Origin of the sequence: Pseudomonas sp. rhizo66 (assembly GCF_031931925.1) — a bacterium.
GTDB lineage: Bacteria > Pseudomonadota > Gammaproteobacteria > Pseudomonadales > Pseudomonadaceae > Aquipseudomonas.
The window spans coordinates 115,344-172,866 of the sequence record NZ_JAUJWZ010000009.1 but is presented as its reverse complement, the minus strand read 5'-3'; the positions used below and the strand labels follow the sequence as shown (position 1 = coordinate 172,866).

Here is a 57,523-nt window from a genome sequence, read left to right as displayed (position 1 = left end):
CATTCAACGCAGGCGTGCGCTTGCTGTCGTCGCCCAAACGCTGGGCGCCAGCGGCCCAGTCTTCCGGTGCGGCACGGCTGACGATAGCCGGCACGGCGTTCTGCCGCACCAGAATCATTTCGACCTGATACAGGTCATCGGCGAAAACCGAAGGGGCTACCAAAGCAAGTAGCAAAGTCACTGAGCGGAACAGGCGCATTGGGCGTCCTTCAGACAGATTTCGGGAGGAGGCGCTCAAACAGCGCCTCTACAGTATTAAAGCGCTCTTCCGGACGTTCCATTGGAACCTGGAACTTGAACATCGTGGCGCCTTCGAATTTGTAGCGTTTTGGCTGGCTCTGGATCAGCTTGATCAGCGTCATCGGGTCGACCGGTGTCTGCGCCTCGAACTCGATGCGCCCGCCTTGCGGTCCGCCATCGACTTTCTTGATGCCGAGTTTCTCCGCTTGCAGTTTCAGCGCGGTAATGCGCACCAGGTTCTTGGTCGGCTCCGGCAACAAGCCGAAACGGTCGATCATCTCGACTTGCAGATCCTTCAGGCCCTCTTCGTCGGTAGCCGACGCGATGCGTTTGTATAGAATCAGGCGGGCGTGGACATCCGGCAGATAGTCTTCCGGAATCAGCGCCGGCACCCGCAGGTTGACTTCCGGGCCACCGCCCAGCGGTTGATCGAGGTTCGGCTGCTCGCCCTTGCGGATCGATTTCACCGCGCGCTCAAGCATCTCCATGTACAGGGTGAAACCCACGGCCTGAATCTGCCCGCTCTGGCCATCGCCGAGCAGTTCGCCGGCGCCACGGATTTCCAGGTCGTTGGTCGCCAGCACGAAACCGGCACCGAGATCCTGGGTATTGGCGATTGCTTCCAGACGCTTTTCCGCGTCCGAAGTGATTTGCTGGCGCGGCGGTGTCAGCAGGTAGGCGTAAGCCTGGTGGTGACTGCGGCCGACGCGACCACGCAACTGGTGCAGTTGCGCCAGGCCGAACTTGTCGGCGCGCTCGATGATGATGGTGTTGGCGCTCGGCACGTCGATGCCGGTCTCGATGATGGTCGAGGCAATCAACACGTTGAAGCGCTTGTGATAGAAGTCGCTCATCACCTGTTCGAGTTCGCGCTCGCGCATCTGTCCGTGACCGATGCCGATGCGGGCTTCCGGCACCAGTTCGGCGAGATCGGCAGCGCATTTCTCGATGGTTTTCACATCGTTGTGCAGGTAGTAAACCTGACCACCGCGCAGCAGTTCGCGGAGCAGGGCCTCTTTGACCGTGCTCTTGTTCTGCTCCATGACGAAGGTGCGCACCGACAGGCGTCGCGCCGGTGGCGTGGCGATGATCGACAGGTCGCGCATGCCCGACACCGCCATGTTCAGCGTGCGCGGAATTGGCGTGGCGGTCAGCGTGAGAATGTCGACTTCGCTGCGCAGGGCCTTGAGCTGTTCTTTCTGACGAACACCGAAACGATGTTCTTCGTCGATGATCACCAGCCCGAGGTTTTTGATTTTCACATCGTCGGACAGCAACTTGTGCGTGCCGATGATGATGTCGATCTTGCCTTCGGCCAGATCGGCGATCGCCGCGTTGACTTCCTTGGCCGACTTGAAGCGGCTCATCACTTCCACGGTCACCGGCCAGTCGGCGAAGCGGTCGCGGAAGCTGTTGTAGTGCTGCTGGGCGAGCAGGGTGGTCGGTACGAGAATCGCCACTTGGCGACCGCCGTGCACGGCGATGAATGCCGCGCGCATGGCCACTTCGGTCTTGCCGAAACCAACGTCGCCGCAGACCAGGCGATCCATCGGTTTCGGCGCGAGCATGTCTTCGCGCACGGCTTCGATGGTCGATTGCTGATCCGGCGTTTCTTCGAACGGGAAACCGGCGCTGAACGTCGCGTAATCGGCTTTCGGGTCGGCGAATGCGTAGCCTTCGCGAGCAGCGCGACGGGCATAGATGTCGAGCAATTCAGCGGCGACATCGCGCACCTGTTCGGCGGCTTTGCGCTTGGCTTTCTGCCAGGTTTCCGAGCCGAGACGGTGCAGCGGGGCCAGCGCATCGTCGCTGCCGGTGTAACGGGCGATCAAATGCAGGTTGGCTACCGGTACGTAGAGCTTGGCGTTCTCGGCGTATTCGAGGGTGAGAAATTCGGCCGCCTGATTGTCGATTTCCAGAATCGTCAGGCCCAGATAACGCCCGACACCGTGATCGATGTGCACCACCGGCGCGCCTTCGCGCAGCTCGGTGAGGTTCTTGATCACCGCGTCATTGCTGACGTCGCTGCGCTTCTCGCGACGACGACGTTGCATCACACGCTGACCGAACAGCGGACTTTCCGCGACCAAGGCCAGCGCCGGATCATCCAGCATCAAGCCTTCGTCGAGCGGGGCAATGGTGATTGCCAGGCGGTCCTTGCTCGCGACAAAGTCCGGCCAGCTGTCGACGGTCTTCGGCCGCAGCTTCAGGCGCTCAAGCAATTCCAGCAATACTTCACGACGGCCCGCAGATTCGGCGGTAAACAGCACGCGACCGGGGAATTCGTCGAGGAACGCCGACAGCGCAGCCAACGGTTGTGTGGCTTTGGCTTCGATCGCCAGATTCGGCAGTGCCTGCGCCGGGAAGCGCTCGCGGCCGACGCCGCTTTCCAAGTCTTGCTGGCTGGCAACCACACGTGGCCAGCTCTTGAGGCGGGCGAAACAGTCTTCCACCGGCAGGAACAATTCCGCTGGCGGCAATAAAGGACGCGAAGGATCGACGCGACGCTCTTCATAACGATTGCGCACGTCGTTCCAGAAATTCTCCGCCGCTTGCTCGATGCCCGGCAGCGAGAACACCTGAGTGTCCTGCGGCAGGTAATCGAACAGGGTCGAGGTTTCGTCGAAGAACAGCGGCAGGTAGTACTCGATGCCGGCCGGAGTGATGCCGCTGCTCAGATCCTGAAAGATTGGGCAGCGACGGAAGTCGACGTCGAAGCGCTCGCGAAAGCGTGCCTTGAAGCGGGTAACCGCGTCTTTCTGCAGCGGGAATTCGCGGGCCGGCAGCAGCTTGACCGATTCGACTTTGTCGATGGAGCGCTGGTTTTCCGGATCGAAGGTGCGCAGGGTTTCGATTTCATCGTCGAACAGGTCGATGCGGTAGGGCAGTTTGCTGCCCATCGGGAACAGGTCGATCAGCGCACCGCGCACGGTGAACTCGCCGTGCTCATAAACCGTATCAACGTAGCGATAACCGCTGGCTTCCAGCCGCGAACGCATCTGTTCAACATCGAGCTTCTGCCCGACATCCAGCACCAGGCTGCTGCCGAGCAGGAATTTGGTCGGCGCCAAGCGGTGCAACGCCGTGGTGATCGGCACCACCAGCACGCCATGCGCCAGTTCCGGCAGCCTATAGAGGCTGGCAATGCGCTGGGAAATGATGTCCTGGTGCGGCGAGAACAGGTCGTACGGCAGGGTTTCCCAGTCGGGAAAATGCAGCACGGGCAAATCCGGGGCGAAGAAACTCAGCTCCTGTTCCAGCCGTTCAGCGCTCTGGCTGTCGGCGGTCAGTAGCAGGGTGAAGCGCTTGGCAGCGCTGGCAGCCTCGGCAATCGCCAGGCTGAGGGCAGCACCGGGCAGATTGCCCCAATGCTGTTTACCTGCCTCGGCAGGGAGTAGCGGTAGACGCAGAACGGGCACGGAAGGTTGAGCTCCAGGCTTTGCGACAAAGTCGGTAATTGTAGCGGCGTCCGGTGCCGCCTGTCAGTTGCAGACTGCGTCTATCTTCGATGTTTGCGCGAAATGTAGTGGTAACCATAAAAACCAGCGGTTTTTTAGCGATTATGTAGTGTCGAAAGTGGCTGGTGTTACGGAGGGTTACAGACATCGTCTAACAGTCGTCGAAAAATTGACTGCGCTGAAAGCCCCGGTTTTACTGGGCTTGAGAGAGGCGTAATTTTTTTGAACGGGATTTTGTTACCGATTTCGCGACAAGCGCGCATTGCTGAATGAGGTTGTCGGCGGCATAATGTAGCCCCTTTTTTCTGCCCCTACATGTGGAAGGTTACCGTGACTCAGAAGCCCGACCAGTGTCTTGGTGAATGGATCGACCGTGAAGCACTCGCAGAAGCGATGATTCCGCTTATCGGTCAGCTCTACCGCAATAACAACGTGGTGAGCTCGATCTATGGCCGCAGCCTGATCAACCAGTCTGTCATCGCGATTCTCAAAGCTCACCGCTTTGCTCGCCACCGTTCTTCCGACGACAGCGAACTCTCCGTCCACGAAACATTCCCACTGCTCAAAGCCATGAGCGAGCTCAAGCTCGGCGCGGCTTCGGTAGATCTGGGCAAGTTGGCGTTCAAATTCCGTAACGAAGGCAATGGCCGCAGCGCCGAGCAGTTCGTTCGTGAAGAAATGGCTGACGTGGTTGGCCAGCAAAACGCTTCCGCACGTAAAGGCACCGACGTTGTGCTGTACGGCTTCGGTCGTATCGGCCGTCTGCTGGCGCGCATCCTGATCGAGAAAACCGGTGGTGGCGACGGTCTGCGTCTGCGTGCCATCGTGGTGCGCAAAGGCGCCGAAAACGACCTGACCAAGCGCGCCAGCCTGCTGCGTCGCGATTCGGTACACGGTTCGTTCAACGGCACCATCACCATCGATGAAGAAAACAACACCATCACCGCCAACGGTAACCTGATCCAGGTGATCTACGCGAAGAACCCGACCGAGGTGGATTACACCCAGTACGGCATCAAAGACGCGCTGCTGGTGGACAACACCGGTGTATGGCGTGACGCCGATGGCCTGGGTCAGCACCTGGCCTGCCCGGGTATCGACCGCGTAGTTCTGACCGCGCCTGGCAAAGGCAAGCTGAAGAACATCGTTCACGGTATCAACCACAACGAAATCACCGCTGACGACAAGATCGTGTCCGCCGCTTCCTGCACCACCAACGCCATCGTGCCGGTGCTCAAAGCGGTGAATGACAAGTTCGGCATCATCAACGGTCACGTCGAAACCGTTCACTCGTACACCAACGACCAGAACCTGATCGACAACTTCCACAAAGGCGATCGCCGTGGCCGTAGCGCCGCGCTGAACATGGTCATCACCGAGACCGGTGCTGCCACCGCAGCTGCCAAGGCCCTGCCTGAGCTGGCCGGCAAGCTGACCGGTAACGCGATCCGAGTTCCGACGCCAAACGTGTCGATGGCCATTCTCAACCTCAACCTTGAGAAAGCCGCCACCCGTGAAGAGATGAACGAGTACCTGCGCTACATGGCGCTGCACTCCGATCTGCACAAGCAAATCGACTTCGTCAACTCGCAGGAAGTGGTGTCCACCGACTTCGTGGGTTCGCGCCACGCCGGTGTGGTCGACGCTGAAGCGACCATCGTTCAGGACAACCGCGTTGTTCTGTACGTCTGGTACGACAACGAGTTCGGCTACAGCTGCCAGGTGGTTCGCGTGATGGAAGACATGGCCGGTGTAAACCCGCCAGCGTTCCCGCGCTAAGCACTCGCTGCGAATGAAAACGCCCCGACTTAGGTCGGGGCGTTTTTGTTTGTGTGGCTGGTCAATATCTATTGCCTGTGCCGGCCTCATCGCTGGCAAGCCAGCTCCCACAGGTTCTTGGAAGGTTGCACAATTGTGTTCACACCCGAAGTCCCTGTGGGAGCTGGCTTGCCAGCGATAGCGTCTTATCTGGCGCCGCCGACGATCGAGGCCCGCGCAGTGCGCAGCTCATGCCGGTTACCGCGGAACAACACCAGCGTCGCAATCAAACCCAACACCGCCGCACCACTGAGCCAGATCCCCGGCGCAGCCTTGTTATCCAGCACATGAATCAAATATGTACATGCCGCCGGGGTAAACCCGCCGAATGTCGCTGTCGCCAGGCTGTAGGCCAGCGAGAAACCGGTCGTACGCACTTCCACTGGCATGATCTCGGTCAGCGCCACCACCATCGCGCCGTTGTACGAGCCGTACAGGAACGACAGCCACAGCTCGACAATCAGCAAATGGCTGAAGCTCGGGTTCGCCACCAGCCACGACAGTGCCGGGTAAGCCGTCAGGATTGCCAGAATCGTCGCGGCCAGCAGTAGGGGTTTGCGGCCGATCCTGTCAGACACCGAGCCCATCACCGGCAACCAGAAGAAGTTCGAAAGGCCGATGCACACCGTCACCAGCAACGCGTCGAGATCCGACAAGTGCAACTCAGCCTTGCCGAACGTCGGGGTGTACGCGGTGATCAGGTAGAACGACACCGTGGTCATCACCACCAGCGCCATGCCGGCGATGACGATGCCGAAGTTCTGGCCGATCGAGCGGACGATTTCCTGCAGGGTAGGGCGGTGCTTTCTGGCCTGAAACTCCGGCGTTTCCTCCAGCGAACGACGAATGACGAAGATCACCGGCACAATCATGCAGCCGATCAGGAACGGCACGCGCCAGCCCCAATCACCCATTTGTTCCGGGCTCAGCCAATGATTGAGACCGACGCCGAGCAATCCGGCGAAGACCACCGCCGCCTGCTGGCTGGCGGATTGCCAACTGACGAAAAAGCCTTTGCGCCCGGGTGTGGAAATTTCCGCCAGATACACCGACACCCCGCCCAGTTCGACGCCGGCCGAGAAGCCTTGCAGCAGGCGTCCGAACAGCACCAGCAGGGGAGCCGCCACGCCGAGCGTCGCGTAGCCTGGCACGCAGGCAATCAGCACAGTGCCGGCAGCCATCATTGCCAAGGTGATGATCAAGCCTTTGCGGCGTCCATGTCGGTCAATGTAGGCACCGAGAAAGATCGCGCCCAACGGACGCATCAGGAAACCTGCGCCGAAAGTGGCCAGGGAAAGCATCAGGGAGGCGAAGGCGCTGTCGGCCGGGAAGAAGGTCTTGGCGATGGCTGTGGCGTAGAAGCCATAAACCATAAAGTCGAACATTTCGAGGAAATTGCCGCTGACAACGCGAAAAATCGCTTTGCCGTTACCGGTCGTGGAAGACATTTCTGGATACTCACTTTAAATCTTGTAAGAAAGCGTTTCGCTCGTATCCCATAATGGCCGGCGCGGTTTTGCGGAGAGATGAAGAATTGTTAACTGGACGAGGGTTGGTGGTTATGGTGCTCGGGGGCATTTTGTCCGGCTGTGGCAATGGCGATTCCATGGAGAACTTCGCCGGTCCGACCATGGGCAGCACCTATTCGATCAAATACGTGCGTCACGCCGGCCTGGCAGATTCCACGCAAGTTCGCCGGGAAGTGGAAGACATCCTCGGCGAACTCGATCGACAACTGTCCACTTACCGCCAGGATTCGGACATTGAGCGCTTCAACGCCTTGCCGGCCAACAGCTGTCAGACAATGCCCGCGCCGGTGCTTGAACTGGTCCGCACAGGCGAACAACTCTCAGTGCAAAGCGAAGGTTCCTACGACCTGACTGTCGAGCCGTTGATGAATCTCTGGGGCTTCGGCCCGCAAGGCCGCGAAGAGAAAGTCCCTGACGCCATGGCGCTCGCCGACGTCATGCAGCGGGTTGGCCACCAGCATCTGCACATCAATGGCGATCAGTTGTGCAAAGACGCCGCCGTCGAAGTCGACTTCAACAGCATCGCCGCCGGTTATGCCGTCGATACTATAGCGGCCAGGCTCGACGCCATGGGCATCCATGATTACCTCGCTGAAGCCACGGGTGAATTAAAGGCCAAAGGCAAAAAACTCGACGGCTCGCCCTGGCGTATTGCTCTGGAAGAGCCGCGGGATGATCAGCAGGTCGCCGAGCGCATCATCAATGTCGACGGCTACGGCGTCTCGACTTCCGGCGACTACCGTAACTATTTCATGCAGAACGGTCGGCGTTATTCCCACACCTTCGATGCGCGTACCGGTGCACCCGTCCTACACGACCTGGCGTCAGTCACGGTGATTCATCCTTCAGCGTTGATGGCCGATGGACTATCGACGCTGTTGCTGATTCTCGGCGCGGAAAGGGCGTGGGACTATGCCGAAAAACATGACATTGGTGCATTCTTTGTGATTCGTGCCGATACAGGTTTTGTCGTCCGTACCAACCCGGCTTTTGAACGCCTCAGTGGCGCAAAAACTGACTGAGAACAATACGAAAGCTGGCGTTGTAGTGCAGGCAAAAGTAGCCTACGACGCGACCAAGGGTTAATGTGCGCGGCGTTGACGCTTCTATAGACTGTGTCCGGGTTCTTGATTGACCCCCAATTGTTCCTTCGCGCCGCCGTTCGGCGTGATTTAGCCGCCGGTGCTGCTGGCACCGCGGCCTGTTCTGAGGAGTACGCATGGCTGTCTACAACTACGACGTGGTGGTGCTGGGTTCCGGCCCGGCGGGAGAAGGCGCGGCAATGAACGCCGCCAAAGCAGGGCGCAAGGTCGCGATGGTCGACAGCCGTCGCCAGGTCGGCGGCAACTGCACCCACCTCGGCACCATCCCGTCCAAGGCACTGCGTCACTCGGTGCGGCAGATCATGCAGTTCAACACCAACCCGATGTTCCGGGCGATCGGCGAGCCGCGCTGGTTCTCCTTCCCGGACGTGTTGAAAAGCGCAGAGAAAGTCATTTCCAAACAAGTCGCTTCGCGTACCGGCTACTACGCTCGTAACCGCGTCGACGTGTTCTTCGGTACCGGCAGCTTCGCCGACGAGCAAACCATCGAAGTGGTGTGCGGCAACGGCGTAGTCGAAAAACTCGTGGCCAAGCACATCATCATCGCCACCGGTTCGCGCCCGTATCGCCCGGCGGACATCGATTTCCATCACCCGCGTATCTACGATAGCGACACCATCCTCAGCCTCGGCCACACCCCGCGCAAACTGATCGTTTACGGCGCGGGCGTGATCGGTTGCGAATACGCGTCGATCTTCAGTGGCCTGGGTGTGCTGGTTGAGCTGGTCGACAACCGTGGCCAGTTGCTGAGCTTCCTCGACTCGGAAATCTCCCAGGCGTTGAGCTACCACTTCAGCAACAACAACATCACCGTGCGTCACAACGAAGAGTACGACCGCGTTGAAGGCGTCGACAACGGCGTGATCCTGCACCTCAAGTCCGGCAAGAAGATCAAGGCCGACGCCTTGCTCTGGTGCAACGGCCGTACCGGTAACACCGACACGCTGGGTCTGGAAAACATCGGGGTCAAGGTCAACAGTCGTGGCCAGATCGAAGTCGACCAGAACTACCGCACCTGCGTCGAGAATATCTACGGTGCCGGTGACGTGATCGGCTGGCCGAGCCTGGCCAGTGCCGCCCATGACCAGGGCCGTTCGGCCGCTGGCAGCATCGTTGATAACGGTAGCTGGCGCTTTGTGAATGACGTGCCGACCGGCATCTACACCATTCCGGAGATCAGCTCGATCGGCAAGAACGAGCAGGAGCTGACCCAGGCCAAAGTGCCGTACGAAGTCGGCAAGGCGTTCTTCAAGAGCATGGCGCGTGCGCAGATCGCCGGTGAGCCGCAAGGCATGCTGAAGATCCTGTTCCACCGCGAAACCCTGGAAGTGCTGGGCGTTCACTGCTTCGGTTATCAGGCGTCGGAGATCGTTCACATCGGTCAGGCGATCATGAACCAGCCGGGTGAGTTGAATACCCTGAAGTATTTCGTCAACACCACGTTCAACTACCCGACCATGGCTGAAGCCTATCGGGTAGCGGCGTACGACGGCCTCAACCGGCTTTTTTGACGGGCTCCGGCCGGTGGCCTGAGCCGGCCGGGGAGACCGATTTCAGCAATTCTCGAGAGTGGCAGTGGCCAAACCGGGAAAGTCTGTAATCAGGCTGTCAACGCCGAAGTCGGCGAGTCTGCGCATCAGCGCAGGCTCGTTGACGGTCCACACCGATACATGCAGCCCCTGACGCTGCGCCTTCTGCAGGCGTTCCGGCGTACACAGCGTCCAGTTCAGCGCCAGAATTTCACAGCCATAGCTGGCCGCGACCTTCAACGGGTCGAGCCAGGCGTATTCGGCCACCAGTCCGCGCGATACGTCCGGCACCAGATCCAGCGCCGCTTTCAGCACTTCCCGCGAACTCGAGGTGATCGTCACCTTGTCGAGCAGGCCGTGACGCTGCGCCATTTCACGAATCGCCAGCACCGTGGTTGCCGCGCGAGTGCGTGAAGCGCTTTTGACTTCCAGTTGCCAGTGCTCGAAATCGCATTTTTCGAACAACTCTTCCAGCGTCGGAATCGGGCACGGCTTGATCCAGCCCGGACCGCCCTTGCGCGCGTCGTAAGTCACCAGTTCGGCCGCGGTGTGCTCGACGACCTTGCCACGCCGTTCCGTGGTGCGTTTGAGGGTCGGGTCGTGGATGACCATCAACTCGCCGTCCTTGGACAGGTGCAGATCCAGTTCGCAGCGGCGCACGCCGTGCTTGAGACATTCCTGAAAACTGCTCAGGGTGTTTTCCGGTGCTTCGCCCTTGGCGCCGCGGTGGCCGTAGATGAGGGTCACGGTTCTTCCTTAAATTAAATGCCTGATTCGTTCTGTTCGCGGGCCAGACGTCGTTCCTGGGCCTGCTTCTGCAAAATATAGCGGGCGAGCAACTGGCGCTGGGCATCGGTCAGGTGTTCGAACTCGGTACCAATGTCATACCCTTCGCCCTTGCGGTCGCAATGGGTGACGCGGGCGCGCAGCAGCAGGCCCAGCGCTTGCGGCATCAGCACCAGTTTCACTGACAGGTGTGCACCGGTGGCAATCGGCGTCGGGTACTGAAAGTCGATCCCGCCTTCGGAGATGATCACCGGTTGCGGCTCGCCGATATGGCCGAGCACGGTCAGGGCGACCACCTGGCTGAGCAGGTCGATGCGTTTGTTCTGGGATTTCAGGAACGCGGCGATGGCCCGGTCGCGCTCGCTGATCTGGCGCAACAGGTGTTGCGACTCGAATTCGCTCAGGTGCAGTTCGCTGAGCAGGTTGAAGAGCGGGGAAGCATCCTGCAACACTTCCTGGCCTGCGGCTTCGGGAGCAGACAGGGGCCGAATTTCCAGTGCGATCGTGTCCTCGATACGGTAGTATTCGCGGCGATCTTCTTCATCTAATGTCGACATGGCGAACCCATGGTAGCGGCGGTGGTCTGAGTGTAAAGCTGGTTATCGACCCCCGCCACAAGGACGTTCCTTTTCCCTCCGAACAAGCCCCGACATGTTCAGACCTCTCTTCGTATTTATCGGCACGCGTTATACCCGTGCAAAGCGTCGCAATCATTTTGTGTCATTCATTTCCCTGACTTCGATGATCGGGCTCGCCCTTGGCGTGGTCGTGATGATCGTCGTGCTGTCGGTGATGAACGGCTTCGATCATGAGATGCGCACCCGCGTGCTTGGCATGGTGCCCCACGCGACCATTGAATCCACTGAGCCGATCAACGATTGGCAAAGCCTGGCCACTCAGGTCAAGCAGAACCCGCAGGTGATGGCGGTTGCGCCGTTCACGCAGATGCAGGGCCTGCTGACCAATAACGGTCAGGTGTCCAAGGTGTTGCTCAACGCCATCGACCCTGCGCTCGAACGCAATGTGTCGATCATCGACAACTTCATGAAGCAGGGCAAACTCGACGATCTGACGCCGGGCAGCTTCGGCATCGTCATCGGCGACAAGGCTGCGACCAAGCTCGGTGTAGGCATCGGTGACAAGGTCACCTTCGTCGCGCCGGAAGTCAGTGTGACCCCTGCCGGGATGTTTCCGCGTATGAAGCGCTTCACCGTTGTGGGCATTTTCCATGTCGGCGCCGGTGAGCTTGATGGCTATCTGGGCGTGACCAACCTGCAGGATCTGGCGAAGATGCACCGCTGGAAGCCTGATCAGGTGCAGGGCATCCGCCTGAAGTTCGACGACCTGTTCCAGGCGCCGCGAGTGGCCTGGAACATCGCCCAGCAGCTTGGCGAAGACCACTACTACGCCCGCGACTGGACCCGCACCCATGGCAATCTGTATCAGGCGATCCGCATGGAAAAAGCCATGATCGGCCTGCTGTTGTTGCTGATCGTCGCCGTGGCTGCGTTCAACATCATTTCCACGCTGGTGATGGTGGTCAACGACAAGAAGGGCGACATCGCCATTCTGCGCACATTGGGCGCGACGCCGGGCACGATCATGCGCACGTTCATGGTGCAGGGCACGGTGATCGGTGTGGTCGGCACGGCGATTGGCGCGGTGGTCGGCATTTTCGCGGCGCTTAACGTCAGCGCGGCGATCTCGGCACTGGAAGGCCTGATCGGCCACAAATTCCTTAATGCTGACGTGTATTTCATTGATTATCTTCCGTCGCAGGTGCAGAGCCAGGATGTGGTCATGGTCTGCGCCGCTGCGTTGGTCCTGAGTTTCCTCGCCACCCTGTATCCAGCCTGGCGTGCCGCGCGCACCCAGCCGGCGGAGGCGCTACGTTATGAGTGAGTCGGGCATGAGTGAACAAGCAATCTTGAGCTGCCGCAACCTGGGCAAATCCTACGAGGAAGGCCCGGAATCGGTAGAAGTACTGGCCGGCCTGCAACTGGAGTTGCACCCGGGCGAGCGTGTCGCGATCGTCGGCACCTCGGGTTCGGGCAAAAGTACCTTGCTCAACCTGCTCGGTGGTCTGGACACGCCAACCAAGGGTAGCGTCTGGCTCGACGGTGAAGAGCTGTCGGCGCTGAGCGAGAAGAAGCGTGGCCTGCTGCGTAACCGTGCGCTCGGTTTCGTTTACCAGTTCCACCACTTGCTGCCGGAATTCACTGCGCTGGAAAACGTCTGCATGCCGCTGCTGATCGGCAAGACGCCGATCCCGGAAGCCCGTCAGCGCGCCACGGCATTGCTGGAACGCGTCGGCCTCGGCCATCGTCTGGAGCACAAACCGGCGGAACTGTCCGGTGGCGAACGTCAGCGTGTGGCCATCGCCCGCGCCCTGGTGAACAAGCCGGGCCTGGTGATGCTCGACGAGCCAACCGGCAACCTCGACTCCCACACCGCCCAAGGCATTCAGGATTTGATGCTGGAACTCAGCACCTCCATGCGCACGGCGTTTCTGGTGGTGACCCACGACATGAACCTGGCTCGCCAGATGGATCGCGTATTGCACCTGCAGGAAGGTTGCCTGACGCCCATCTGATTGGCTGAAACCCGACGTCTGTAAAGGCGCCGGGTCTTTTATTTTTATACGGTGCCCCAGCGAATGTTCAGACCGTTATCGATCTTTATCGGCACGCGCTATACCCGCGCCAAGCGCCGCAATCGCTTTGTTTCGTTCATTTCGATGACCTCGATGATCGGCCTCGCCCTCGGCGTGCTGGCGATGATCGTGGTGTTGTCGGTGATGAATGGCTTCCAGCGCGAAATGAGCTCGCGCATCCTCGGCATGGTGCCGCACGCGACCATCGTTGGCGTCAAGCCAATCGATGACTGGCAGCCGGTTGCCGCGGCCGCGATGAAAAATCCTGAAGTGACCGCCGCCGTGCCGTTCACTGAGATGGAAGGCATGCTCTCCTACAAGGGCTTGATGCAGCCGATCCAGATCAGCGGCGTCGATCCTGCGCAGGAAGGCAAGGTGTCGATTGTTGCCCAGCACATCGTCCAGGGGCGTCTGGATGCCTTGAAACCCGGCGAGTTCGGCGTGGTGATTGGCGAAATCACCGCCCGCCGTTTCCGTCTCAATGTTGGCGACAAGATCACCCTGATCGTCCCGGAAGTCAGCACTGCGCCGGGTGGCATCACCCCGCGCATGCAGCGTTTGAACGTTGTTGGCGTGTTCAAGGTTGGCGCTGAACTGGACGGCTCGATGGGGCTGATCCATGTGGCTGACGCCGCGACCATGCAGCATTGGGAACCGAATCAGGTGCAGAGCGTGCGTCTGGCGGTCAAAGACCTGTACGCCGCGCCGAAAGTCTCCTCGGACATCGCCGCCGGTTTGGGTGCGGAGTTCAAGGCTGACGACTGGACCCACACCCAGGGCAGCCTGTTCAGCGCGATGAAAATGGAAAAAACCATGATCGGCCTGCTGTTGCTGATGATCGTCGCGGTGGCGGCGTTCAACATCATCGCGACCCTGATCATGGTGGTGAACGACAAGGGCGCGGACATCGCGATCCTGCGCACCATCGGCGCCACGCCACGGCAGATCATGGCGATCTTCATGGTCCAGGGCACGGTGATCGGGATTGTCGGCACGATCATTGGCGGCGTTTTGGGCGTGATCGCCGCGCTGAATGTCAGTCAGATCGTGGGCTGGATCGAGCGAGTCAGCGGGCAGCACATCTTCAGTTCTGATGTGTATTTCGTCAGCAATCTGCCGTCGGAATTGCAGGGCGGGGATGTGCTGTTGATTTGCTCGGCGGGCTTTATTCTGAGCTTCCTGGCGACGGTGTATCCGGCCTGGCGGGCGGCGAAGATCGAGCCGGCTCACGCCCTGAGATATTCGTAAGCGACTCCATGCTCGTTCCCACGCTCTGCGTGGGAACGCCTCAACGGACGCTCCGCGTTCGGCTCTGGAAGGGACGCGGAGCGTCCCGGGCTGCATTCCCACGCAGAGCGTGGGAACGATCAGGTTCGAGGCAACTCAATCACAAACCGCGTCCATCCCGCCTCTGATTCGCAATGAATCTGCCCGCCGTGGGCGCGGACGATCGACTGAGTGATCGCCAACCCCAGCCCCGCATGCTCACTGCTGCCTTCCTGCCGCGACGGATCCGCCCGATAAAACCGATCAAACAGGCGTGGCAATAACTCCGCGGAAATGCCTTCACCGCTGTTCTCGACTGAAATACGCACAGCGCTCGCTTGATCAACGATCCGCAAGCTCACATAGCCCTCAGCCGGGGTAAACCGCAGCGCGTTATCCAGCAAATTCGACAGGGCCCGGCGCAACATGCTGCGATCACCCTCGATCCGCGCATTGCCCTTGCGGCTCATCTTGACCCCGGCGTCCTCCGCCAGCGGCGCAAAAAACTCCAGCAACACATCGGTCTCGTCCGCCAGTTCCAGCGCTTCGCGCTTGGGCATCAGCAAACCGTGGTCAGCCTTGGCTAGGTACAACATGTCGTTGACCAATTGCGCCATCCATTGCAGCTCTTCGAGGTTGCTGTGCAGCGCTTCGCGGTAATCTTCGATCGGCCGGGGGCGGGTGAGGGTGACCTGGGTGTGGGTCAGCAGGTTCGACAGCGGCGTGCGCAGTTCATGGGCGATGTCGGCGGAAAACGCCGAGAGCCGCTGAAACGAGTCGTCGAGGCGTGCGAGCATGGCGTTGAAGCTGTGGGCCATTTCCGCAAGCTCGGGCGGCATTTGCGCTTCAGGCAGTCGGGCATTCAGCGATTGTGCGGAAATCCCACGGGCGACCGCGCTCATGCGCCGCAACGGACGCAAGCCGCTGCGTGCGGCCCAGGCACCGAGCAAAGCGGTGGCCAGCGCTGACAGCCCGACTGTTAGCCAGATCAGATGCTGCATACGTTGCAGGAAGTGTTGGTGATGAGTGATGTCCAGCAGCAAGGTCAATTGCGGTGAATCGGCTTTTTCCGGGTAGAGCGGGGCGTTGAGCACGCGATAATCGGTGCCGGCGTGACTCACGGTCGACAGACCGGATTGTGGCGGCAAATCCGTGGGGATCTGTGTCGAACTGTCGTACCAGCGTTGGCCGTCGCTGCCGGTGATGCGCAGCGACAGATCAGCCTGACGGCTCAGTTCATCCGCCAGCCGTGCCTCGCGTTGAGCGGGTTGAACATCCTGCAGGGCGCGGCGCAGGCCGATCAGCTTGGCGTCCAGTTGTTGCTGGTCGAGTTCGATGAAGTGCGCCTCGCTGGCGCGGTTGAACAACACCCCGGCGAACAGCGACACCACGGCAGTGCAAGCGGCAAACAACAAGGCCAGGCGTGAACTCAGGGACAACCGGCGCATCAGGCGCTACGCTCTTCGAGCACGTAACCCATGCCGCGCACGGTGTGGATCAGTTTGTTGGGGAACTCGTCGTCGATTTTCAGGCGCAAACGGCGGATCGCCACTTCGATGACATTGGTGTCGCTGTCGAAATTCATGTCCCAGACTTGCGAGGCGATCAGCGATTTCGGCAGCACTTCACCCTGACGGCGCAGGAGCATTTCCAGCAGCGCGAATTCCTTGGCGGTCAGGTCGATGCGCTGGCCAGAGCGCTCGACCCGGCGGCGAATCAGATCGAGGCGCAGATCGGCCAGTTGCAGGCTGGTTTCCTGCGGTGTAGCGCTGCCGCGACGCAACAGGCTGCGTACCCGCGCCAGCAGTTCGGAGAAAGCGAACGGTTTGACCAGATAGTCGTCGGCGCCCAGTTCCAGGCCGTGAACCCTGTCCTCCACGGCGTCTTTGGCCGTCAGAAAAAGTACCGGCGTATCCAGCCCGGCGTTACGCACCGCTTGCAGAATCTGCCAGCCACTGCGCCCCGGCAGCATGACGTCAAGGATCAGCAGCGCGTAATCACCGCTCAGTGCCAGATGCTGTCCGCTGTTGCCGTCGGCCACCAGTTCCGTGTTGAACCCGGCCTCGGTCAGGCCCTGGCGCAGGTATTGGCCGGTTTTTACTTGGTCTTCGACGATCAACAGTTTCATGGGCGACTCGGGTTGTAGTAACTAAGGCTTTATACCGTGAGAGCCTGCGACAAGCGCCAACCTGACAAAGTTGTAATCTGTCTGTCAGGTAGTTGCCAGCGCAGGCCGGCTAGAGTTTCCCACAGGCTGAACCTTATCCAGTTGGAGAACGACCATGTTTTTACGCCAATCCCTGACGTTGGCTGTCTGCCTGTTGGCGCTGAGCTCGCCAGTGTGGGCCGCACCAGCCCATACCTTCGACTTTGGTCAGCCAGCACCGGCTGCCAAAGCCACGCGCAGCATTGAGGTGGTGATGGGCGATATGTCCTTCGATCCCAAGACCATTCAGATCAAGGCTGGTGAGACCGTTCGTTTTGTCCTGGTGAATAAAGGCCAGTTGTTGCACGAATTCAACCTGGGGGATGCGGCGATGCATGCCAGACACCAGCAGGAAATGTTGCAGATGCAGCAAAGCGGCATGCTTACGCCTACCGGCATGAAGGAAATGTCCCACGATATGGCCGGCATGGATCACGCGGCGATGGGCCACGGCATGAAGCACGACGACCCGAACAGTGTGCTGGTCGAGCCGGGCAAGACTGCCGAGCTGACCTGGACCTTCAGCAAAGCGACGAGCCTGGAATTTGCCTGCAATATTCCCGGGCATTATCAGGCGGGCATGGTCGGCAAACTGACGGTCAGTCAGTAAGCACTCAAAGGCGCGGGCAAAGGCTGGTAGAATCCGCTGATTATTCAGTCAGGTTTCCGCCATGCATCCCGCAGCCGAACATTCGCCGCTGGGCAAATCCAGCGAATACATCGCCACGTACACGCCGTCCCTGCTGTTCCCGATTCCGCGCACCGCGAAATGGGCCGAGCTGGGTCTGACCGCCGAAACCCTGCCGTATAAAGGTGTGGATTTCTGGAACTGCTTCGAGCTGTCGTGGCTGTTGCCGTCGGGCAAGCCGGTGGTGGCGATCGGCGAATTCAGCATCCCGGCGGACTCGCCGAACATCATCGAATCGAAGTCGTTCAAGCTGTATCTGAACTCGCTGAACCAGACGCCGTTTACCGACATCGCGACTCTTGAAGCGACGCTGGTCAAGGATCTGTCGGCCGCTGCCGGCAAACCGGTGGGTGTGCGGGTTCGCAGCTTGAAGGACGTTGAAGCGGAAGGCATCGTCGCTTTGCCGGGTGTGTGCATCGATGATCTGGACATCAGCGTCAGCAACTACGAGCATCCGCGCCCGGAATTGCTGCGTTGCGATGAGTCGCGGGTCGTTGAAGAGAGCGTGCACAGCCATCTGCTCAAATCCAACTGCCCGGTGACCAGTCAGCCGGACTGGGGCAGTGTGGTGGTGGAGTACCGTGGTTCGGCGCTGGATCATGCCAGTCTGCTGGAATACATCGTCAGCTTCCGCCAGCACTCGGACTTCCATGAGCAGTGTGTGGAGCGGATTTTCCTCGACCTGCAGCGTTTGCTGAAACCAGAAAAACTGACGGTATTTGCACGTTATGTGCGTCGCGGTGGACTGGACATCAACCCGTACCGCAGCACCGAAAGCGTACAACTGCCGAACCATCGGTTGGTACGTCAGTAAGATCAAAAGATCGCAGCCTGCGGCAGCTCCTACAGTTGATCAATGTAGGAGCTGCCGCAGGCTGCGATCTTTTGATTCTGGGGAATCAGATCCCCATGCTGCCCAGCGCATTGACGATGTTGCGCAGGGTGCCGGCAATGGCCGGGTGTTCGACTTCGAAACGTTCAACGGCCAGGTTCACGCCATCGGCGATGCTGGCGTTTTGAGTGGCAGTCTCCAGTTCGATTTCGGATTCAATCTGCGCCATCAGCGTGCGCAAATCCTCACGCTCGACTTCCGACAGTGGCGGATTCTGCTCCAGCTGCTCGCGCAGGGTATCGAGCTGTTTTTGCAGTTCTTGGGCGGGCATGGTGTTTTCCTTTTATCAATAGGCACTGGCATTGACCGCAGCCGCGCGCCAAAGGTCTATGGCTGACCTTTAGATTAATCCACTCCCGGCAAACCTGCATGATCCCGATCAGGGCTTTTCGCCTTTGAGGCGGCGCAGGCTGATGTCCGCCAGGCAAGTGTCGAGTTCGCCCAGATGATCGATCACCGAGTGCACGCCCAGCCCGAATAACTGCACGGTGGCCTTGCCACGCAAGTGTTCGCGCTCCTTCTGGCTCAAGGCTTGCCATTCGTGGGGTGTCAGGCCGCACAGCGAGCCGCAGGAGGCGAGGCCGATGGTCCACAGTCCGGCATTCAGACCCGCTTCCAGCAGGCGCGGTTCGCCACTGACGAGCACGCAGCCGTCCAGAGTTCCAACGTTCAAGTCCATTAACGCTTGCCAACAGGCATTCGGGGCTGGCCACGGACTGATTGTTGCCGAATGTTGCACAGGTTTGATCCACGCCGGCAGCGAGGCCGACAACGCCTGCGCGAGCGGCGGGGGCAATTCATCCAGCCAGGCGCATGGAATCTGCTGACGCTGCAAACTGTGCAGGCTGTCGAGGGCGCCTGGTGTCGCCTCGGCATGTTCGGGCAGGGCGTTCGTCTGTAGCCGGGCACGGGCGCCGAAATCCACCAGACAACCGCTGAGTCCAAACAGTACCGCCGTCAGGCTGGGCGCGGCGACGGGCAAGGTTTCGGCGTGTGTCATGGCAACGTCCCTGAAATAACGATCAGGCTAGGGCGTATCAGTGACAGTTGGATGACAACCGTGTGAAGGGCAGCGCGGGAAACGTCCTACGGACTGCTTCATTGCGCAGACTGTCCAAACGGGCTTTTGCGCTTATACTAGCGACCTGAATACCCGGACCCAGAGGTCCGCGACAGTACCATTCCAAGGAGTTTTTTCTATGCGCTGGAGCAATCCGCTCGCTCAGCTTTGTGTTTGTGCCGGCCTGTTGCTGGCCCCGTTTGCCTCTCAGGCGGCAACGGAAGAAGACCCTTGGGAAAGCGTCAACCGTCCGATCTTCCAGTTCAACGACTTCGTCGACACCTACGCGCTCAAGCCATTGGCGCAGGGCTATGAGTTCGTTACACCGCAGTTTCTCGAAGACGGCATTCACAACATGTTCCGCAACGTCGGTGACGTCACCAACCTTGCCAACAACATCCTGCAGGCCAAACCGGCTGCCGCTGGCGTCGACACGGCCCGCCTGATCTTCAACACCACTTTCGGCCTGCTCGGCTTCTTCGATGTCGGCACCAAAATGGGCCTCAACCGCAGCGACGAAGACTTCGGTCAGACCCTCGGTTACTGGGGCGTGGGCAGCGGTCCGTACGTGATGCTGCCATTGCTCGGCCCAAGCACCCTGCGTGATGCGCCTTCCAGGTATGTTGACAGCTACACCGGTATGTATCGCTACATGGACCATGTGCCTACGCGTAACTCGATCTTCGGCCTGAACATCGTCGACACCCGTGCCAGCCTGCTGTCGAGCGAGAAGCTGATCAGCGGCGACAAGTACACCTTCATCCGCAATGCCTACTTGCAGAACCGCGAGTTCAAGGTGAAGGATGGCCAGGTCGAAGACGATTTTTAATCTCGACCGGTAAAAACAAAGGCGACCTTCGAGGTCGCCTTTTTTGTGTGCAGCTATTTCATCTTCAGAATGGTCAGGCCGAGCTTCTGGCCGCCGCCATCCTGTGATCTGACCCAGACCACTTCCGTGTCGGCTTCAAGGCCGCTGAGTGCAGCGTGTTCGGAATCGATACGTACGCTCAAACGGTCGCCGACCGCGAACGGCTGCGGCGCCTGGACCTGCATGCCGCTGCTGGAGAGGTCGATGCACACGCCTGAAACCTCATCCCCTTCATGAATCAGCACGACATCGGCATCGACCCGCATGCGGATGAAATCGCGCTTTTCGCTGTAGTCCCGACCGGTTTGACTCATAGGTTCGTCCTTCCATTGGGTTACGGTTTGAACGGTTCTTATAACTCTCGGTGATTTGACAAGTAAAGTCGTCAAGCGACCATCGGCGCATGCTTGAAACGCTCTGCGGATGGGAGTACCGTCTGCGCCTTAGAAGGGCACCTCTGGTGCAACCGCGTTAGCAGCCAATGCTCGAAAGCGGTGCAGCAGAGAGGCTAGAAAGCGAATCCAGTAGTCTGCGCAGGGCCAAATGCCTCGCCAACTACGCCAACCTAATTCTGGCGCCGTTTGCCCACATGCCAAAAACCAGTGCCACGCTGCTGATAATCGATGATGACGAAGTAGTGCGCGCGAGCCTCGCGGCCTATTTGGAAGACAGTGGTTTCAGCGTCCTGCAGGCCAGCAACGGCCAACAGGGTCTTCAGGTATTCGAGCAAGAACAGCCCGACTTGGTCATCTGCGATCTGCGCATGCCGCAGATGGGCGGTCTCGAACTGATCCGTCAGGTCACCGAGCGGTCACCGCAGACGCCGGTGATCGTGGTGTCGGGTGCCGGCGTGATGAACGACGCGGTCGAGGCCCTGCGCCTGGGCGCGGCGGATTACCTGATCAAGCCTCTCGAAGATCTGGCTGTGCTCGAGCACTCTGTGCGCCGGGCCCTGGATCGTGCGCGCCTGCTGGTGGAAAACCAGCGCTACCGCGAGAAGCTGGAGAAGGCCAACCGCGAGCTTGAAGCCAGCCTGAACCTGCTCCAGGAAGACCAGAACGCCGGTCGCCAGGTGCAGATGAACATGCTGCCGGAAAGCCCGTGGAGCATCGACGAGTTCAAGTTCGCGCACCAGATCATTCCGTCGTTGTACCTGTCGGGTGATTTTGTCGACTATTTCCGCGTCGACGAGCGCCGGGTTGCGTTTTACCTGGCCGATGTATCCGGTCATGGCGCCTCTTCAGCCTTCGTCACCGTGCTGCTGAAGTTCATGACCACGCGCTTGCTGTTCGAATCCAAGCGCAACGGCACATTGCCGGAATTCAAGCCTTCGGAAGTCCTTGGTCATATCAACCGGGGGCTGATCAGTTGTAAGCTGGGTAAACACGTCACAATGGTCGGTGGAGTCATCGACGAGGAGACCGGTTTGTTGACCTATAGCATCGGCGGCCATCTGCCGTTGCCTGTGTTGTACACGCCTGACAGTGTTCGTTATCTCGAAGGGCGTGGTCTGCCGGTGGGCCTCTTCAATGAAGCCACCTACGAAGATCACGTGCTTGAGCTGCCGCCGACGTTCAGCCTGACGCTGATGTCGGATGGCATTCTGGATCTTTTGCCAGAACCTACGCTCAAAGAAAAAGAAGCCGCTTTGCCTCAACGGGTGAAGTCGGCAGGCGGCAGCCTGGATGGTCTGCGGCAAGTGTTTGGATTGGCCACGCTAGGGGAGATGCCGGATGATATCGCCCTGTTGGTGTTGAGCAGGAATCTTTAATGAGTACCGGTAGAATCCAGTTCGCCGAGCAGGACGGCACTTTCGTCCTGAAGTTCGTCGGTGAAGTTCGCCTGACCCTGTGTTCGGCGTTGGATGCGACTATTGAGAAAATCTTCACCGCGCTGAATTTCAACGCGATCGTGATCGATTTGACCGAAACCCGCAGCATCGACAGCACGACGTTGGGCCTGCTGGCCAAACTGTCGATCCTGTCGCGGCAGAAGGTCGGCCTGTTGCCGACCGTCGTCACCACCCACGAAGACATCACCCGTCTGCTGCAGTCGATGGGGTTCGAGCAGGTGTTCAACATCGTCAACCACCCGGTGCCATGCCCGGAGTGCCTGGACGACCTGCCGGATCAGGACCAGTCGGAAGAAGTGGTGCGGATCAAGGTGCTCGAAGCGCACAAGATCCTCATGGGCCTGAACGATTCCAACCGTGAAGCGTTTCATGACCTGGTCAATGCCCTCGAGCGGCATTAAGTGATGCCGACCGGACGGGCCTCTTCGCGAGCAGGCTCGCTCCCACACTGACGCGGCGTCGATCACAGATACCCCTTGTGGGAGCGAGCCTGCTCGCGAAAGCGGCCGCAAGATCACCAAAAATTTTCCAGCAGCCATAAAAAAGGGCGAACCCTCACAGGTTCGCCCTTTTGCATTTCAACCGCTCAAATCACAGCTTGGCTTGCAACAGCGCCTCAAGCTTCTCCTGGTCGCGAGCGAACTGACGGATGCCCTCAGCCAGTTTCTCGGTGGCCATTGCGTCCTCGTTGGACAACCAGCGGAATTGCGCTTCGTTGAGGCTCAGACGGGCTTCGCCGGCGTTGCCCGGTGCCAGTTTGCGCTCCAGTTTGCCGGTATCGGCCGCCAGTTTGTCGATCAGGTCCGGGCTGATGGTCAGACGGTCGCAGCCGGCCAGTTGCTCGATCTGATTGAGGTTGCGGAAGCTCGCGCCCATGACCACGGTCTTGTAGTCATTGGCCTTGTAGTAGTTGTAGATGCGGGTGACCGACTGTACGCCCGGATCATCAGCGCCGGTGTAGTCGTTGCCGTTGGCCTTCTTGTACCAGTCGTAGATGCGGCCCACGAATGGCGAAATCAGGAACACACCCGCGTCGGCGCAGGCGGCGGCCTGGGCGAAGGAGAACAGCAGGGTCAGGTTGGTCTGGATGCCTTCCTTCTCCAGCACTTCGGCGGCGCGAATGCCTTCCCAGGTCGAGGCGATCTTGATCAGTACGCGGTCACGGCCAACGCCGGCCTTGTCGTACAGCTCGATCAAGCGATGTGCACGTTTCAGCACGGCATCCTTGTCGAACGACAGACGCGCATCCACTTCAGTGGAGATGCGCCCCGGGATCACTTTGAGAATTTCCTGGCCGACTGCGACGCCGAAACGGTCGCTGGCCAGGCCGACATCGCCCTTGCAGTCGCTGACGCAAGCATTCAGCAGCTCGGCGTAGGCCGGAATGGCAGCCGCTTTGAGCAGCAGGGACGGGTTGGTGGTGGCGTCGACCGGTTTGACTCGGGCGATCGCTTCGAAGTCGCCGGTGTCGGCAACCACGGTGGTGAATTGTTTGAGTTGTTCCAGCTTGGAAGTCATGGGCGTGCTCTGTCCTATGGGTCTGATGACATTACCCGAGCGCTGACAGCCACTCAAGGGTAGGTGTGTGTATCGATGGCCCCTGCGGCAACAACCTGAAAACAATTGTTTGAAAGGCGGGGCGAGGTATCGATGAATACGATGCCAAAACAGCCAACAGGTTCAAAGCAACCGACCTGCGTGCAGGCCGGTTGTGCATGCGCTACTGGGCGTTCAACAAGGCTTCGACCGACATGCGCGCCGGTTTCGGCTGGCCGTCCGAGGTGAGCAGGCCGAAGTTCTTCTCGCGATCGTTACTGCCGGAGTCGCTGTTCTTCCATTCATAAATGGACGTCAGCGGGATCTTGAGTTTTTTAACATCGCCAATAAACGCGTTGATCTTGCTCGCTTGCCCTTCAGGCCCCCCATTGGAAGCGAGCGCCGAGACGCCCCATTCACTGATGACTCCCGGCACATGGAAATTCTGCTGAATGAAATTTTGCGCATTGCTGATCTGTGCCGCAGTCATGCCGTAGGGGTGATAGGACACAGCGTTCAGGCATTTGGGGTATTCGCTGACGATACGGTTCAGCGCCACGGTGGAAGCCGAGCCTGCGCTGGGCGGGCGGGCGAAGCCGTAACCGACCACCGGCGTCGATAGTGGTTGTTGTTGCAGCGCCTTGCACACGCCGCTCATGAACGGCACAAACGTGGTGTCGAAATTGCGCGTCGGCCAGTAGGTTTCCAGATCCGGTTCATTCCATAGCTCGATCGCCACCAGTTGCGCGCTGTACGACTGATGCAGCCCGGTCACGGCTTTGGCGAAGCCTTCACCGGCAGTGGTCAGCTCGGTGCTCGAGGTGGCCGGCAACGGCTTGATCGCGCGGACCGTCAGTAACACCGGCAGGCCTGCAGACTGGGCTGCTGCAAAGGCATCGCTGACCTGTTTCTGATAAGCCTTGGCCGTCAGGCTGTCGCTCCACACACCGAAGCGGACAAAACCGAAGCCGGCCGATTTGATCTGCGCCGCGTCGGCAGCCGTGAAGTTCTGGATCTTCACTTGCACGCCGATGTTCTTGGCCGGAAGGTTGGGAAACACTTCGCTGGCGTGAACCTGAGTCGTAGCGCCGGCGATCATTAGCGCCAAAGCGCCGAGTTTTTTGAGATGTGTTGTTTTCATGTCTGCTCTCCCGAAGAGAAGTGACAACTGCGAATAAATGATCCCGTTTCTCAAATTTCGAGTGAGGTGATGGCACTTAGTGCGCGAATGTTATTTTTTGTCGGAAAACAGGCATTCGAAAATCACAGTTATTTTTAGTCCGCTAATTGTGGTTGGGGGGCTTTTAAACGCTGTGGTACTTAATACTTCGGTACTAACAGGGCGAATCTATTTCTGAGTGCAGGAAGATCTTGAGGGTTCATTCAAATGCTCTCGGGATGTTGGCCGTTTGACATTACACAGGAAAGTAAACCTTGTTCAGAAAGATCCTTGTTGTCTGCGTGGGCAATATATGCCGAAGTCCGACGGCAGAACTGTTGTTGCGTAAAGCGCTGGGTTCCACGGCCATCACGGTGACGTCCGCAGGCCTTTCCGCCCGGGTTGGCGAGGGCGTCGAGGCGTCGGCCCGGCAGATTCTCGAAGACCATGGGCACAGCGCCGAAACGTTCAAGGCGCGGCAACTGACAGCGGACATCGTCAATGACTCAGACCTGATTCTGGTCATGGAAAAACAGCATGTTAATCAAGTACTGAAGATTGCCTCTCACGCCAGAGGCAAAGTGTTTCTCCTCGGCAAGTGGCAGAGCGAGCGCGAAATACAGGACCCGTTTCGTCAAGGCAAGGCCGCTTTTATTCATGCCCATGCATTGATTGAAGATGCTGTTAGTTCATGGGCGCAGCGCCTCGGGCATTGATGAATATTCTTCAGATCAGTGAATGGTAAGAACAGACTTATGCAGTTACCGTCAGTAATCGGCACCCGTGACAACGATCAAGACAGTATTGATCTGCTCGGCATATTTGGCAGCCTGATCGATCAGAAATGGTTGATTGGCGCACTGACCGGGGCCTTTATGGTCACCGGCGTGGCCTATGCGGTTTTGGCCACGCCCGTGTACCTGGCGAATGCGCTGGTGCAGGTCGAGCCGAAAAAGAACGACATGCTCGGGTTCTCCGACCTCAACAGCATGCTCGGCGGGCAATCGCCGTCGGTGACCGAAATCGGCATCATCAAATCCCGCGCGGTGATCGGCAAAACCGTCGACGACCTGCGGCTGGACATCGATGTCACTCCCAACACCTTCCCGATGATTGGCGGCTTTCTTGCCCGGCGTTATCGCGGCGAGACCGAGACCAGTGTCGCCGCGCCGCGTTTCGGCCTGAGCAGTTACGCCTGGGGCGGTGAGCGCCTGGAGTTTGCCCGGCTCAATCTGCCCAAAGAGCTGTTGGGCAAGAAGCTCACCCTGATCGCCGGCGAACAGAAGCGCTTTCAGCTGCTCGATGACAACGACAACCTGCTGGTCGAAGGTATGGCGGGCGAAGCCTTTGCGGCGGACGGCGTAGAAGGGCAGATCACCCAGTTGCTGGCCAACCCCGGCACCCGTTTCGAAGTGGTGCGCAACCCACGGATCGTGACCATTCAGGGTTATCAGGACGCCCTGGATATCTCCGAGCAGGGTAAGGAATCGGGGATTATCAAACTGGCGCTGGCCAGCAGCGACGCCGCTGAAGCGGTGAAAATCCTCAACAAGATTGCCGCGCTGTACGTCGATCAGAACGTGCGCCGCACCTCGGCGGAAGCGGCGCAGAGCCTGGCCTTCCTGCAAAGCCAGTTGCCGCAGGTCAAGCGTGATCTGGCCAAGGCCAGCGATGCACTCAACGCCTACCAGACCCACGGAAAAACCGTGAACATCTCGCTGGAAACCCAGTCGGTACTGGGCCAGTCGGTAGCGCTGGAAACGCGGATCTCCGAGCTGAAAATGCAGCAGGCGGAGATGGACCGCAAGTTCACCAAACAGCACCCGGCCTATCGCGCGTTGATGAGCCAGATCGGCGAACTGACCCAGCAACAGAAATCGCTGGAAGGCAAAGTCGGCGATCTGCCCGCCACACAGCAGGAATTGCTCAACCTGACCCGCGATGTCGAAGTGGCCTCGCAGATCTACACACAGTTGCTGAACAAATCCCAGGAGCTGGACATCGTCCGCGCCGGCGCGGTGGGTAACGTGCGTCTGGTCGACGCGGCGGATGTCGACCTGACCAGCCCGGTCAAACCGAAAAAAGCCCTGATCGTGCTGATCGCCACCTTCCTCGGTGCCTTCGTCGGCGTGGCCCTGGTGCTGCTGCGCAAATCCCTGAGCCGTGGTCTGGAAGGTCCGGAAGCCATTGAGCAACTCGGTTTGCCGGTGTACGCGTCGATTCCGTACAGCGCCTTGCAGGATGAAGAAGACAACAAAAAAGGTCGCGCCCGCGACGGCGTCGACAAACCGGCGTACCTGCTGGCCCTGCGTAATCCGACGGATCTGTCGATCGAATCGATCCGCAGCTTGCGCACCTGCCTGCACTTCGCCGGGCTGGACTCGACCAACAACCGCATCATGATTTCCGGGCCGAGCCCGCAAGTCGGCAAGACCTTCGTCTCGTCCAACCTCGCCGCCGTCATGGCCCTGAGCGGCCAGCGCGTGGTGCTGATCGATGCCGACATGCGCAAAGGCCACCTGCACAAAACCCTCAACACGCCGATCACCAACGGTCTGTCCGACCTGCTGGTCAAGCGCTGCAGCATTGATGAGGCAATCAACAAGGTCGAAATCGACAACCTGCACTTCATCAGTCGCGGCCAGGTACCGCCGAATCCTTCCGAGCTGTTGATGCACGCCAACTTTCGCGAGCTGCTGGCGGAACTGAGCGAGCGCTACGACCTGGTGATCATCGATACGCCGCCGCTGCTGGCGGTGACCGATGCGGCAATCGTCGGCCGTGAAGCCGGGATCAGCCTGATCGTCACGCGCTTCGGGGTGAACCCGGCCAAGGAAATCGAACTGACCATTCGCCGCTTCGCGCAAAACGGCATCGAGCTCAAAGGCGCGGTGTTCAACGGCGTCGAGAAGCGCGCGGCCAGTTATTACGGCAACGGCGGCTACGGCTATTACAACTACGAATACGCGTCCGACAAATCCTGACTGTCAGCGACTGTTTTTTCCTGTTTGAAGTGGGTGAGTTGTGAAAAAAATACTGCACGTGGCAGAGACGATCAAAGGTGGCGTCGCGACGGTGATCCGGACGATTTCGGCTTCGCCTGAAGGCGATGCGGCGAACTACGAGCTGGTGTATCTGGTCCCGGATGATCAGGCCAAAGAGTTGCACGGCATCGGCGAAGAGCAGATCCGCACCTTCCCTCGTACCGGGCGCAACGTGCCGTCGTTGCTGCGTTTCGCCTGGCGCCTGACCCAGGTGATGCTCAAGGAAAAACCCGACGTGGTGCATTTGCACAGCACCTTTTCCGGGGTGATCGGCCGGTGCGTGTGCGTGCTGTTGCGACCGTGGCGCAAGCCGAAAATCGTCTACTGCCCGCACGCGTTTTCGTTCCTGATGGAAAGCTCGCCGACCAAGCAGAAAGTCTATGCGTGGATCGAGCGGGTGCTACAGAAAGTCACCGACGTGATCATTTGCGTCAGCCAGTACGAACTCGATAAAGCCGCGCGCTTCGGCATCGAGCGCAAGCGCATGAAGCTGATCTACAACGGCATTCACCGCAAGGATGACGCGCCAAAAGCGGCGAGTCCCGAGCCGATTCATCTGCTCTTCGTCGGTCGCCTCGATTATCAGAAAGGCTTCGACGTGCTGCTCAAGGCCTTCGCCAACGTGCAGCGCAAAGACTTGAAGCTGACCGTAGTCGGCAGCGCGGTGAACGAGGACTCGGTGGAGTGCCCACCGATGGACTCTGTTGAATACCTGCCATGGGTCACGCCGAGCGAAGTGCAGGCGCTGTACCAGAAAGCCGATGCGCTGATCGTGCCGAGTCGCTGGGAAGGTTTCGCCATGGTGCCGCTGGAAGGCATGGCCATGGGCTTGCCGGTGATCGCCAGCAATTGCACCTCGCTGCCTGAACTGGTCACCAATGAAGTGTCCGGCTACGTCTTTCCCTCCGGTGATCACCAGGCGCTGGCGGATGTGCTGACCATCATCCAGAAACCACGCCTGCTCGACCTCGGCAACGAAGGTCGGAGCATCGTCCGCGAGCGCTTCAGTGCCGCGTTGATGATTCGCCAGACCTACGACCTGTATCGCGCTCCCACTTTTTAAGTAGAACTCAAGCATATGAACGTAACGATTTTGCATGGCTACAGTGCGTCCAACTCCGGTGACGGCTTGCTCGTCGATCTGGCCATCGCGCTGGTGCAGCGCAACTTTGGTGAAGACACCGCGATCAGTGTCGTGGCTTCCGATCCGGACTCTTTCAGCTACTTGCCGCACCCGCGTTTCGACGCGCCGGTGATGGCGGCCAAGGGCTTGGGCCGGGTCAAGCAAGCGGTGTTCCTCAATCAGTCCTACGCCGGGCTGGCGGATCTGTTGAAGAAAACCGATCTGATCGTCGGCGTCGGCGGCGGTTACATGCGCTCGAAAAGTGCCTTCGAACACATCAAGTTGAAACTCGGCCACGCCAAGCAACTGGAAACTGCGATCCTCAGCAAAGTGCCGTCGGTGTACCTGCCACAAAGCATCGGTCCGTTCCACGGTGAGAGCAGCAAGATCGTCGAGCACTACGCCAATGCCGACGCGGTGTTCGTGCGTGACAATCGCTCTTCGGCCATGTTCGATGCCTGTGCCAACGTCTACCGCGCGCCGGATCTGGCGGTGCAATCGCTGGCGAGCAAAATCCTTCAGCAAGCGAAGTTCACCCGCTGCGCGTCGTCACCGGCCACGGTGTGCGTAGTCCTGCGCAAGCCGCCGGAGTGGAGCAAGGAAAAGAAAGTCGCTTACGTGGCCAATCTGAAATTGCTGCTGCAGCGTTTGAAGAACAAAAGCAAAGTGGTTTGCGCCGTACAGAGCGCGGTGCGCGGCAACGATGACGGCGCGTTTTATCGCGAACTGGGCATCACTGAAGATCTGCTGTCGTTGAAAGCAACGATTGCCAAATATCAGCCGGACCTGGTGATTTCCGTGCGTCTGCACGGCGCCATCGAATCGCTGCTCTCCGGCGTGCCCGCTTACCACATCAGCTACGAGCGCAAAGGCTTCGGCGCCTATCAGGACATGGGCGTGGAAGATTGGGTAATCAACGGCGGCGACATCAATGTCGACACCATCATCGACACGGTTTACGCGCCGAATGCGTTGTCGAATTTTGGCAAGCGCCTGACCGACACCTGCCGTGAAATCGAAGCGAAAACCGTGGCCATGGACGAGATCATCAAAGGTGTCGTTCGATGATATTTCGGCTACTGCTTCGCGGCGGTGCCTTGGGCGCGAAGTTTTTGCTGGTGTTGGCGATCACCCATTACCTCGGTTATGAGGCGCTGGGTTTTTACGGCGTGGTGGTCGCGGCTTCGTTGATCGCGTCGAAGTTCTACAGTGTCGGTTTCAGTTCCGAGATCAATCGGCTGATCAGTGTCGGCGGCAGTTCGCGCCGCGTGGTCGACAAGGTGCTGCTGCTGTACCTCGCCGTTGGCGTGGTCTTGTCAGTGGTGACGGTGCTGATTTACTCGCTGTTCCAGCAAGTCGAAGCGACGGCCGCGCTGATCCTTTGCGTGACGCTGGTGTTGCTCACTGAGCACCTGTCGTTCGAGATCAACTCGTTCGTGTTTTCCGCGCAGAAAGCCACGGCGGGCGCGCTGCTTTTTTTCATCAAGACCGGCCTGTGGGCGGTGTTGGCCGTGGGCGGGATGATGCTCGGGTGGGTGTCGGGTATCGCCAGCGTGTTGTGGTTGTGGGTCGCCGCCAACGTGCTGGTGATCATCGCCGGTTACCTGATCGTGGTGAACGTTCATCACGGCCGGGAATCCGGGACACTGGCCACTGCTACTGTGTGGAAAGCGGGGTTACCGTTTTACCTCGGCACCGGGTTGATCGCGTTGAGTCAGTACGCCGAGCGGTTTCTGATCGCCGACCTCGAACCGTACGCCAAACTGGGTCAATACGTGTACGCGTGGTCGGCGGCCAACACCTTGCAGGCGCTGTCGTATGCGGTAGTGGCGGTGGTCGGGATTCCGCTGCTGGCCAAGCGTTTTCAGGCTGATCAACAGGCGTTCACGGTCAAGCAGTTGTTCATCAACAAGTGGGTCATGCGCTCACTGGTGGTGTCGGCGGCGGTGGCGGTGGCGATCTATGTGTTTTTCAACGTGGTGCTCGATTACGTCGCCACCAGCGTTCCGCGTCCGGATAACGCCATTCTCGGTGTGCTGATTTTCTCCTTCGCCTTGCGCGCGATCGGCGACATCGTCTGGGGCGGTTTGATTGCCTCGAAAAACAGTCGCGTATCACTGGCCAGCGCGGCGATCTGTCTGCTGGTGTCAGTGCCGGTCAGCTATGTGTTGATCAAGCACTATTCGATTTACGGCGCGGCGTGGGGCAACGTCTTCGCGATCATCGTGCAACTGCTGGTGATTGCCGTGCTGACCCGTGCAACGGCCGGGAAAAAGGCTGCGTTGTCATGGGCCTGAAACTGCCGTGCATCGAGTTTCGTGGCAAGCGACTCGATTCGTATGTCTCGTTCCTGATCCTGTTCACCGGGCTGTTCCTGTCGGTGGCCATGCCGCTGTTGGTCCCGCGTGATCCTGGGCCGGATGCGATGACCTTGTGGTCGTCCTACGCCCGCGCCGATAACTGCAACTTCTGGAACCCGTTCTCGCCGGATCGCTCGTCCTACGAGTGTTCGGCGTTCCTGCTGCGGCCCACCGGGATCAACCTGACCAATGCCTGGGCCTACGGCATGTTCTGCAATTTTTTCCTCACGGCGATTCCAGTGGTGGTGTTCCGGCGCATGCCGCTGGCGATCTTCGGCACCCTGTGTCTATGGGGCATCGTGCGCTCGTTCTTCCTCGAGAATCTGACCAAGGAAATCATTGTGTCGGTGGCGGTGTTGAGCATTCTGCTCAGCTCGCTGACGCGCAAATATCGTGGCGGGTTCTTTCTTTCGGCAGTGATCTACGGCGTGCTGATCCGGCCCTACTGGATTCTGTTTTCGCTGTCGTGGGTCGGTGTCTGCGTGATGAAAAAGTACGTGTCGCGCACAACGTTCTTTTTGATGCTGTTCCTGTTTTACCTCGCGGTGGCGATGTCGATCCAGCTCGCCCTGGGCTTTCCGGTGTCATCGATTCGCGCCAGCAACAACGAATTGCGCACGGCGGGCGAGGAAGGTTCGAAATCGTTGATCGTGTCGTGGCTCAGCGGCAGCGACTTCGTTTCGCAGGCGCTGGACTCGATGATCATCTTCTTCCGCCTGTCGTTTCCAGTGGAGTTGATTCTGCTCTCGGGGCCGGGGCAGGTGATCTTCGTGGCGCTGATGATCATGACCGCGTTGCTGCTGTTCAAAGTCATCACCTCGACCGATTACAAGGGCGCGCCGATCCAGACCAAACCCAAGGAACTGATCGCGATCCCGCTGGCGTTTCTGCTGGTGCAGGGCCTGTTCGAGCCGGACTTCGGCTCCTTCGCCCGGCACTTCTCGATGGTGGTGCCGGTGTTGTTTGTCGGTCTGGGCTTGATGCTGCGGGCGAACCAACCGGTGCAGGTTGAATCAAGAATTCTGAATTGAGGCAGGTGCTTTATGTCGAGCAAGAAAAAGTCCCTGGAGATCGAAACCCTGCGCGGCCTGGCGTGCCTGCTGCTGGTGCTCTATCACGTCATCGGGCCGCTGGGCGGCGGGTTGAAAATCGATATCGGCTCGCCGTTCCGGGTGATCGCCGACTCGATGGTCTACGTGCGCATGCCGCTGTTCACGTTTATTTCCGGGTACATCTATTCGATCTACAAAATCCGTGGCAATGACTTTTCCGCGTTTTTCAGCGGCAAGGTGCGCCGCTTGATCGTGCCGCTGTTTTGCGTCGGTGTGCCGTTCTCGGTGTTGCAAGCGGTGGGGCCGGGGGTGAACAAGGATGTCGGGGTGATCGACGCGTTGCTGTCGTTCTGGGTGCCGATCAACCACTTCTGGTTCCTGCAGGCGGTGTTCATTATTTTCATGTTCGTCGGGTTGCTGGAGTGGCGCGGGATGTTGCGTTCGGCGACGCGCTTGTATGGGCTGTTTGCCTTTGCAGCAGTGTTGTTTCTGCTGCCACCGTTCAAGTTCGACGCATTCGGGATCAACGGCGCGATTTACCTGCTGCCGTTTTTTGTCGCCGGGATGATTGGCCAGGAGAACGTTGACGCACTGAAGCAGCGCTTCAAAGTGATCGGGCCGCTGGTGTTTGTGCTGATCTCGCTGACGTTGCTGTATGTGGCGGCGATTGATCGTGAGTTGATTGTCGATCGTCGCAGTCTGATCGGTCTGGCCGTGGGTTGCGTGTCCTGCATCGCGTTGTTGTCGAGTGATATGCGTTCGAAGGCGCTGACCTGGCTCGGTGGCTACTCCTATGCGATTTTCCTGTTTCATGTGCTGTTTGCGGCGACGTCGCGGTTTGTCCTGGGGCGGTTGGGGGTGAAGGATGAGAGCTTGCTGGTGCTCGGTGGCTTGAGTTGTGGCTTGCTTGGGCCGGTGGTGTTGTCGATGGTTTTCAGTCGGTTCAACTTCACCTCTGTGTTGTTCCTTGGCGAGCGGGCGGCGAAGAAGAAACCGTTGGCACCCGTCACCCCGGTGGTGCAAACCCAAAGCAGCTAAGAGCGTCGCTCCCACATTAGATCTATGCGAGCGACACAATCCCTGTGGGAGCTGGCTTGCCAGCGATAACGGTGGGTCAGGCAATGAATCTGTGTCTGACCGGACCCCATCGCTGGCAAGCCAGCTCCCACAGGTTTTTTCGGTGTACATAGACTTAGCGGATGACCACAACCCCTGTGGAGCGATGATTCGTCCTGCTCGCGAAGGGGCCATTCCAGACTGAAGGAAATTTTGCATGTTGGCAGTAGATGACGCGCAACCCGTCGCAGCGTCGGTGGTTCAGGTGGGCGATGCCCGCGAGCGTTTTGCCCAGTGGCGTGAAGGCAAGGCCGGCAATGTTCTGTCGGTCTCGGTGATCGGCGACAGCTACAGCGCGGGGCAGGATTTCTACCTGAACAAACTGGTGCAGCGCGTCGCCGGCGAGGTCGGTTTTACCGGGCCCGGTTACGTTGGTTTCAACCACGGTGCTGCGCTGGGCGGCACGCATTTCAAATACACCCGCAGCAGTGACAAGTACTTCGGCGGCGACTGGAAGGTTTCAGACCTGGGGCAAGCGAGCCCGGACAGCCGCACGGTGACAGGCCGGCCCGGCGCTTGGTTGCAGGTGGATGCCAATCCTTCGCCGCGCATCGATACGGCCGTCACTCAGGCGAAACTGCTTTATCTGGGCAATGGCGAATCCAGCGAGATCCGCTACCGCTGGACGCCCACGCAAGACTGGCAGCCCTTGAAACTCGAAGGTTCTGGCGTTCAGGAAGTCCCGCTGACAGGTCTCTCGGCAGCGAAAGACTGGTCCTTCAAACTGGAAGTGGTGAAGGGGGCGCCGACGTTGTTCGGGCTGTGGATGAGCAATGATCAGAACGGCGTGCGGGTCTCGAAACTGGCCGCCTCCGGCGCGGCTTCTGCGGACTTCTATCACAAGGATCCGCAATGGCAGGTGCAGTGGAAAGCCGCTGTGTCGAAGATCCCTGCCGACGTTTACCTGATCATGCTCGGTGGCAATGACCAGGGTTTCGGCGTGAAGCCTGCGCAGTATCTGCAGAATGTTCAGGGGCTGGTGGGGATGCTGCGTGAGATTCAACCGGCGGCGAGCATCAACCTGATCATGCGTCAGGACACCACGCGCTCCAGCGCTTACCCGATGTCGGCGTACGCGCAGGTGCTTGAGCCGTGGGCGCGCGAGCAGCATCTGGGGTACGCCAACCTGCAATGTGCGTTCGGCCCGGACGTCAAACGTTACGCGGCGGCAATGATCGGCCCGGACAAGATTCATCCGGTGCCGGCCACGGGCGGGAAGGTGATTGCCGATTACTTCTATGGCTGGATCACCGGCGCCAAGGACCGTTGTGACACCCTCCCGAAATAACCACAAAACCCCTGTAGGAGCTGCCGAAGGCTGCGATCTTTTGATGTTGCTGTTAAAAACAAGATCAAAAGATCGCAGCCTTCGGCAGCTCCTACAGGGGAGTGTGTTTATTCGAATTGTTCTATCTGGCCCAGCAGCTCCGAGAGTTTCTGCGGCATCAACCGCGCATCACAACGGGTTTCCACGTTGATGATGATCGCCGGGTCGTTGCAGCAAATGCGCACGCGAAAGCGCCAGTCACCAAAGATCACCTTCAGCCCATCCTGGTCATCCATCTCCAGCGCCTGCTCGCCATACAGTTTTTTCAGGTGAGCGAGCAGGGGATACGGATCACGCATCGGCCGTCGGATATCACCGGACGCCGGAAACACGCCAATCCGCTCCACCAGCAGAATCGTGCCCAGCCAGGACTCGTTGGCGCTGGGCAACGGCTGATGGCGGGACAACCAGCTCATCACCCCGAGGTTACCCACCTCGCGTTCAATCTCTACGGAATGTTGTGCAATGTTCATGGTGGCCTCGTTGGGTGAAGGGAGCCGTCTCAGCGGCCCTTGAGATAAACGTTTTCGTAGCAGAAATTGGTCGCCTGCAAATAACCCTCGGCGTCACCGCAGTCAAAGCGCAGACCTTTGAATTTGTAGGCCAACACGCAGCCGTTCTGTGCCTGTTTCATCAGTGCGTCGGTGATCTGGATCTCGCCGCCCTTGCCCGGTTGGGTGTCGGCGATCAGGTCGAAAATGTCCGGGGTGAGGATGTAGCGGCCGATGATCGCCAAGTTCGACGGCGCGTCTTGCGGGGCCGGTTTTTCCACCATGTTGTTGACGCGATAGATGCCGTCGGAGATCAGCTCGCCGGCAATGACCCCGTACTTGTGGGTCTGGTCGGCCGGGACTTCCTGGATGGCGACGATCGAGCAGCGGAATTTCTTGTACAGCTCAATCATCTGCGTAAGCACGCCGTCACCTTCCAGGTTCAGGCACAGGTCATCGGCCAGTACCACGGCGAAAGGTTCATCGCCGATCAGCGGACGACCGCTGAGAATCGCGTGGCCCAGACCTTTCATTTCCACCTGACGGGTGTAGGAGAAGGTGCAGGTGTCGATCAGCTCGCGGGTGCCGGCGAGAAACTTCTCTTTCTCGGTGCCGCGAATCTGGTGTTCGAGTTCGTAGCTGATGTCGAAATGGTCTTCCAGCGCACGCTTGCCGCGACCGGTGACGATGGCCATGTGTTGCAGGCCGGCGTCCCGCGCTTCTTCAACGGCGTACTCGATCAACGGCTTGTTGACGATCGGCAGCATCTCTTTCGGCATGGCTTTGGTGGCCGGCAAGAAACGCGTGCCATAGCCGGCAGCGGGGAACAAACATTTACGAATCATAAAAGTATCCTGGACAGTCATGGAACACAGGCGACGGATGCGGGCCATAAGCAATGGCTGCAAGTTTCAATATTGATTGAAGGACTACTTTAATACCTGAGTCAGGTTGTTAATGGCAATTAGTTGGGCCAGTAAAACGTGACAATGTTATGAGATGTCGGCAAGTACGTTATTGGTTATTTTTAGTCGGTATCTGTTGATAGTGATGAGTGCGCAGGGAGTGCTAATAAGTAGCCGGGCAATACAGTGTGACCTGCAAAAATATTTATTGCCAGTCATTGAACTAGTTTTGTTTTCGGTTGTTGTCGCCTTATTTGTGTGGAGTGTGACACATCTTCAATGAATCAGGCTTGACACGCTACTTGTCACTCATTCAAAGACGGATCGCGCTATGAAGATTCTGGTAACGGGTGGCGCCGGCTATATCGGCTCGCACACCACACTTGCTTTACTTGAAGCAGGTTATGAAGTTGTCGTACTGGATAACCTTTGCAACAGCAGCGAAGCCGCGTTGCACGCCGTTGAAGGCATTTGCGGCAAGAGTGCCTGGATGATCCGTGGCGATGTCTGCGACCGGGCACTGCTCGACCGGATCTTCCGCGAGCACACGATCGACGCGGTGCTGCATTTTGCCGGCCTGAAAGCGGTCGGCGAGAGCGTGCGCAAGCCGCTCGAATACTACGAGACCAACGTCGGCGGCAGCATCAACCTGTGCCAGGCGATGGCGGCGGCGGGGGTTTTTCGTCTGGTGTTCAGCTCGTCGGCCACGGTGTATGGCGAGCCTGAGCAGATGCCGATTCGCGAGGACTTTCCCACCGGCAATCCGACCAATCCCTACGGCCAGTCCAAGCTGATCGTCGAAAACGTCCTGCGCGACCTGAGCCAGGCCGAGCCGCGCTGGAGCATCGCCTTGCTGCGCTACTTCAACCCGATCGGCGCCCACGCCAGCGGGCACATGGGCGAAGACCCCAACGGCATCCCGAATAATCTGGTGCCGTACATCAGTCAGGTGGCGGTCGGCAGCCTGCAGGAGCTGTCGATCTTCGGCAACGATTACCCGACCATCGATGGCACTGGCGTGCGCGATTACATCCACGTCGTCGATCTGGCGGACGGCCACTTGAAGGCGTTGCAGTCGATCTCCGAACGCAGCGGCATTCATACCTGGAACCTCGGCACCGGCGATGGCTACAGCGTGCTGCAAGTGCTCCACGCGTTCGAGCAGGCCTGCGGGCAACCGGTGCCGTACCGGATGATGCCGCGCCGTTCCGGGGATATCGCCGAGAGTTGGGCGGACGCCTCCAAGGCAGCAAAAGAGCTGGGCTGGAAAGCCACACGCAACTTGCAGGACATGGTCACCGATACTTGGCGCTGGCAATCGAATCATCCCCAAGGCTACTCGCGATGATGGCCATTTAGTCCAATGTTATTTTCAGTCAGGTTGTTAGATAACGTCGGGAAATTACACTGGCAATGCCTTTTGCAAGTCCGTAGATATAAACCTGCCGTTCGACTTTTATCAGTTGGGTAAGACTGTGAAAGAACGACGGATCATGTTCGCGCTTTTTGCGGACTTGAACTCACCACCGCTAACTCAGACGAGTTTTTTAACAAGTCGAATGTTAGAAAGGAGTTGATATGAAAAAAGTGATGGCAGTTGCCCTGTTGACGATGTTGAGCAACTGGGCTGCCGCCGCTGAAGCACCGCTGACAGCGGTAACCAATGTAGGTGGCAACGTGGCGGCTTCTCAAGCGCCCGCAGCCAGTACTGCAATGGTTGCCAGTGCTGTAGCGGCGTCTAACAGCGGTGGCAGTGCCAACGGCGGTACCACCGGTACGACGGGTACCACCGGTACAACCGGCACGCATAACTAACAGGAAGTTCTGTTAGTGCAGTACAAGGTCGCCCGACGCAAGTCGGGTGACTTTGTTTTTGGATTCGCCCTTGAATAGCGTAGTGCCATTATGACTCGTAGTGTTTATCTTTTAATGTTGGCAAGTCTCGCTTTGCAAGGTTGCATGTTTTCCCCCGGTCAATACCTCAGCACCAGTGACATCACCCGCCAGGGTGCCAGCGAAAGCAGCCGGGTCGAGCTGATTCCGATCACGCCCAAGCTGATTGCCATGAACCGCGCCACGCAAAAGCGTGAGTCGCTGCCGCCGGAGCTGTTGGCCACTCCGGCCGAATACCGCATCGGCAACAACGATGTTCTGTACATCACGGTGTGGGATCACCCCGAGCTGACGGCCCCGTCCGGCGCGCAACAACAGATCGATGCCAACGGCCGACTGGTGCGCTCCGATGGCACGCTGTATTACCCGTTCATCAAGGAAGTCCAGGCCGCCGGCCGGACCATCCAGCAACTGCGCTCGGACATTGAACAGCGGCTGTCGGCATTTATCGCCGAGCCGCAGGTGGATGTCGCGGTGTTGCGTTTCGCCAGCCAGAAAGTCGTGGTCACCGGCGCGGTAACCAAGGCCGGCCCGCAAGCGATTTCCACCAATCCGCTGAGCGTGGTCGAAGCCCTCGGTTCGGCCGGCATCGACACCAACAACGCTGATCTGTCCGGGCTGTTGCTGACGCGCAAGGGGCGCACTTATCCGCTGAATCTCGACTCGCTCAATCAGCAGGATTCCGAGTTGCAGAACGTCTACCTCAAGGGTGGCGACCAGCTGTATCTGCCGTACAACGACAACAAGCGCATCTACGTGATGGGCGAGGTCAACCAGCCGCGTGCACTGAGTTTCAAGACCGCAACGATGAACCTTACCGACGTGCTCGGTTCGGTTGGTGGCCTGGCCCAGACCACCTCCAATGGCAACGCGGTTTATGTCATTCGTGGCGTGGAAAACCTCGATGTCGAACCGGCGAAGATCTACCAGTTGGAAGCCGAATCGCCCACCGCCATGGCCCTCGCTTCGCACTTCGAAGTGCGTCCGCAGGACGTGGTGTATGTCGGGCCTGCCAACGTGACTCGCTGGAACCGTCTGATCAGCCAGTTGGTGCCGTCGGCATCGATTGTCGGCACCGGCGCTTCCGCTGCGAAGAACTGGAGCGAATACAGTAACAACAGCAAATAAGGTCGCCGACTTTGAACATTCTGAAAGTTGGCCTGTGCCTGATGGCGGCCTCGTTGCTGTGCGGCTGTAACCCGCTGATGAGCGCTTCGTTGAACAACCTCAAAGCGGCGGTTGTCGGCCCGGATGAAGTCGACGTGTCGGCGGCCGAAGTGGCCGGGGTCAACTACCCGCAACTGAAACTGACCACGCCGTCCGGCTCCGGGGTGCTGGCGCTGGTGCGCGAGCGTGAAGACCTGCAGTTCTGGGTCGCTTCCGGCAAACAAGTGCTGTTGCTGCGCAATGGCCTCGCCGTGCGCAGCATTGGCCTGGGCCTGGAAGGCGATCTCGATGGCACGCGGCTGGCCGATGACGCGCCGTTCAAGCAGGGCCTGCATCACGTCGCCGACGGTTTCACCACGCGGCGCTGGATCGACCTCTACAAGGGCCAGGAAGTCGGGGTGATCGTCAACAGCCGCTTCTCGCGCCGCGCCGAACAAACCCTGCAGATTCTCGACAAGGAATACACCGTGCTGCGTGTCGATGAACACATTGACGCCCCGGCCATTGGCCTGAGCGCGACCAATCGTTACTGGGTCGACCCGCGTGACGGTTTCATCTTGCAGAGCGAGCAGCAACTGACCTCGCAGTTGCGCGTCAAGGTTGTGCAACTGACCCCTGATCGCAGGCACCTGCCGTGATGCGCCTGAAACTGTTATCGGCGAGCCTGATGCTGGTCGCCAGTGTGAGTCAGGCGGCCGTCACGGTGTCGGGCGATGTCGCCAATCCCGGACCGGTCGCGTTGCCAGCGGGCGGGCGCTTGCTCGATGTGATCGGCGAAGCGGTGCCGAACGCCGAAGGCTATTGGCTGGCGGGCGGGTTGCTGCGGCAGTCGTTGATTGAGGAGCAGACACGGCTCAAGGTCGGCGTGCTGTTTGACCTCGACGTGCTGCAGCGCATGGCGGCGTTGTTTGATCGACCCAGTCGTGTCGCGCTGGCGCAGCGTCTGGCCGAAGAAGTGCGGCAGATGCCGGTGACGGGGCGGCAGATTGCCGATCTCGATCCGGTGGCGCTGGAGGTTGGCTTCGCGCGCAACATTCGCCTCGATGACGGCGATCGGCTGGTTTATCCGAAACGTGTCGATGAAGTGCAAGTGTTGGGCGCGGTCGCCGAGCCGTGCCACTTGCCGTATCAGCCGTTGCAGGAGGCGCGTGAGTACTTGCAAGACTGTTCGATTCTGGCCGATGCCGAAGCCGATTACCTGTGGCTGATCCAGCCCAACGGCGTGTCGCGGCGCGTCGGCATCGCGCACTGGAATCGCGAGTCCGGGCAATTCCCGGTGGCCGGCAGCAAGATTCTGGTGCCGGTGAAAAATGATGATCTTGATCCGCCTCTTCCTGAACTGAATCAGCAGTTGGCCGAATTCATTGCCACGCAGCTGGCCGAGGTGGTTCGTTGAAGTTACGTTTTGCAGCTGTGTTGTTATTGCCTTGCGGTCTGGCTCATGCCGAGCCGCGCATTACCCAGAATGACTTCGGTGGCACCGGGCTGTTGCAGACGCCGACCGCGCGCATGGCCCCGGCCGGCGAGTTGAGCGTCAACGCCAACCGCACCGAACCGTACAGCCGCTACAGCGTTTCGCTGCAGCCGCTGGACTGGCTCGAAGGCTCGTTTCGCTACACCGCGATCACCAACCGGCCGTACGGCTCGGAGGCCCTGAGCGGCAGCCAAAGCTATAAGGACAAGGCGGTCGACGTCAAAGTCCGGCTGTGGCAGGAGAGTCACTGGCTGCCCGACGTGGCGCTGGGCTTCCGAGACATCGGCGGTACGGGTTTGTTTTCCAGTGAATTTTTCGTCGCCAACAAGCGCTACGACAATTTCGATTTCAGCGCCGGGATTGCCTGGGGTTACCTCGGTAATCGCGGCGACATCGACAACCCGTTGGGCTACGTCAGTGATCGCTTCGATACCCGGCCGGCACTTGAAGGCACCGGTGACGTCAACTCGGGTTCGTACTTTCGTGGGCGGCCGTCGTTCTTCGGTGGCGTGAGCTATCAGACACCGTGGGATCGTCTCAGCCTGAAACTCGAATACGAAGGCAATGATTACAAGCACGAGCCGAAGGACAACGAGATCAAGCAGGACTCGCCGATCAACCTCGGCGCGGTGTTCAAAGTCACCGATTCGGTTGATGTCAGCGCGGCGTGGGAGCGCGGCAATACGGCGATGTTCGGCGTGACCTTCCACACCAATTTCGTCAGCCGCAAGGCACCGGCCAAGACTTACGACCCGACTCCGGAACCGTTGCCGGCGAAGGCGCCGACCACGGCGATGGATCAGGTCAACTGGGCCAATGTGTCGCAACGCTTGCAGCAGAACGCCGGCTACAAGGTCGAGCGCATCACGCAGCGTGATTCCGAATTGATCGTGTATGGCGAGCAGCAGCGCTACTTCCATTCGTCGAAGGCGGTCGGGCGGGCGAGCCGGATTCTTGATAACAGCGTCAACGACGACATCGACTGGTTCACTGTGGTCAACAAGCGCTACGACTTGCCGCTGGAAGAAACCAGCTTGCCGCGCCAGACCTTCCGCGAAGTGATCAGCAACGAGGAGCCACTGGAGTCTTTGCACCGCACCACCGAGATCAACCCGGCGATGCCGCACAACGAGAAAACCCTCTACACCGAAGCGCCGCAGCATTTCAGCTATGGCGTCGGGCTGGGCTTCAAGCAGAACGTTGGTGGTCCGGATGGCTTGCTCTATCAATTGAGTGCTGATGCCGACGCTGAATACCGCTTCAATCGCAACACTTGGTGGAGCGGTTTGCTCAGTGCCAACCTGGCCAACAACTTCGACAAGTTCACCTACGACGCGCCGAGCGGTTTGCCGCGAGTGCGTACGGATTTGCGCCAATACCTGACAACGTCCAACACGACCATGCCGTTGTTCCAGGTCAGCCATGCCGAGCAACTGGATAAAGACCTGTACGGCATGGTGTATGGCGGTTATCTGGAGTCGATGTTCGCCGGTGTCGGCGGTGAAGTGTTGTTCCGCCCCACCGGTGAACGCTGGTCGGTGGGCGCGGATCTGAACTGGGTGCGTCAGCGCGATTTCGATCAGGGTTTTGCCCTGCGTGATTACTCGGTGGTGACCGGGCATGTCACGGCGTATACGGATCTGCCGTTCGATACGCTGGCGGCGGTTAGCGTCGGGCGTTATCTGGCTGGGGATTGGGGTGGCACCGTGGACATCTCGCGCGAGTTTTTCAATGGCGTGCGCTTTGGCGCTTGGGCGACCATTACCACGGCGGGCAGTGCTGAATATGGCGAAGGTAGTTTCGACAAAGGCATCTACCTGTCGATCCCGTTCGACGAGATGATGAGCATGTCGACCATGCGCCGCGCCAACCTGGTCTGGGCGCCGCTGACCCGTGACGGTGGTGCGCGACTGAATCGCGGCTACCAACTGCACTCGATGACCGATAGCCGGGAAGGGGACATGTTTTATCGCAATTTCGAGAAGATCACGGAGTAAGCGCGGATCTCCGAAACACCCGAATCCCTGTGGGAGCTGGCTTGCCAGCGATGAGGCCGGCACTTGCAACATTGATGTCGCCTGACCCACCGCCATCGCTGGCAAGCCAGCTCCCACAGTTATGTGTCTAGCCATAAGGCCTGAGTCAAGCACAGCTTCCCAGGTTATTTGTCTAGCTGTAAGGCCTGAGCCAAGCACAGCTTCCCCAGGTTATGTGTCTAGCCATAAGGCCTGAGCCAAGCACAAATCCCCAGGTTGTTTGTCTAGCCGGGAGGCCTGAGCCAAGCACAAATCCCCTGTGGGAGCTGGCTTGCCAGCGATGAGGCCGGCACTTGCAACATTGATGTTGCCTGACCCACCGCTATCGCTGGCAAGCCAGCTCCCACAGGTTTTTGCATCCACGCCCAATTACTCTCGCGCGCCAAATCCCACGCACAAAAAAAGGGGACTTTCGTCCCCTTGCGGTATCCAGCGTTGAACCTCAGTAAATATCCTTCGACAGCAACGTAAACGGCGTCTTCACCAGGATCTTCAGATCCAGCCACAACGACCAGCTGTTGATGTACTGCAGGTCAATCTCCACACGCTTCTGCATCTTGTCGATGGTGTCCGTCTCACCGCGGCAGCCGCTGATCTGGGCCAGGCCGGTGATCCCCGGTTTAATCCGGTGACGCGCCATGTACGCGAGGATTTTCCCCGAGTAGTAGTTGTTGTGCGCGACGGCGTGCGGGCGAGGGCCGACCAGGGCCATGTGCCCCTGCAACACGTTGAACAGTTGCGGCAACTCATCCAGCGAAGTGCGGCGAATAAAGCGACCGACTGCGGTGATGCGCGAGTCATTACGGCTGGCCTGCTTCACGTCACGGTCATCGTGAACACGCATCGAGCGGAACTTCCAGACCTTGATCACCTTGCCGTTCCAGCCATGGCGATCCTGCTTGAAGAACACCGGGCCGGGCGAGTTGATCTTCACCGCCAGCGCAATGATCAGCAGGATCGGGCTCAACGCGATGATCGCCAGAAACGCCACGGTTTTCTCGACCAGACTCTTGCTCAAAGCAGCAGTAGGGCGGCTCGTCAGCGGGCTTTCGTTCAGGTAGATCGCCGGCAGACCGTCCACCACCTTCACCGAGTGATTGAGCAGGGTCAGACTGTTCAAGTCCGGCACCCACACCACGTCGACGTTGGCGCCGAGCAAATCGCCATAAATCGCCTCGATTTTCGCGGCTTCACACAGCGGCAGGGTGATGTACAAGCGACGAATGTCATGCGCCTCGATCAGCTCCAACAACTGTTCCTGATCGCCGACAACGCGCGGTGCATCCGAACCCAGCGCCGACACATCGCCATTGCTGACCAAACCTACCAACGGCAGGTTTTCCAGTTGGCTGAGCTTCTTTGCCAGACCCAACGCCAGTTCGCCGGTACCGACGATCAGCGTCTTGTGCTCGCTTTTACGCGACCGTTGGTAGTACTTGGAAAACGCATGCAGCGGAGCGTACAGAAACGCCTGACCGAGGAAGCCATACACCGCCCAGCTCAGAATCACCTGCCGCGAAAACAGCTCATCGGCCTGGCAGACAAAGGCGATGCACGCCAGCGCCGCCATGGTCATCGACCAACCCATAAACAGTCGACCGAGACCGGTCAGGTAGTTGTCACGTTTGCGATAAACACCGCTAAACGTATAAGCCGGCACCGACGCCAGTACCGCCAGCGTTGCACACATCCGGTAGTAAAACGCGACCGTCCCGGTGTGTTGCTCGGCGAGTATGAACAGCAGCGTCACCACAAAGCCCTGTGCCAGCGCCCATTGGCCCCAAAAGGTCAGTCCCTTGAGGCCTGTGCTTCGATTGATACTTAAAGAAAGATCCATACGGTATCCCCAAAAGACGTCCATTCAGGTTTCAACAGTTGAAAACCGAGTTGTTATGCAGACTTATTGTTTTTGTTGTAACGAGTGTCCTGAGGTAACAACATCGATATGCCGAACTGTCGTCAGTCAATAGACTAAGTTATTGGCTGGAATGGTGTCTGACGAGTTCTAACAAGATGGCACAGTGCCAACTTTTTAATAATTAAATAGCAGGGTGTTAGAAAAGGTCGCAGAGCAGGGGGTGAATAAATGATGTTGTATTTGTTACTGTTGGAGGGTGGAGGCAGGGAGTGTTTAATTCAGGGAGGAGGATGAAGCCAAACAGAGTGCTCTTGTTGTTTTTGTAATCGCACTTTTGCCTGTTTGTTCTGTTCGTGGAAGTCTTGCGGGTTACGCGACGATTTCCTGAATCAGGCAATAACCGCGGTTTCTGACGGCACGAAACAGTCGCTCACCATTACTGGCGCTTTTGAATTTGTCTTGCAGGCGACTCAGGCACATTTCCAGGCCGCGATATTGTTCCGGTTCTCGACCGATGCTGAGAATCAGCTCGTCACGACTGACAACACGCTCTTCATGGCTGAGCATTTTCCTGACCAATGCTGTTTCCAGGCCCGTCAGGCTGATTTCGACACCTTCTTTGACCAGTGCACCCTGATCAGGGTCCAGATGCCAGGTTTCATTGCCAGGTAGTTCACCGTCAACGGCAGGCGGCATGTTGCGGGTTTCCCCGGTAATGGCCGGGACATTCTGGAAAGGATTAGCCGATTGTGCAGCGCGCCATTCGGACTCAAGCGTGGCCAATATTCGCTGAGTATCGTGTTCGATACTGCGCGGGGCGTTTTTACGATTGATGCCTGGATATGTGAACTCCATCACCATTGGAGCGGAAGAGGGTGAATCAACCCCTTCAAACGAATTGAAACGTTCACTGGACAGCATGCTCTCCAGTTCGCGTTGCGACGTTGTACTGTGAGTCACGACAACAAAATATTTCCTTGGGAGGGTTGTACTAGTTTCCATGTCTCTCTCCTGAATACATACCAAAATTGGCTAAAAGATAAATCGGCAGGCGAGCAATGACTTCCTCGGAAGTAATCGATAGGCAGGGTCTGGGCCCAAGATTGGCCCTCGATAAATTCCACTCGATCTGCTGCTATGTTATGGAGTTTTATTGTTATGGGTCGTGTTGTCGCGCTCATTCAATTGCTTGATTTCAAACAGGCGTGAAGCAGAACGGGAGCTATATGGTTGCATTAGACGATCCTTCGTACGTATGCAAATGGGATGGCTGCCCGAGAGTCAGGCAGTCGATATCAGACCCCGCAGCAGGCGATAACCATAGCCGCGAATGCTCTGAATCGCGTTTGTACCATACATGTCCTTGATTTTTCCACGCAAGCGACTGATCGACTTCTCCAGTGCTCGAGGGTCGTAGAAATTGGTGTTGAGGCCCATGATGCTGGCGATTTCATCATGGCTCAGAATGTGATTACTGGTTTGCGCAAAGGCTTCGAGAATCTTCATCTCGGCAAACGAGATATCGAGTTTCTTGCTGGTGCCCATCAGGCAGATACGGGTTGGATCAAGTGTCAGATCGATATCGCGTTGCCATTCTTCACTGTTGAAGAACTCGCCCAGCAACTCGGCGCCAGCGTCGGAAAGGGTATTGAGCTTGATACAAATATCCGCGCCAGCCAGATAATATTTGATCTTGTTGAAGGCGCCGCGACCGGTGATGACCGCGCAAATGATCGGTTTCAAGTTGTCGCTGCGCAGGTTCTCGACCAAGGCAAGATTGTCTTCGAGGGCCTGTGGGCTGTCGATAACCAGGAAGATCGCTCGATACGAACCAGACTGTTCATTCAACTGATATGAACTAGTGTACGCGCTGGCTTCGAGCGCCATATCAGTGCGTAAATGCTGGGCGACTAGCGCTTTGACATGTTCAGCCACGCCACGGGTACGACCCAAAGTAAGAACACCAGGTTCGTCATTTGTCGGGCGCGGACTACTGGTCGCTAAGTTCCCTGAGAGCATCATGCATTGACTCGAATTAAGTGCTGACATCGGGATGTTAAAGCACCGGTTCTCATCTGTGACTGACAATTGGTAACATTCACGCGTTTTTTAGACGTGGCTCCCGAGTTTTCTAACAATAATTAAGCATTTCAAGCTTTTAGTTGATTTTCTCGGGAAGGTGAACTACTGCTTAGATGGTGGCTATATGCAATGGTGCCACTATTTTGAGCTTATCGCGATGGCTTTGTCTATGTCTAATTGCCACTGTCTGGCCATCTCGGAATAATGTGATATTGATCACACTTTATTGTCAGAGCAACTTTTTTCTGCAAAAAGGCCTAAATATTTTCCGCGTAGTTCGTCAGCCGACGATTATTAACATGGCTTGAGTGTGGCAATTCATAAGACCTATTCTTCAAGATCAAAAGATCGCAGCCTTCGGCAGCTCCTACATTTGAAATGCATTCCCCTGTAGGAGCTGCCGAAGGCTGCGATCTTTTGATCTTCATAATGTGCCAATTGTGCAAACCCCTGAGTGTTATTACCCGGTCGCTCGCCACGAGCGCTCTGACGGAGGATTAATGGATTTCTGGACCCTTTTCCAGGTGTTGATATTAGGTGCGGTAGAAGGCCTGACCGAGTTCTTGCCGATCTCGAGTACCGGCCACCAGATTATCGTCGCCGACTTGCTGGAATTCGGCGGCGAACGCGCCATGGCGTTCAACATCATTATTCAACTGGGTGCCATTCTTGCCGTCGTCTGGGAGTTTCGACCGAAGATCTTCGACATCATCAAAGGCCTGCCCACCGAACGTAATGCCCAACGCTTCACCCTCAACTTGCTGATCGCCTTTCTGCCCGCCGTGGTCTTGGGTGTGTTATTCGCGGACGCAATCCACGAATACCTGTTTAACCCGATCACCGTCGCCGTCGCACTGGTCGTCGGCGGCATCATCATGTTGTGGGCCGAACAGCGCAGCCATGTGATCAGCGTCGAACACGTCGACGACATGCGCTGGTCCGACGCACTGAAAGTCGGTTTCGTACAATGCCTGGCGATGATTCCCGGCACCTCGCGCTCTGGCTCGACCATCATCGGCGGCCTGCTCTTCGGCCTGTCGCGCAAAGCCGCCACCGAGTTCTCGTTCTTCCTCGCCATGCCCACCATGGTCGGCGCCGCCGTGTACTCCGGCTACAAATACCGCGACCTGTTCCAGCCCAACGACCTGCCAGTCTTCGCCCTCGGCTTCGTCACCGCGTTCATCTTCGCGATGATCGCCGTGCGCGGCTTGCTCAAGTTTATTGCCAACCACAGCTACGCTGCGTTCGCCTGGTACCGGATCGCGTTTGGTTTGCTGATTCTGGCAACGTGGCTGTTTGGCTGGGTCAACTGGACCGCCGCAGCAGCCGCCTGATCACTGAGCGCTGATCAACGCCGCAATGGCGAGATCGTTTAACGCTGAATTCGGCGACTCCTGACGAAAGCGCTGCAAGGCCGAGGTGAAATACGCGGCCTGCAGCATGCCGTCGCTGGCCAGATAGAGTCGCGCGTCTTCTTGCTCCTCGGCGGAGTAAACACGCTTGTGACTGTCGGTCGTTTCCTGGCTGGACGAAATAGGTGCGAGGATCAAAGACACCAAAGTGAAGCCGGAAAACTGCGTCACCTCCCACGGCGTATCGGTACGGCCCATGCAAAAGCCATCGCAGTGCGCATAAACGTTGGAGGTGAAGCTGAACAAGGCGAGGAGGATGAAACGCTTGAAAGCAGAAAAAGTAAACGCGGGCATAAACAAAAGACATCCTGTCAGTACAACAAAACGCCGGGCAACGCTCATGCGTCGCCCGCACACTCAAACCATCAATCAACGACCTTCAAGCAACTCAGCCGCCTGATCCAGCAACGCCAGCGGATCCTTGGCCTTGTGAATATCCACCGACAACAACTGACGGAATTTCCGTGCCCCCGGGAACCCCGTGCCCAGGCCCAGCACATGCCGGGTGATGTGATGCATCGCACCACCGGCCTGCAAATGCTCGGCTATATAAGGACGCAACTGCGCCAACGCCTCAGCCCGACTGATCACCGGCGCCGAACTGCCGAACAACTGCTGATCCACCTCCGCCAGCAAATACGGATTGTGATAAGCCTCACGCCCCAACATCACACCGTCGAACGTCTGCAAATGCTCATGGCAAGCCTCCATCGTCTTGATCCCGCCATTCAGCACAATCTCCAACGCCGGAAAATCCGCCTTCAGCTGCGCCGCCACGTCATAGCGCAACGGCGGAATGTCACGATTCTCCTTCGGCGACAACCCCTCCAGAATCGCAATCCGCGCATGCACGGTAAAACTGGTGCACCCGGCATCGCGGACGGTGCCGACGAAATCACACAGCTCAGCGTAACTGTCCCGACCGTTGATGCCGATGCGGTGCTTTACCGTCACCGGGATTGTCACCGCGTCACGCATTGCCTTCACACAATCCGCCACTAACTGCGGGTGACCCATCAGGCACGCGCCGATCATGTTGTTTTGCACACGATCGCTTGGGCAGCCGACGTTTAGGTTCACCTCGTCGTAACCGTACTCCTGGGCCATGCGTGCGCAGGCGGCTAGGTCCAATGGAACGCTACCGCCCAACTGCAACGTGAGAGGATGCTCGGCTTCGTTGTGACGGAGGAAGCGTTCGTGATCTCCGTTGAGGAGCGCACCGGTGGTGACCATTTCGGTGTAGAGCAGGGCGTTCTTCGATAGGAGGCGTAGGAAGAAACGGCAATGGCGGTCGGTCCAATCCATCATTGGGGCGACGGAGAAACGGCGGGAGAGTGGGGCGGGTTGTAGAGGCATTTGGGGGAATCTGGATCAGAGGGGCGAAGGTGGGGGAGTTTATCAGGAATGAGCTGGGCAGAGCTTTACACACTGGGATTCATGTGTGCCCGGTCGATGATAGGCGGTGTTTAAGGTCGTATAAGTTGAGTGCTTTGCCCCAGAGTTGATTGCCCGGGTGGTCGCCGTGGCCGGACGCCGGACGCCGGACGCCGGACTGCGCGACGGCTTCCGTCTGCGCTACGCCGTCGACATCGAGGTGCTTGATGCCGACGATGAACCAGACCCAGCCATGCCGCCGCTTACTGGTGTTCCGTTACCGCTGCCCACCAGTGGCGAGGAAATGGGCATTTACGCCTTTCCGGAGGAGGGCACGCGGGTCGTGGTGCTTCGCCTACGGCCTGCCGAACAAGCCCAACATCCAATCGATCTTGCCGCATGGGCTGAGCATGCCGAAGGTGCCACAAAGGTGATCAGGTGTGGCAGCACAGCGCTTCCGTCCAGCAGCGTGTCGACGCCGACGGCAATTGGCTACGCCAAACCGAAGGCAAGATCCGTGATCAGGCGATCGAGCGTGAAGTGGAAGCCCTGGACAACCGCGAGCAGTTTCAGGGCCACAAGCAGACGATCGATGATCACTCGACCGAGAGGTGGGTGGTGAGAAATAGATCGAGGCGCTGGGCGCGCTCAAGCTAATGTCGGGTGGATCCGCGAGCCTGGCGGCGGTGGATGATCTGCACCAGGCGACAGGTCGTGATTTGAACCTTGTTGTGGGTCAGAAGCACAACGCCGCGGCGGGTGGCGATATGCATGAACGTATTGCAGGCTTGCGCGAGAGTCTGACGAGTGGCAGCCAAAGAATGCAGGCGCCGAAAAACTGGATCGGGTCTGAACTGTGAGTATATTTAAAATTATGTGCGATACGCTGAATCTACTTGAGTAAATGAATTTGCAGATATCAACTCATACTCATGGAACTACTCCTGTACCGTCTAATGCAGTAGTTTTTTGCAGCGCAAGCCGGCACTTCAGAAGCTATGAATGTACTAGTTGAATAAATTACTCTTTGAATGAATAGCCCGCGTCAAGTTTCAGAGGTTAAGTTGTCGATATCTCGCTTTATGTTGTTAAGGAGAATCTCAAGTTCTCCAGTCAGAAGCTTCATTCCATTCGCCGTCCCACCCATGCCTAGCTGATTGGCTTCTTGATCAACATAGAAAATATGGTAGTCATTTATTTTTCTCGCACCGGCCTCATCTATGGCTGCGCCGTCGGCGATAGCTTTGTTGACAAGTTTCTGAGTCGCAAAGCGTCCGGCATTGTAAACCGCTTGGCAATCCACGTTGTTGAGCTTGATCATTGTAATTAAGCCCTTTGTTCGCATATAGATACGCACAATTTTTGCAGAAACTGAAGGGTCAATATTCGCTAAGCAAGGCGGTGCTGAATCGTATATAGGAAAGGGGTTGTCACCTATTGGCAACATCATAATGTAGGGTGAGTCATCAGGTACTAATAGCAACCCCTTTCCGTACTCGTACATATAAATATCCCAAGCTGTTGTTAGCTCGGCTTTTATAAGTCGCAGCGTATTGCATGTTACCGCTCTTTCGTCATTTTTTGATTTTTGCGTAGCAAGTTCGTGTGCTCTTATCGTCGATTTACTTGTAGCTCTGGCACCAATATATGCAGCGACTAAGGCGATCGCGACCTCTTTAGAGAGTAGCCCGTCAAATAAGCTCGCTATGAAGTTCATAATGTCCAAAAGTCGCATAATGTCACCTGAGGTTTGTTGACCGTACTTCAATACCCATCGATCCCGAGCGTCTTCAATATAGGACGGCGGGGGTCGCCAAGCTTTTTTGAGATTTCAACAAAATAAGCTGCCACATTCAAATCTCTCTGATCGATGCCGCGCCAGAAGAAAGGTACATTTTGATTTTCGAGGCTTTCAATGAACGTAATATGTGTGAGACATATAAATATTCTCACGAAATTTGCCGGATTCTTAAAGTCGTTCTTTATCAAGTGTATTATTATATGACGATTAAAGCCATCAGCTTCACCGTAGCTAGGCTTGTACAGAACTTCTTTGAAGTACAGTCTGAATGCGTTAATTACATCGGACTGTGGACAGATATGGGTAAAAAAGTCTATCTCTAAAGTTTGGCTATAATCTTTTCCCGGGTACCACGCGTAGGTATCTACACGCCGCCTGCCCCACTGGACAATGATATCTCTAAGATGACGTTCAAACTTCTCCCCGCTAACGTTGTTCGGCGCAATGGTGAGGCGCGTGTTTTGAATATTTCTTAGGCCAGCTTCGAATACTGGAATTAAAGACATTATTGCAGCATGATCCATTCCAATGTAATAAGCCTCGATTGCCTCAAAGATGATCAGTCGATAGTCTTTTAGTGAATCGCTTGCTGAAAAAAATCTATTGAAATAAGCCGCCGCAATTTCCGGGGCGAGAAATTCGTTCAGCCATATATCTGCCGCTTCCTTAGGGTTTTTGGCACAGCTCATTTCATTTATGTCTTTGTTCAGCTGCCCCTCACCGATTATGTGAAGTGGCACAGGGAACGATAATGGCAGTGCTCTTTCCTGTGCACCGGTAGCTCGCCCCCACTTTTCGTTGTAATACTTTATTGGCCTTTCTGTGAGGAAGCAGAGACCTGCATCGGTAGAGATCTCAAACCCTGGTTTACCTATGTCTTTCTGGCAGACATCTACATCTTTATCTTCGTGCTTATTGAAGGCTGCGACTATTTGATCTTCTGTCAATTTGGGATAACTATTGAGTTTTTGCAGTATTTTTTCGTACTTCATTCCGTAATCCCTTAGACGAAGAAAGTATTTTTATGACTACGTTGCCGGTCACTCGAAACGGCACCACCATGATTGAGCGTAGGCACAACCATCAATGTACTCGATTCCGCTGATAACAAATCCTGTGATAGCCATTCCTGCAAGGGTGGTATTAAGCAGCGGCGGTAGCGGGTCAGGATCAAGCGGCATACCTATTTCAACGCGTGCGATGTCGGCTGCTCGGCCTAACTCATGGTACACAGTAGAGTTCACCATGACGTTGCCCCTGATCGTCGGATAGCGGCGTCGCTCTTTTGGATCAAGCGCGACACCACGTAAGCGCATAGGTGTAACCAGTACGTGCATGGCGCTTCCTGCTCTTCAGCGTCAAGGTCAAGTAGCGATTCGACCGCGTAGGCCAGCGCTGCATCCGCCAGCTCCAATAAGTCGCTGAGTTCGTCAGCATCGATCACATGGCCCTGGTGCAGTGCATGTGCTTGCCTAAGCAATGCTTTGTGATGGGCGCCGTGCATTGCGCAGCATGGTCCGCCACTGTGCTATCGCGGGTGGCCTCCGTGATTAACGTTGCTGCAGACTCTACATTCATCAGTCATGTCCACCTTACTAAGGTGCTGTATATATAAACAGTATATCGGTAGGCGTACCCATCAACATCAACGGAGCGACTCATGGCCACTGCCGACCGCTAGAGACATGCGCGTCTGGCTGGAGCGTTGCAGCTGATAGCCCTATGGAAAATCCTGCAGCCAAGAAAAAATCCGATGAAAAAGCACTTATCCCCCTTCCGCCGACGGGCTCTGCGTCTTTTTTTGTGCAAAAGCTGAGAGTTTGTAATGTGCGCGCGAACCTAGTTGTACTGGTGACTCTGAAAGACGGTACGTGATGGCACTGTTTGCAAGATTTTGTAGAGGAGTGCAGTACCTTTCTTCTGCACCGTTAAGCGGTACAAACGAGAGCGCCTCCTACAAGCCAAGCCCACGAAGGGAATCATCCTGAAAACAGGCGTTTCGTAGAATTTTGATTTTTCGACCGGTCGTATTTGGTAACGCCCATGACGTATTGAAATCACGAAAAAACGGGCCGAAAAGCCCGCACAGTAACGCTTTCAGGTCGTTAGTTCCTTTTCATAAATTGGCAGTCGCTGATGGTGATTTTTCGAACGACAGTGGTGTACCGATTTGTGCATTTCTCCTGGCGCAGCTCATATCTCAGAATCCACAAAGGCTATGTCGTCACCAAAGGGCACGCTGACATACGGAGTACCGTCCTCCATCGGCCACGGACAGATCTGTACCGTCCACAGGAGTCGCTCGACATGCCTGCTCAGCTCATAGATGTTGTCGACGGTGAACTCATTTTCGACGTCGTACAGATTGCGCAGGTCGCGCCCGAATAGCTCCAACCAGCGGGCCAACTCTAGAGTCTCCAAATCACTAGGTAGTGAGGATCCGGGGAAGACATCATGTGCAGATAAACCCTCCCTATGCCCTAGCCATTCTGCCGCATGGGTTAGAACAAATGCGATTCGCGGAAGCGCTATATTCAGCAATGTATCCATATCGCTATTTGTTCTATAAGCCAAACGAGCAGCCCTAATGGCTTCTTGCGCTGCAGCATAACTATCCTTCACCAAATCAGCATAACGCTTACCTGCACTTGGATCTGCAAATGCACTTTGACGTGCGCAAAAAAAGCTACTTGGAGCAGTAGATATGCTCGAAATGAGAAGTTTACTCACCGGGTCTATTGCTGTTCCTGAAGTTTGTTTTATTGTTGATTCGTAGCGAGTTGTGTGCAAGAGTTCTGATAGCATTGTTAAGAGTAGATGAATGGCATGTGAGCGGTCTTCGTCAATATCTGAAAGGAGGCTATAGGCAATAGTCGCATCAATGACTATATGATATTTCGGCTCGCTGTCTCGAATTACTTGAGCTACTTTTGCGACCGCTCTACCATAGTCTCGAGGTTGGCTTTCGTTTGCTTTTGAGGTTTTATTAGCGCCGTTTAAGCTTGCCAGTGCAGCGGGATAGTCTAGTGCGAAAGTTATTCCGTCCAGAATGGAAATAGGAATCCCGTGGCCTATTTCACGGATAATTGCCTTAATGATCTCAGCAAGTCTCAAAGCTATATCTGAGTTTCCAAAGTCTTTGAGCGTTAATGAGAATGAGGTTGATGAGCTATTATCCGTTTCGTAATAGGCAGGCTCAAATGGTGTAAAACTTTCTTTTTTGTTTTCGGAGGATAGTTGGAATCCCGAAAGTGCCTCGTTGACACTTGCATTAATGGTATTAATGGATCTTTGCCCAATCAACTGCGTTAGGTCTATCCCTTCTTCAGGTCTATGTGATATAAAAAAACGGTCGCAACAAGAAGCACTTTCCGCATTTAGCGCTTTTAAATCAATTAACTCATTTGTACCCTTCCTTCCGATCAGTAGCCGATCATGGGCCAGCGGAAGTATTACTAGCTCGATATTTTTCCGGCCAGTTAACAGCAGGGGTGTAAGTTCTTGTCCCTGCTCCCTGGCAAGTACAACGCAGTCAGGGAGTATTGCTCCCTTTACTTCCTCGGTCGACCAATTGAACTCAGCTAGTCTTTTCTCCCACTGAGTCTGATCACGAGTTTCCAGAGCTTTATTATGTGCGTCACGCACATGGTTTGATATTTCAGTTGAGAAGGTTTCTAGTTGTTGTGCTATCAGTGGCGCTGAGGTCTCAAAAAAAGCATTGAAGTTCTCGCGAGCTAAAAAGGAAACGAATCTACGTGCGAGAGGACGGGGAATCGACAGCGAGTCAAGTGGGGTGTTTTCTAAAGTCTCTTCGATTATTTTTTTGAAATTCGTTGCGTCGGCGAAGTTGTCCACATTGATATGATTGCGGACTATTTCTGGATCTGTAAATAGAGGGGCCGCTGCGTTGAAAACCTTTGACGCGCCCTGTTCGAATAGGGATCGTACGTGAGCAGTCCTCAGCATAAGATGCGTTGTTAAGCGTGCTGCAATTTTAGGGTCAATAGGAGTATTCACCGGTGCCGATTTCAATGCGGAAAAATCAACTAATAATTCAATTTCTATTTCGCTGATCAAGTCATCTAAAGTTTTTGACCCATCTGTTCGGATCTTAGAGTAGAAGCTTTCGCCTACTCCTATATCTTTTGTTCCTACTAATCGAGCTTTACTTTCGCGTCGGTGTAGCCAAGTTCGTTTAGCTGTGTGATCAGGGTCGTCTAAAAAACCGCGCTGGAGAAATTGAGGGATGTAGTGTTGACGTCTTCCAGCCATGATGATCTTCCGTTTTTCAATGTGGTGGTTTGAGCATGAGCGTTAAAGAATCTCACAGTCGGAAAGCAAAATAGGTTAGACATGCCCGGATTCATACGCTGCGGCCAAATACATCTTTGCTGAGCATGCATCATAACTTTCCCTTAAGTTTCGACTCCGTTAGTGCTTAATCTTTTTCCTTCAATTTAAGGCGTGCAAATTCTTGCTTTGTAAAGCCAGCATTCTCAGCTATGCGATCTAGGGCCGTTCTCGCATTGTCGCCAGCATCTGCAAAGCCTTGCCGCTCGGCCAACAACGTGAACTCCATTATCGCCGCTTCAAGTGCAATTTGAGTTTCATAAATTTTTTCGAGCGTGGCGGATAGGGAATATTCGATGCCCACACCTTCGACTCCATTCGGAAAGCTGAAAGCATAGCAGGGCGGATCGAGGGCTGATTTCAGGTCGAGGATGGGGAATGGGTAATTTTGGTAAGAAGGTGCAAAAATGGACTTATAGTTCTTGTAAACCGTAGCGTTGACGTATGCGACGGACAGTACTTCTAGAAGAACGATGTGCTCTCTGCGTTGGTGACAATATTTGGATCGTTTAGCGTGCTCGTAGAGCCCTTCCAACAGAAAAAGCCGCGTCTGTTTAAATGAAGTCTCTTGCTGCAGCCCTAAGCCTACACCACCTTGCGCCACCCCCTACACCTAAGACAGAATCCCCCGGCTTGTGCGTCTAGCCCGCAGGTTCTATCGTCCCTACGTCACTGAAAACCAGTGATCGGGTTTGGTAGCCCGTCTCCGTCAGAAGCACAAGACTACTGTCTTGCGAGGGCGTTTTTCGTCTTCGTTTTATGGTGGTCATGCGCGGGGCGTCTTCGGATGCGCCGGGGTTCCTGACGACCGGTCTACCAACCTGCGTATGGCCTCCACCCTTCGTTTGGTAGCGAGAGTGATGGCTCCTTTTCGTTTATCCGTCAGGAGTTACACCATGTTCAAACCAACACCGAATCCACCAGAAACCGACCCCGCATCCCCCTACGAATCCCTCAACTCCAAAAAACTCCACGAAGCCGCCGAACGCGCCCTCGATCACTACCTCCTTCCCGCCAATCACATCATGTCCAGCGTCAACGAACCCGAGCGCATGTACCTCGCCAATCCGAAGTACGACTCGGAGTCCCTGCTGGCCAATGCCAGTGAAACGCTGAGTTCTGCCTCGGAAATGCTCAACAACTTCGCCGCAGCATTAGAGCCCTCACACCGCAAAACTGCACTGGGCATCGCGCAGGTGGTGATGTTGGGTGAGTTGGCGGTGAATCAGGCGTTGGATAACGTTGAGGTTAAAGCTTAAATCCTATCCCGCTGTGGCGAGCGGCTTGACCGTCGCCACGGTGGGACTGGTCGCGCGCTGTGATCGAGAGGGATCACATTTCACTGCTCGTTGGTAACCGGGGCTATCGAGCACGGCAGCGCTCATTTTCGGTAATGCCTGGATATCTCTTTCCATATGTATTTGTATCGAAACTCAAGCCAGCGAATCAGCGGTTTGTCTAGCTGACGTCTGAAGCGGCTTCGTTTTCGGGCTTTCAATGTTTCTGCGATGTCAGCCTTCAATTGCTCCAGGTTGAACGCAGACCAAATCATCGGGATCACGGTCTCGAGATTCGTATGACACACCGGTGCCACTTCTTCATAGAGGATTCGCTTGATCTCTTTCGGATCGTAATCCTCGGTCTGGCGCGCGATGGATTCGTAGTCAACCTCATTGTCGACAAACGCGTCGGATAACGACCAATAGACATCGGAGCGCTGTTTTTCAGTCGCTGATGCCCAGCTTCGTGTGGTGGGGGCGGTGTCAGAGGAGGCTGGTTTTTCCATGTTCGACTTCCTGTCTTAATGGGGGCGAGCGTATCAAGCCTGAGCGACCGACGCCCCGAAACAATCTTTGGAATATCGATGGCAAGGTGGCGGCTCGGAGTGGATGGTCGAAATCAAGCCGTAAACCCCTTCTCCTCTGTGGCGTGCAGCCACTGCTCGCCGCAGAGGGGCTAGCGCCTGAATCCACATTTTCAGCCCCGTTTTACGCCAGTAGCGATGTGCCACAAAC

At 57.2% G+C, this 57,523-nt stretch carries 52 protein-coding genes and 1 pseudogene (1 of these 53 running past the window's edge); 28 read left to right on the top strand and 25 right to left on the bottom strand.

Annotated elements, in window-relative coordinates; translation table 11 throughout:
• Together QZR14_RS13275 and mfd are read right to left on the bottom strand one after the other, a co-directional pair.
• Positions 1–199, bottom strand: partial view of a CsiV family protein gene (locus tag QZR14_RS13275; RefSeq protein ID WP_250606981.1) — the 5' portion only. It extends 368 nt beyond the left edge of the window; only the first 199 of its 567 coding nucleotides appear in the window; it begins with the start codon at positions 197–199; the stop codon falls past the left edge of the window.
• Positions 200–209: 10 nt separating this feature from the next.
• Positions 210–3,659 carry a transcription-repair coupling factor gene (mfd, locus tag QZR14_RS13270; RefSeq protein WP_311996812.1) on the bottom strand — a complete coding sequence of 1,150 codons (3,450 nt, stop codon included), beginning with the start codon at positions 3,657–3,659 and terminating at the stop codon, positions 210–212.
• A gap of 354 nt (positions 3,660–4,013) precedes the next feature.
• Between mfd and QZR14_RS13265 the strand changes: the two genes are divergently transcribed.
• Positions 4,014–5,477 (top strand): glyceraldehyde-3-phosphate dehydrogenase, encoded by a 1,464-nt coding sequence (locus QZR14_RS13265; protein WP_250606978.1) that lies wholly within the window; start codon positions 4,014–4,016, stop codon positions 5,475–5,477.
• Between the two features lie 185 nt (positions 5,478–5,662).
• On the opposite strand, the gene QZR14_RS13260 is transcribed toward QZR14_RS13265, so the two are convergent.
• Positions 5,663–6,964: an MFS transporter gene (locus tag QZR14_RS13260; RefSeq protein WP_311996811.1), complete on the bottom strand. Its 1,302-nt coding sequence runs from the start codon at positions 6,962–6,964 to the stop codon at positions 5,663–5,665.
• A 113-nt stretch (positions 6,965–7,077) separates the two neighbouring features.
• Here QZR14_RS13260 and QZR14_RS13255 point away from each other — a divergent pair, with 113 nt between their 5' ends.
• The gene (locus QZR14_RS13255) at positions 7,078–8,067 is read left to right on the top strand and encodes an FAD:protein FMN transferase (RefSeq protein WP_311996833.1); all 990 of its coding nucleotides are present in this window, start codon (positions 7,078–7,080) and stop codon (positions 8,065–8,067) included.
• Positions 8,068–8,264: 197 nt separating this feature from the next.
• Positions 8,265–9,659 (top strand): Si-specific NAD(P)(+) transhydrogenase, encoded by a 1,395-nt coding sequence (sthA, locus tag QZR14_RS13250; RefSeq protein ID WP_016775479.1) that lies wholly within the window; start codon positions 8,265–8,267, stop codon positions 9,657–9,659.
• A 42-nt stretch (positions 9,660–9,701) separates the two neighbouring features.
• Here sthA and QZR14_RS13245 read toward each other — a convergent pair whose 3' ends face one another.
• On the bottom strand, positions 9,702–10,424 hold the full coding sequence (locus tag QZR14_RS13245) for a glycerophosphodiester phosphodiesterase (protein ID WP_007910500.1): 723 nt from the start codon (positions 10,422–10,424) through the stop codon (positions 9,702–9,704).
• A gap of 14 nt (positions 10,425–10,438) precedes the next feature.
• Entirely contained in the window at positions 10,439–11,020 is a 582-nt protein-coding gene (locus tag QZR14_RS13240) for a PilZ domain-containing protein (protein WP_038362242.1), read from the bottom strand.
• 94 nt (positions 11,021–11,114) lie between these two features.
• Between QZR14_RS13240 and QZR14_RS13235 the strand changes: the two genes are divergently transcribed.
• The 3 genes from QZR14_RS13235 to QZR14_RS13225 all read left to right on the top strand — a co-directional run bounded on the left by QZR14_RS13235 (position 11,115) and on the right by QZR14_RS13225 (position 14,364).
• Positions 11,115–12,365, top strand: a complete 1,251-nt coding sequence (locus tag QZR14_RS13235; protein ID WP_311996810.1) for a lipoprotein-releasing ABC transporter permease subunit — start codon at positions 11,115–11,117, stop codon at positions 12,363–12,365.
• On the top strand, positions 12,358–13,056 hold the full coding sequence (gene lolD, locus QZR14_RS13230) for a lipoprotein-releasing ABC transporter ATP-binding protein LolD (RefSeq protein WP_007910506.1): 699 nt from the start codon (positions 12,358–12,360) through the stop codon (positions 13,054–13,056). Before QZR14_RS13235 ends, lolD begins: the two co-directional genes overlap by 8 nt.
• A 63-nt stretch (positions 13,057–13,119) precedes the next feature.
• Positions 13,120–14,364 (top strand): lipoprotein-releasing ABC transporter permease subunit, encoded by a 1,245-nt coding sequence (locus QZR14_RS13225; protein WP_102902248.1) that lies wholly within the window; start codon positions 13,120–13,122, stop codon positions 14,362–14,364.
• Between the two features lie 119 nt (positions 14,365–14,483).
• On the opposite strand, the gene QZR14_RS13220 is transcribed toward QZR14_RS13225, so the two are convergent.
• Together QZR14_RS13220 and QZR14_RS13215 are read right to left on the bottom strand one after the other, a co-directional pair.
• Entirely contained in the window at positions 14,484–15,830 is a 1,347-nt protein-coding gene (locus tag QZR14_RS13220; RefSeq protein ID WP_311996809.1) for a heavy metal sensor histidine kinase, read from the bottom strand.
• On the bottom strand, positions 15,830–16,510 hold the full coding sequence (locus QZR14_RS13215) for a heavy metal response regulator transcription factor (RefSeq protein ID WP_250606974.1): 681 nt from the start codon (positions 16,508–16,510) through the stop codon (positions 15,830–15,832). Before QZR14_RS13215 ends, QZR14_RS13220 begins: the two co-directional genes overlap by 1 nt.
• 154 nt (positions 16,511–16,664) lie before the next feature.
• Here QZR14_RS13215 and copI point away from each other — a divergent pair, with 154 nt between their 5' ends.
• Together copI and queF are read left to right on the top strand one after the other, a co-directional pair.
• Positions 16,665–17,198: a copper-resistant cuproprotein CopI gene (gene copI, locus QZR14_RS13210; protein WP_311996808.1), complete on the top strand. Its 534-nt coding sequence runs from the start codon at positions 16,665–16,667 to the stop codon at positions 17,196–17,198.
• Positions 17,199–17,259: 61 nt separating this feature from the next.
• Positions 17,260–18,090, top strand: coding sequence for an NADPH-dependent 7-cyano-7-deazaguanine reductase QueF (gene queF, locus QZR14_RS13205; RefSeq protein WP_250606972.1), 831 nt, complete (start codon positions 17,260–17,262; stop codon positions 18,088–18,090).
• Between the two features lie 85 nt (positions 18,091–18,175).
• Here the strand turns inward: queF and QZR14_RS13200 are convergent, their stop codons facing one another.
• On the bottom strand, positions 18,176–18,439 hold the full coding sequence (locus QZR14_RS13200; protein WP_250606970.1) for a DUF4404 family protein: 264 nt from the start codon (positions 18,437–18,439) through the stop codon (positions 18,176–18,178).
• 108 nt (positions 18,440–18,547) lie between these two features.
• Positions 18,548–19,168 (bottom strand): HAD family phosphatase, encoded by a 621-nt coding sequence (locus QZR14_RS13195; protein WP_311996807.1) that lies wholly within the window; start codon positions 19,166–19,168, stop codon positions 18,548–18,550.
• Between the two features lie 199 nt (positions 19,169–19,367).
• On the opposite strand from QZR14_RS13195, the gene QZR14_RS13190 reads away from it, so the two are divergent.
• The gene (locus tag QZR14_RS13190) at positions 19,368–20,057 is read left to right on the top strand and encodes an MlaA family lipoprotein (protein WP_250606966.1); all 690 of its coding nucleotides are present in this window, start codon (positions 19,368–19,370) and stop codon (positions 20,055–20,057) included.
• Positions 20,058–20,110: 53 nt separating this feature from the next.
• Here QZR14_RS13190 and QZR14_RS13185 read toward each other — a convergent pair whose 3' ends face one another.
• Positions 20,111–20,410, bottom strand: coding sequence for a PilZ domain-containing protein (locus QZR14_RS13185; protein WP_250606965.1), 300 nt, complete (start codon positions 20,408–20,410; stop codon positions 20,111–20,113).
• 275 nt (positions 20,411–20,685) lie between these two features.
• Between QZR14_RS13185 and rssB the strand changes: the two genes are divergently transcribed.
• Positions 20,686–21,867, top strand: a complete 1,182-nt coding sequence (gene rssB / locus QZR14_RS13180; protein ID WP_042705031.1) for a two-component system response regulator RssB — start codon at positions 20,686–20,688, stop codon at positions 21,865–21,867.
• Complete coding sequence (gene rssC, locus QZR14_RS13175; protein ID WP_003226553.1) at positions 21,867–22,349, top strand: anti-sigma factor antagonist RssC; 483 nt, start codon at positions 21,867–21,869, stop codon at positions 22,347–22,349. Before rssB ends, rssC begins: the two co-directional genes overlap by 1 nt.
• Positions 22,350–22,539: 190 nt before the next feature.
• On the opposite strand, the gene tal is transcribed toward rssC, so the two are convergent.
• Together tal and QZR14_RS13165 are read right to left on the bottom strand one after the other, a co-directional pair.
• Entirely contained in the window at positions 22,540–23,466 is a 927-nt protein-coding gene (gene tal / locus QZR14_RS13170; RefSeq protein WP_034156416.1) for a transaldolase, read from the bottom strand.
• Between the two features lie 202 nt (positions 23,467–23,668).
• Positions 23,669–24,625 (bottom strand): cellulase family glycosylhydrolase, encoded by a 957-nt coding sequence (locus tag QZR14_RS13165; protein ID WP_311996806.1) that lies wholly within the window; start codon positions 24,623–24,625, stop codon positions 23,669–23,671.
• A gap of 293 nt (positions 24,626–24,918) precedes the next feature.
• On the opposite strand from QZR14_RS13165, the gene QZR14_RS13160 reads away from it, so the two are divergent.
• The 8 genes from QZR14_RS13160 (at position 24,919) to QZR14_RS13125 (ending at position 34,626) form a co-directional block, all read left to right on the top strand.
• Positions 24,919–25,359: a low molecular weight protein-tyrosine-phosphatase gene (locus QZR14_RS13160; RefSeq protein ID WP_311996805.1), complete on the top strand. Its 441-nt coding sequence runs from the start codon at positions 24,919–24,921 to the stop codon at positions 25,357–25,359.
• Positions 25,360–25,398: 39 nt separating this feature from the next.
• Positions 25,399–27,627, top strand: coding sequence for a polysaccharide biosynthesis tyrosine autokinase (locus tag QZR14_RS13155; RefSeq protein ID WP_250606962.1), 2,229 nt, complete (start codon positions 25,399–25,401; stop codon positions 27,625–27,627).
• 40 nt (positions 27,628–27,667) lie between these two features.
• Positions 27,668–28,750, top strand: coding sequence for a glycosyltransferase family 4 protein (locus tag QZR14_RS13150; RefSeq protein ID WP_311996804.1), 1,083 nt, complete (start codon positions 27,668–27,670; stop codon positions 28,748–28,750).
• A 15-nt stretch (positions 28,751–28,765) separates the two neighbouring features.
• Positions 28,766–29,878: a polysaccharide pyruvyl transferase family protein gene (locus tag QZR14_RS13145; protein WP_311996803.1), complete on the top strand. Its 1,113-nt coding sequence runs from the start codon at positions 28,766–28,768 to the stop codon at positions 29,876–29,878.
• Positions 29,875–31,107, top strand: coding sequence for a polysaccharide biosynthesis C-terminal domain-containing protein (locus QZR14_RS13140; protein WP_311996802.1), 1,233 nt, complete (start codon positions 29,875–29,877; stop codon positions 31,105–31,107). The genes QZR14_RS13145 and QZR14_RS13140 overlap by 4 nt, the downstream gene beginning before the upstream one ends.
• Positions 31,098–32,201 (top strand): hypothetical protein, encoded by a 1,104-nt coding sequence (locus tag QZR14_RS13135; RefSeq protein WP_311996801.1) that lies wholly within the window; start codon positions 31,098–31,100, stop codon positions 32,199–32,201. The genes QZR14_RS13140 and QZR14_RS13135 overlap by 10 nt, the downstream gene beginning before the upstream one ends.
• 12 nt (positions 32,202–32,213) lie before the next feature.
• Entirely contained in the window at positions 32,214–33,260 is a 1,047-nt protein-coding gene (locus QZR14_RS13130) for an acyltransferase family protein (RefSeq protein WP_311996800.1), read from the top strand.
• A 235-nt stretch (positions 33,261–33,495) separates the two neighbouring features.
• On the top strand, positions 33,496–34,626 hold the full coding sequence (locus tag QZR14_RS13125) for an SGNH/GDSL hydrolase family protein (RefSeq protein ID WP_311996799.1): 1,131 nt from the start codon (positions 33,496–33,498) through the stop codon (positions 34,624–34,626).
• Positions 34,627–34,733: 107 nt separating this feature from the next.
• Here the strand turns inward: QZR14_RS13125 and QZR14_RS13120 are convergent, their stop codons facing one another.
• Together QZR14_RS13120 and galU are read right to left on the bottom strand one after the other, a co-directional pair.
• Positions 34,734–35,138 carry a mannose-1-phosphate guanylyltransferase gene (locus QZR14_RS13120; protein ID WP_311996798.1) on the bottom strand — a complete coding sequence of 135 codons (405 nt, stop codon included), beginning with the start codon at positions 35,136–35,138 and terminating at the stop codon, positions 34,734–34,736.
• Between the two features lie 29 nt (positions 35,139–35,167).
• Entirely contained in the window at positions 35,168–36,001 is an 834-nt protein-coding gene (galU, locus tag QZR14_RS13115; protein ID WP_311996797.1) for a UTP--glucose-1-phosphate uridylyltransferase GalU, read from the bottom strand.
• 391 nt (positions 36,002–36,392) lie between these two features.
• Between galU and galE the strand changes: the two genes are divergently transcribed.
• The 6 genes from galE (at position 36,393) to QZR14_RS13085 (ending at position 42,592) form a co-directional block, all read left to right on the top strand.
• Complete coding sequence (gene galE / locus QZR14_RS13110) at positions 36,393–37,409, top strand: UDP-glucose 4-epimerase GalE (RefSeq protein ID WP_250606952.1); 1,017 nt, start codon at positions 36,393–36,395, stop codon at positions 37,407–37,409.
• Positions 37,410–37,639: 230 nt separating this feature from the next.
• Positions 37,640–37,876, top strand: coding sequence for a hypothetical protein (locus QZR14_RS13105; RefSeq protein ID WP_007910552.1), 237 nt, complete (start codon positions 37,640–37,642; stop codon positions 37,874–37,876).
• A gap of 144 nt (positions 37,877–38,020) precedes the next feature.
• The gene (locus QZR14_RS13100; RefSeq protein ID WP_122607453.1) at positions 38,021–39,082 is read left to right on the top strand and encodes a polysaccharide biosynthesis/export family protein; all 1,062 of its coding nucleotides are present in this window, start codon (positions 38,021–38,023) and stop codon (positions 39,080–39,082) included.
• Positions 39,083–39,093: 11 nt separating this feature from the next.
• On the top strand, positions 39,094–39,759 hold the full coding sequence (locus tag QZR14_RS13095) for a YjbF family lipoprotein (protein ID WP_311996796.1): 666 nt from the start codon (positions 39,094–39,096) through the stop codon (positions 39,757–39,759).
• Positions 39,759–40,517, top strand: a complete 759-nt coding sequence (locus QZR14_RS13090) for a capsule biosynthesis GfcC family protein (protein WP_311996795.1) — start codon at positions 39,759–39,761, stop codon at positions 40,515–40,517. The genes QZR14_RS13095 and QZR14_RS13090 overlap by 1 nt, the downstream gene beginning before the upstream one ends.
• The gene (locus QZR14_RS13085) at positions 40,514–42,592 is read left to right on the top strand and encodes a YjbH domain-containing protein (RefSeq protein WP_311996794.1); all 2,079 of its coding nucleotides are present in this window, start codon (positions 40,514–40,516) and stop codon (positions 42,590–42,592) included. Before QZR14_RS13090 ends, QZR14_RS13085 begins: the two co-directional genes overlap by 4 nt.
• Before the next feature lie 481 nt (positions 42,593–43,073).
• On the opposite strand, the gene QZR14_RS13080 is transcribed toward QZR14_RS13085, so the two are convergent.
• The 3 genes from QZR14_RS13080 to QZR14_RS13070 all read right to left on the bottom strand — a co-directional run bounded on the left by QZR14_RS13080 (position 43,074) and on the right by QZR14_RS13070 (position 46,511).
• Positions 43,074–44,468, bottom strand: coding sequence for an undecaprenyl-phosphate glucose phosphotransferase (locus tag QZR14_RS13080; protein ID WP_007950006.1), 1,395 nt, complete (start codon positions 44,466–44,468; stop codon positions 43,074–43,076).
• Between the two features lie 390 nt (positions 44,469–44,858).
• Positions 44,859–45,491, bottom strand: coding sequence for a winged helix-turn-helix domain-containing protein (locus tag QZR14_RS13075; protein WP_311996793.1), 633 nt, complete (start codon positions 45,489–45,491; stop codon positions 44,859–44,861).
• Positions 45,492–45,770: 279 nt separating this feature from the next.
• A complete protein-coding gene (locus QZR14_RS13070) occupies positions 45,771–46,511 on the bottom strand; it encodes a winged helix-turn-helix domain-containing protein (protein ID WP_311996792.1) in 741 nt (246 codons plus the stop codon).
• Positions 46,512–47,071: 560 nt separating this feature from the next.
• Between QZR14_RS13070 and QZR14_RS13065 the strand changes: the two genes are divergently transcribed.
• Positions 47,072–47,905, top strand: coding sequence for an undecaprenyl-diphosphate phosphatase (locus tag QZR14_RS13065; RefSeq protein WP_311996791.1), 834 nt, complete (start codon positions 47,072–47,074; stop codon positions 47,903–47,905).
• Here QZR14_RS13065 and QZR14_RS13060 read toward each other — a convergent pair whose 3' ends face one another.
• Together QZR14_RS13060 and dusA are read right to left on the bottom strand one after the other, a co-directional pair.
• Complete coding sequence (locus QZR14_RS13060; protein ID WP_311996790.1) at positions 47,906–48,325, bottom strand: DUF2388 domain-containing protein; 420 nt, start codon at positions 48,323–48,325, stop codon at positions 47,906–47,908.
• A gap of 27 nt (positions 48,326–48,352) precedes the next feature.
• A complete protein-coding gene (dusA, locus tag QZR14_RS13055) occupies positions 48,353–49,339 on the bottom strand; it encodes a tRNA dihydrouridine(20/20a) synthase DusA (RefSeq protein ID WP_311996789.1) in 987 nt (328 codons plus the stop codon).
• Between the two features lie 145 nt (positions 49,340–49,484).
• Between dusA and QZR14_RS13050 the strand changes: the two are divergent.
• Positions 49,485–50,372, top strand: a pseudogene (locus QZR14_RS13050) (hypothetical protein).
• A gap of 30 nt (positions 50,373–50,402) precedes the next feature.
• Here QZR14_RS13050 and QZR14_RS13045 read toward each other — a convergent pair.
• From QZR14_RS13045 to QZR14_RS13025, 5 genes are all read right to left on the bottom strand, one after another.
• Positions 50,403–51,092, bottom strand: a complete 690-nt coding sequence (locus QZR14_RS13045) for a hypothetical protein (RefSeq protein WP_311996788.1) — start codon at positions 51,090–51,092, stop codon at positions 50,403–50,405.
• 29 nt (positions 51,093–51,121) lie between these two features.
• On the bottom strand, positions 51,122–52,150 hold the full coding sequence (locus tag QZR14_RS13040; RefSeq protein ID WP_311996787.1) for a hypothetical protein: 1,029 nt from the start codon (positions 52,148–52,150) through the stop codon (positions 51,122–51,124).
• Between the two features lie 48 nt (positions 52,151–52,198).
• On the bottom strand, positions 52,199–52,495 hold the full coding sequence (locus QZR14_RS13035) for a hypothetical protein (protein WP_311996786.1): 297 nt from the start codon (positions 52,493–52,495) through the stop codon (positions 52,199–52,201).
• A gap of 856 nt (positions 52,496–53,351) precedes the next feature.
• Complete coding sequence (locus tag QZR14_RS13030; protein WP_311996785.1) at positions 53,352–55,430, bottom strand: hypothetical protein; 2,079 nt, start codon at positions 55,428–55,430, stop codon at positions 53,352–53,354.
• Between the two features lie 166 nt (positions 55,431–55,596).
• A complete protein-coding gene (locus QZR14_RS13025) occupies positions 55,597–56,112 on the bottom strand; it encodes a hypothetical protein (protein ID WP_311996784.1) in 516 nt (171 codons plus the stop codon).
• Between the two features lie 292 nt (positions 56,113–56,404).
• Between QZR14_RS13025 and QZR14_RS13020 the strand changes: the two genes are divergently transcribed.
• On the top strand, positions 56,405–56,767 hold the full coding sequence (locus tag QZR14_RS13020) for a DUF6124 family protein (RefSeq protein ID WP_311996783.1): 363 nt from the start codon (positions 56,405–56,407) through the stop codon (positions 56,765–56,767).
• 122 nt (positions 56,768–56,889) lie between these two features.
• Here QZR14_RS13020 and QZR14_RS13015 read toward each other — a convergent pair whose 3' ends face one another.
• Positions 56,890–57,294, bottom strand: a complete 405-nt coding sequence (locus QZR14_RS13015) for a DUF7079 family protein (protein ID WP_311996782.1) — start codon at positions 57,292–57,294, stop codon at positions 56,890–56,892.
• Positions 57,295–57,523 lie beyond the last annotated feature (229 nt).

Coding starts and splice junctions, on each gene's coding strand:
- dusA (WP_311996789.1), bottom strand. CDS start 49,339: ATGCCTCTACAACCCGCCCCACTCTCCCGCCGTTTCTCCGTCGCCCCA.
- QZR14_RS13035 (WP_311996786.1), bottom strand. CDS start 52,495: ATGCACGTACTGGTTACACCTATGCGCTTACGTGGTGTCGCGCTTGAT.
- QZR14_RS13080 (WP_007950006.1), bottom strand. CDS start 44,468: ATGGATCTTTCTTTAAGTATCAATCGAAGCACAGGCCTCAAGGGACTG.
- QZR14_RS13220 (WP_311996809.1), bottom strand. CDS start 15,830: ATGCGCCGGTTGTCCCTGAGTTCACGCCTGGCCTTGTTGTTTGCCGCT.
- QZR14_RS13120 (WP_311996798.1), bottom strand. CDS start 35,138: ATGAACATTGCACAACATTCCGTAGAGATTGAACGCGAGGTGGGTAAC.
- QZR14_RS13020 (WP_311996783.1), top strand. CDS start 56,405: ATGTTCAAACCAACACCGAATCCACCAGAAACCGACCCCGCATCCCCC.
- QZR14_RS13105 (WP_007910552.1), top strand. CDS start 37,640: ATGAAAAAAGTGATGGCAGTTGCCCTGTTGACGATGTTGAGCAACTGG.
- QZR14_RS13260 (WP_311996811.1), bottom strand. CDS start 6,964: ATGTCTTCCACGACCGGTAACGGCAAAGCGATTTTTCGCGTTGTCAGC.
- QZR14_RS13265 (WP_250606978.1), top strand. CDS start 4,014: ATGTGGAAGGTTACCGTGACTCAGAAGCCCGACCAGTGTCTTGGTGAA.
- QZR14_RS13135 (WP_311996801.1), top strand. CDS start 31,098: ATGGGCCTGAAACTGCCGTGCATCGAGTTTCGTGGCAAGCGACTCGAT.
- QZR14_RS13215 (WP_250606974.1), bottom strand. CDS start 16,510: ATGAAACTGTTGATCGTCGAAGACCAAGTAAAAACCGGCCAATACCTG.
- lolD (WP_007910506.1), top strand. CDS start 12,358: ATGAGTGAGTCGGGCATGAGTGAACAAGCAATCTTGAGCTGCCGCAAC.
- tal (WP_034156416.1), bottom strand. CDS start 23,466: ATGACTTCCAAGCTGGAACAACTCAAACAATTCACCACCGTGGTTGCC.
- QZR14_RS13130 (WP_311996800.1), top strand. CDS start 32,214: ATGTCGAGCAAGAAAAAGTCCCTGGAGATCGAAACCCTGCGCGGCCTG.
- QZR14_RS13040 (WP_311996787.1), bottom strand. CDS start 52,150: ATGAAGTACGAAAAAATACTGCAAAAACTCAATAGTTATCCCAAATTG.
- galE (WP_250606952.1), top strand. CDS start 36,393: ATGAAGATTCTGGTAACGGGTGGCGCCGGCTATATCGGCTCGCACACC.
- rssB (WP_042705031.1), top strand. CDS start 20,686: ATGCCAAAAACCAGTGCCACGCTGCTGATAATCGATGATGACGAAGTA.
- QZR14_RS13090 (WP_311996795.1), top strand. CDS start 39,759: ATGCGCCTGAAACTGTTATCGGCGAGCCTGATGCTGGTCGCCAGTGTG.
- QZR14_RS13140 (WP_311996802.1), top strand. CDS start 29,875: ATGATATTTCGGCTACTGCTTCGCGGCGGTGCCTTGGGCGCGAAGTTT.
- QZR14_RS13015 (WP_311996782.1), bottom strand. CDS start 57,294: ATGGAAAAACCAGCCTCCTCTGACACCGCCCCCACCACACGAAGCTGG.
- QZR14_RS13060 (WP_311996790.1), bottom strand. CDS start 48,325: ATGAGCGTTGCCCGGCGTTTTGTTGTACTGACAGGATGTCTTTTGTTT.
- QZR14_RS13195 (WP_311996807.1), bottom strand. CDS start 19,168: ATGACACACGCCGAAACCTTGCCCGTCGCCGCGCCCAGCCTGACGGCG.
- QZR14_RS13200 (WP_250606970.1), bottom strand. CDS start 18,439: ATGCCCGCCCAAGAACTGCAAAAACAGCTCGATACCCTGCGCGAGCAG.
- QZR14_RS13030 (WP_311996785.1), bottom strand. CDS start 55,430: ATGGCTGGAAGACGTCAACACTACATCCCTCAATTTCTCCAGCGCGGT.
- QZR14_RS13065 (WP_311996791.1), top strand. CDS start 47,072: ATGGATTTCTGGACCCTTTTCCAGGTGTTGATATTAGGTGCGGTAGAA.
- QZR14_RS13255 (WP_311996833.1), top strand. CDS start 7,078: ATGGTGCTCGGGGGCATTTTGTCCGGCTGTGGCAATGGCGATTCCATG.
- galU (WP_311996797.1), bottom strand. CDS start 36,001: ATGATTCGTAAATGTTTGTTCCCCGCTGCCGGCTATGGCACGCGTTTC.
- QZR14_RS13240 (WP_038362242.1), bottom strand. CDS start 11,020: ATGTCGACATTAGATGAAGAAGATCGCCGCGAATACTACCGTATCGAG.
- queF (WP_250606972.1), top strand. CDS start 17,260: ATGCATCCCGCAGCCGAACATTCGCCGCTGGGCAAATCCAGCGAATAC.
- QZR14_RS13235 (WP_311996810.1), top strand. CDS start 11,115: ATGTTCAGACCTCTCTTCGTATTTATCGGCACGCGTTATACCCGTGCA.
- sthA (WP_016775479.1), top strand. CDS start 8,265: ATGGCTGTCTACAACTACGACGTGGTGGTGCTGGGTTCCGGCCCGGCG.
- QZR14_RS13155 (WP_250606962.1), top strand. CDS start 25,399: ATGCAGTTACCGTCAGTAATCGGCACCCGTGACAACGATCAAGACAGT.
- QZR14_RS13075 (WP_311996793.1), bottom strand. CDS start 45,491: ATGGAAACTAGTACAACCCTCCCAAGGAAATATTTTGTTGTCGTGACT.
- QZR14_RS13165 (WP_311996806.1), bottom strand. CDS start 24,625: ATGAAAACAACACATCTCAAAAAACTCGGCGCTTTGGCGCTAATGATC.
- rssC (WP_003226553.1), top strand. CDS start 21,867: ATGAGTACCGGTAGAATCCAGTTCGCCGAGCAGGACGGCACTTTCGTC.
- QZR14_RS13225 (WP_102902248.1), top strand. CDS start 13,120: ATGTTCAGACCGTTATCGATCTTTATCGGCACGCGCTATACCCGCGCC.
- QZR14_RS13190 (WP_250606966.1), top strand. CDS start 19,368: ATGCGCTGGAGCAATCCGCTCGCTCAGCTTTGTGTTTGTGCCGGCCTG.
- QZR14_RS13125 (WP_311996799.1), top strand. CDS start 33,496: ATGTTGGCAGTAGATGACGCGCAACCCGTCGCAGCGTCGGTGGTTCAG.
- copI (WP_311996808.1), top strand. CDS start 16,665: ATGTTTTTACGCCAATCCCTGACGTTGGCTGTCTGCCTGTTGGCGCTG.
- QZR14_RS13145 (WP_311996803.1), top strand. CDS start 28,766: ATGAACGTAACGATTTTGCATGGCTACAGTGCGTCCAACTCCGGTGAC.
- QZR14_RS13045 (WP_311996788.1), bottom strand. CDS start 51,092: ATGCGACTTTTGGACATTATGAACTTCATAGCGAGCTTATTTGACGGG.
- QZR14_RS13100 (WP_122607453.1), top strand. CDS start 38,021: ATGTTTTCCCCCGGTCAATACCTCAGCACCAGTGACATCACCCGCCAG.
- QZR14_RS13070 (WP_311996792.1), bottom strand. CDS start 46,511: ATGATGCTCTCAGGGAACTTAGCGACCAGTAGTCCGCGCCCGACAAAT.
- QZR14_RS13185 (WP_250606965.1), bottom strand. CDS start 20,410: ATGAGTCAAACCGGTCGGGACTACAGCGAAAAGCGCGATTTCATCCGC.